Consider the following 57671-nt stretch of genomic DNA (forward strand, 5'->3'; position numbering starts at 1 on the left):
TGGCGGAACACCTTTTCGCATTTGTTCCAAAATATCCAGCGGGTCTTCGTGACGCGGATTATCGGAAGTAAGAATAACCCGGTTGCTGAATTTACACGCAATTGCAGCCATTTTAGGCCTTTTTTCAGCATCCCGATTTCCTCCGCAACCCACAACAGTGATCACTTTTTCATTCCCGTGCCGCAGATGGTTAATGGTTTCGAGTACATTTTCCAATGCGTCCGGCGTGTGCGCATAATCCACGATCCCGACAATGCTGTCAGCAGAATGAAACTGCTCGAATCGACCCGGAGGGCTTTTTAAGTTTGAAAGTTCAGTCAAAACAGATTCAGGTTTTTCACCCAATAAAATCGCCGCGCCGTAAACTGAAAGCAAATTATAAGCATTGAACCGGCCAATCACCCGAAACCACACTTCCTGCAAATTGATCTCCATATGCATGCCCGCAAGCGTATCGGAAATGATTTTACCCTTAAAGCTGGCCAGCGTCTGCAGCGAATACGTTTCGATCTTCGCTTTTGTATTCTGCACCATTACGGAACCGCGGCGATCGTCGACATTAACAAGCGCGAAAGCTGTTTCCGGGAGCTGATCGAAAAAACCTTTTTTGGCTTTAATGTAATTATCAAATGTCTTGTGAAAATCGAGGTGGTCGTGTGTAATGTTGGTAAAAATGCCTCCTGCAAACTGCAAACCTGTTATTCTATGCTGCGCAACAGCATGTGAGCTTACTTCCATAAACACATGGCTGCAATTTTTCCTTTGCATTTGAGCCAGCAACTGGTTCAATGCAACAGCGTCCGGCGTCGTATGCGTCGATGGAATTATTTCATATTCGATCTGATTTTGAACCGTCGAAATAAGGCCGCAGCGATAGCCTAATGCGCGAAAAAGCTGGAAAAGGAATGTTGCAACGGACGTTTTTCCATTGGTGCCCGTAACGCCAACCAATGTCAGTTTCTGAGAAGGATTATCGTAAAAAGCAGCGGAAATGTAACCCAAAGCCTCCGCAGAATCTGCAACCTGAATATAAGTAACACGCTCATGCAATGTTGCAGGCAACTCTTCACACAAAATTGCAGTCGCGCCAAGCTCTGTTGCAGTGCCAATGTATTGATGGCCATCCGTTTGTGTTCCCCTTAAGGCAACAAACAAGCTTCCGGGCAGCACTTTTCTGGAATCCAGAATGATATTTTTTATAACAACTATATTGGAACCCGTAATGTCGGCTCCCGCAACGCCAATCAGGATATCGCTTAAAATTTTCTCTTGTGTGCTCTCCATGAAGGAATTACTGTAATGTTAATAGGATTGTTTTGTTGCCCGCAGCATTGGAGCCGGGCGGTAAGGATTGCTCCACGACTTTGCCAGAGCCTTTGAAAGTGACATTGAAACCTTTGTTTTCCAAAATATACAAAGCATCACGCATGGCCATTCCCTGCAAATCGGGCACGTCCTTGGTGTCCATCACGCGCGCCTGCCAGTTGGTTTTTCCTTTTTTGAGGAGTGAAGCAGCTGCATATTCGGTGCCTTCGGGAACGGGCGTTAGTTTGAGCTCATTGCTGATAACTTTCAGATCTTCCGATCGTCCAGCCCATTTTACATCCTTGGAAACTTCTGGAATTGAGTCTTTTACAGGTTTTTGAATGCTTACGTCATACGCATAAATGCGGTCTGCAACTTCTTTGAAAACCGGCGCGGCAACGCTTCCTGCATAAAGGGTGTAATTTGCCCCTTCGCCCTGCGGCGTGTCAATAATCACAATGGCGCTGTATTTTGGTTTGTCAGCCGGAAAATAACCAGCAAACGAAGTGTAATATTTTCCTGGCGTGTAAATGCCATTGATCAGTTTCTGCGCCGTTCCGGTTTTTCCTGCAATCTGATAAAGTTCAGAACTAATGTTTTTTGCCGAGCCAGCTTTCACAACGCCTTCCAGCATTTTCTTCACTTTTTTAATCGTTTCCGGAGAGCAAATCGGCTTGTCTTCAACATAAGGCGGGATTTTATCTTCCACGCCTTCCGCATTGCGGATCTCGCGCACGATCAACGGGCGCACCCAGTAACCATCATTGGCAACCGCATTGTATAGTGCCAGCGTTTGCAATGGCGTCATGGACATTTCATAGCCGTAAGACATGAATGTAAGCGAATAAGCGCTCCATTGCTTCGAAGTGCGGTCCTTGATATAAGGTGGTTTTTCACCCTTCATGTGAATTCCCGTTGGCGTTGTCAGGTGAAATCTTTTCAGATAGGACAGATAAGCGTCTGGTTTTGAGAAGAAATAGCGCTGCATTAGCATGTGCACGCCAATGTTGGACGATTTTTCAAAAACCTGTGTGGCAGTTAAAACGCCGTGACCGCCTCTTTTGGAATCATTAATGGACGTTCCGCGAAAGCGAACCGATCCGGTGCCCGTATTGACCGAAACCTGATCCGGATTCATTTTGGTTTCTTCTAAAAGCGCCATCATCGTTGGTAATTTGAATGTCGAGCCAGGATCAGCTCCGCCAGCAACTGCGTAATTAAAAACTTCCTCATATTTCCCATCGCCGCGTTTGGTCAAATTGGCCATGGCCCTAATTTCCCCCGTCGCAACCTCCATCACAATCACGCAACCATAATTGGCTTTGCTTTCCATGAGTTTTCTTCTCAAAGCGATTTCTGCCCGATCCTGAAAATTCATGTCCAATGTGGTGTAAACATCGCGTCCTGCCTCTGGCTGCACATTCAGCGCATCGCCAACCGGGATTTTCATGCCGCCTTCAACCATTTCCACCCAGCCTATGCCTGCTTTTCCTTCCAGATTTTTGTCAAAACTAGCTTCCAGGCCAATGTAACCTCTTCCGCTTTTAGGGTCAATGCCGCCGATTGTCCGGTCAGCCATTGGACTAAAAGGTTTGTAGCGCTTGTAAATCGTCTCGAACTTGCCGCCGCCGCCTTTTCTGTTTCTGACAAAAAATGGCCATTTCTTGATTTTTTCGCGGTCAAGGTGGCTTATCTGGCGGTTTTTTAGTCGTAAATATCTTTTGCTTTTACTCACCCGATAACGTGTGATCTTGTTCTTATAACCAGCAGCAGTAAATTCTCCGAAGCTCTTGGCAAGCAAAGATGAAAGCTCATCAATGTGGTTGTAGAAATAAGCGGAATCAGCCACTTTCGTGTCAAGTCCTACATAATAATAAGGCAGGGAAGTGGCCAGCAGACGGTCGTCGTAGGAATAAATATTCCCGCGCATGGCTGGAATCGTGTCCAGTTTCAAGTCGTTTTTGGCAGAGTATTCGGCCCAGGTTTTGCCTTTGAATTCATCGTAATATTGCACACGAATCAATTTGCCAAAAACCGCAATGGCCAACACAAACAAAAGCCAGCCCACGGTCCGGGCACGGGCGATCAGGGCTTTCTTGTTGTTCTGACCGCTTTCGACGTCGTTCTTCATGAATTGTAAAGAAGAAAATTGAGCATATAATAATTAAATATTCGGAAAGCCTGGTCGGCTAATCGTCTTCTTCTTCCTTGATAATGATCTTTTTGGGAGGGATCAAATTTTCTTCCAAACCTTCGGCTTTCACTTTTTCAATAATCACCGATTGCAGGCCGCTTTTCATATATTCTGCATGAATGGAAGTGTATTCTGCACGCAGGTCATCCACTTCTTTTTTGAGCTTAATGCTGTTTCGCACATATTGTTCCGACTGAAAACCAATGCGTTCGTAAGCCACTAGCAAGATGACAATCCAGCCGAAATAATAAAAATACTTGACGGGAAGTCGCTCTTCTTTGCCTGGCGCCTTTTCGCCAAAAACCTTATCGAGCGGCAAAAAGCGATTCAGCCAGTTAAATAAGTGATATTCCCGCTTGCGCTTGGCAGGTTTCGGAGGCTTAGGCGGAATGGGCTTAGGTCTTCTCTTATTTTCCGACATCTCTCGAATGGATTTTAAAAACTATAATTTTTCAGCGATTCTCAATTTGGCGCTTCTGGCCCTCGGATTTCGTGCAATTTCCTCGGGAGTTGCTTCCACTGGCTTTCTGGTAACGCTGTTGAGCGGCTTTATCGCATTTCCGTAGAAGTCCTTTTCTAATTCGCCATCAAATTTCCCCTTCAAAATGAAATTTTTAACCAAACGATCTTCCAGGGAATGGTAAGACATGACGACCAAGCGGCCTCCGGGATTTAACACTTCCGGCACTTGTGTCAGAAATTCCTCCAACACAGCCAACTCATCATTCACCTCGATCCTCAGCGCCTGAAAAACCTGCGCAAAATATTTATTCTCGCGATGTTTGGGTGCATAGCGCATCAAAAGCGCTTTCAAATCTGCCACCGTATCAATTGGTGTGCTATGCCTTGAAGTAAATATCGCCTCGGCAGCTGTGCGGGCATTGGTGACCTCGCCATACATTCCCAGAATGCGTTGCAATTCAGCCATGGACCTTGAATTCAGCACTTCCCGCGCCGTTTTTTCAATGTTCGGATTCATGCGCATATCCAGATCGGCGTCAAACCGCGTCGAAAAACCGCGCTCAGGCGTGTTAATCTGATGCGACGAAACGCCCAGATCGGCCAGAATTCCGTCCACTTTTTCGGCCTTATGCAATTTGAGATAACGCTTCAAATGCCTGAAATTGGCCGCTATGAATGTAAATCGTTTGTCATCCTTAAATTCCGCCGCGTTGGCCGCAGCGTCCGGGTCCTGATCAAAAACCAGCAGTCTGCCCGTGGTTAATTGTTCTAGAATCGCCCGCGAGTGCCCGCCGCCTCCAAAAGTCACATCCACATAAACACCCTCCGGTTGAATGTGAAGCCCTTCCAGGCATTCGGACAACATGACAGGCTCGTGATATGTACTTTGTAAATCCATTTGTTAAAAGCAACGTACTTAGGAACTAATTCTTGCCAGGGGGCAGTTACAAACTTAGCAATTTTCGGGCGTACGAATTGCTGTGAGCAAAGGATTTAATTTCGGCACCTAACCGTTAATTTAATAATAACCCATTGTATATGAGACTAGTCAATCAGCTTGCGGCAGTAGTGATTTTATTTGCCATAATCAGTTGCAATTCTTCGTCACAGCCCGAGCTGAAAACCGGCGTCTGGCGCGCAACATTGAGCCGTGAAGAAAACAAGCTTCCATTTTTATTTGATCTTTCCAAAAATCCTGACGGCAAAACTTACTCGGTGACCGTGATCAATGACACGGAGCGGCTTCAAATGGACACAGCTTTTTTTCAAAACGACTCGCTTGTGATTCCTATGGAGCTTTTTGACATGAAAATTGTGGCAAAAGCAGAAGCCGAGCAATTGAAAGGCACTTATTATAGATTAGCGAATGGCAAAATTTCGGGCGGAATTCCTTTCGAAGCCAAGTTTGGTGAAAACTATAAATTTTTTAAACCAGGCGAAGCCAAAAGCACAAAATCTGTCGCCGGAACCTGGGACGCAACTTTAATTACAGAGTCAACGGGCGACACAACGCAATCGGTCGGAACGTTTGTGCAAAAAGGAACTGACGTTACGGGATCTATTTTAACAACCACGGGCGATTATCGCTTTTTAACCGGCAGTGTCAATGGTGACAGCCTGTATTTATCAACATTTGACGGTTCCAATGCGAAGCTTTTCAAAGCCGCCATCCAAAACGATGGGTCATTAAAAGGCGCATTATGGTCGGGCATTAAGAGTTTAAGAAGCTTCACTGCAAAAGCAAATAAGCATGCAAAACTTCCTGATGCGGCCAGCCTTACTTATTTAAAACCTGGTTTTGAAACTGTTGATTTTACATTTCCTGATTCCGACGGCAAGCCGCTTTCTTTGAAAGATCCGAGATTTAAGGATAAAGTCGTGATCATTCAAATTATGGGTTCGTGGTGTCCCAATTGCATGGACGAGACGAATTTCATTGCGCCCTGGTATAAGAAAAACAAAGATCGCGGCGTGGAGGTCGTTGGCCTTTCCTTCGAGCGCTCGGATAAGCCCGAAGTGGCCAATCCGAGGCTTAAACGCATGATTACACGCATGGGGATTGATTATCCGATTCTGCTAGCCGGCACCAACACCGACGAGGCAACTGCCAAAGCATTGCCAATGCTGAACAAAGTAATGTCATATCCGACAACAATTTTTATTGATAAAAAAGGCAAAGTGCGCGAAATCCACACAGGGTTTTCGGGTCAGGGCACAGGCATTTATTTTGATGAATTCGTGACTGATTTCAACGGCTTAATGGACAAGCTGATCGCAGAAAAATAGTCAAAATCCAGACTTTTAGAGAAGCGCATTGCTCACTTTTGGGCAATGCGTTTTTTATTGAACTAAAATTAGTATGCTTGCATAATACCCGGCCGATTTCTTACATTTGTGAAAAAGGGCACTCCTGACACCATTAAGCTTTTTCAGACGATGCGCAAGGAAAAAACCATCGATTTCCAGATAAAATGGGCTTGGCATTCGATTTCCAGAATGTACAATGCATACGCCGCGCGTTTCGACACAACCATGGCTGTTGGCTATGTGTTGCTCAATATCGACATTGAAAACGGCACGCCTGCCACCAAAATAGCCCCATTGCTCGGCATGGAGCCAAGAAGTTTGGTCAGGATGCTGAAAAATCTGGAAGAACGCGGACTGATCAAACGGGAAGTGAGCGAACAGGATAAGCGGTTTGTGCGGATTGTGCTGACAGACCTTGGAAAAGAAAAGCGCGAGCTTGCGCGCGAGGGCGTTATTTCGTTCAATACAATGATCCGGGACAAAATTCCATTGGACAAACTGGTCGTTTTTTTTGATGTGATAAAGGATATCAACAAGCTGGTGGAAGAGGAAAATCAGAAACTGAAAGCAGGCGAAATAGAAGAAGAGCTTTAAACAAAACCTTTAAATAATGAATCGTTCAATTCGTAAAGTAGCCGTTTTGGGCTCGGGCATTATGGGATCGCGCATCGCTTGCCATTTTGCCAATATCGGTGTGGAAGTTTTGTTACTCGACATTGTGCCGAAAGAGCTTAATGAAGCCGAAAAAGCCAAAGGAATCACCAGCGAACATCCTGCATTCCGCAATAGGATCGTGAATGATGCATTGCAGCAAGCCATAAAAGCATCGCCCGCACCGCTTTACAGCCCCGCTTTTGCTTCGCGCATTAAAACCGGAAACTTCGACGACAACCTGGCGGATATCAAAAATTGCGACTGGGTGATGGAGGTCGTTGTAGAGCGTCTTGACATTAAAAAAAGCATTTTTGAAAAAGTCGATGCACTGCGGAAGCCCGGAACATTGGTCACATCCAACACGTCCGGAATCCCCATTCATTTGATGTCAGAAGGCAGAAGCGAAGATTTTCGCAAGCATTTCTGCGGCACGCACTTCTTCAACCCACCGAGATATTTACGCCTGCTGGAAATCATTCCAACCCCGAAAACCGATCAATCCGTTATTGATTTCCTGATGCATTATGGGGATCTTTTTTTAGGAAAAACGACAGTTTTGAGCAAAGACACGCCTGGTTTCATTGCAAACAGGCTGGGAATTTATGCATTGATTCAAACGATTCGCGTTGCAGCAGAAATGGGTCTGAGCGTCGATGAGGTTGATAAACTTACGGGCCCAGTTGCAGGTCGTCCGAAATCAGGGACTTATCGCTTGTCGGATGTTGTGGGTTTGGACACAACTGTTCATGTGGCCAACAACTTGTATGCGTCCGGTGAAGGAAAAGACGAATCCCGCGATGCATTCATGGTGCCCGAGATCATGCAAAAGCTTTACGATAACAAATGGCTTGGCGACAAATCGGGACAGGGTTTTTATAAGAAAGTAAAAGACGACAAAGGGAAATCGGTCATTCTTGCGCTGGATTTCAACACGTTAGAGTATCAACCTTCGGGGAAAGTCAAATTTGAAACATTAGAAGGAACAAAAGCAATCAGCGACGTTTCAAAACGCTTTGCTGTGCTTGTGGCGGGAAAAGATAAGGCCGGAGAATTTTACAGAAAGACATTTGCTGACATTTTCCGATATGCTTCATTGCGGATTCCAGAAATCTCGGACGAAATTTTCCGGATTGATCAGGCGATTTCCGCAGGCTTTGGCTGGCAATATGGGCTTTTTGAAACATGGGATGCGATAGGGGTGCAAAATATGCTTGCTATCATGGAAAGTTTGGATTTGAAGCCTGCGGACTGGGTTTATGAAATGCTTCAAGCTGGCAATGTATCGTTTTATAAAGTGGAAAATGGAAAGCGTTCTTATTACGACATTGTCTCAAAAACTTATAAAACAATACCCGGTCAGGACAGCTTTATCCTGCTTAGCAATTTATCAAACAACATTGTTTGGAAAAACGCGGGAGCAAACCTCTACGACATTGGCGACGGAATCCTTAACCTGGAATTCAAGTCGAAAATGAACACGATGGGCTCGGAAGTGATTGAAGGGATTAATAGGGGCATCAGTCTCGCAGAAAAGGATTTTCGCGGACTGGTGATTGGAAATGAATCCAGTGAAGCATTTTCGGCCGGAGCCAATCTTGCGATGTTGTTCATGTTTGCCATTGAGCAGGAATTTGATGAGATCAATATGGTCATTGCGCAGTTCCAGCAAACGATGATGCGCGCCCGATATTCGTCCATCCCCGTTGTTACGGCGCCGCATACATTGGCGCTTGGCGGCGGCTGCGAGCTGAATTTGCACGCCGACAAAGTTGTAGCGCATGCGGAAACTTACATTGGACTTGTGGAATTTGGCGTTGGGATCATTCCTGCAGGCGGCGGAACCAAGGAAATGGCGCTCCGGTGCTCAGACATGTATCACGCGGGTGACACCGAATTGAACATTCTCCAAACGGCATTCATGAACATAGCGCAGGCCAAAGTTTCCACTTCGGCGCAGGAAGCACGCGAGATGAATTATTTGCAAGACAAAGACCAGATTGTTCTGAATCGTTCGAGGCTGATTGTTGAAGCAAAACAAGCTGCAATTGAATTGGCGGACAATGGCTATACGCAACCGAAACAACGGAATGACATTAAAGTGCAAGGAAAAACGGGCATTGCGTTATTCATGGCGGGCATTGCCCAAATGCGTTTGGCCAACTACATTTCCGATCACGACGCGAAAATTGCGAATAAACTGGCTTATGTGATCAATGGCGGAGATTTGAGTTACGCACAAAACGTAACCGAACAATATTTGCTTGACCTCGAACGAGAAGCATTTCTGTCACTTTGCGGAGAAAAGAAAACGCTGGAACGAATGCAAGGCTTGCTCAGCGGCGGCAAACCACCGAGAAACTAATAAATTAGGCATGGCAGATTTTTCATAATTTTTTAAGGGAATTATTGTCTGACCAATTAATGTTTTGCAATTAGCAGGATATTCAGTGAAATGTTCGATATTTAGAAATAATCATTTTAAAACGATTGATGAGGACGATTCGCCTATCTGCTAAATCGACTAAAAGTACATTTGATCTACAATGATTTCAAAAAAAGCAAAATACGCGCTTAAAGCGTTGAAGGTCTTGGCAGAGCAATACGGAAAAGGACCGGTGTTGATCTCTTATATTGCTGAAAAAGAGAAGATTCCGAAGAAGTTTTTGGAGGCCATATTACTTGACTTGCGTAACAATGGCGTTTTGCAAAGTCAAAAAGGAAAAGGCGGCGGTTATCTGTTGCGTGTGCCGCCGGGCGAAGTGAATTTTTCAAAAGTGCTGCGCATTATTGACGGTCCTATTGCACCGGCGCTCTGTGTTTCCATGTTTTTCTACGGCAGATGTGACGATTGCAAGGATGAGGAAACATGCAGCCTGCGCTCCGTTTTGGAGAGATGGCGTGATGCGAATCTCGCTGTTTTGGACAGAACAACATTAAATGATTTGCTGCAAGCTGAAAATGCACAGCATACAGATGTAATTTCTCAATTATAAGCGGTCCTTGCGCACATACAATCGTGTGTCGTCAAAGTCGCCAATAAGCTTGTAATTGCTTTGAACATATCGAAAAAGCTCAGGATAACTCGTTATTCCCTGGGCTTTTTTGTTTTGCACCCATGAGCTGTTTTTGCCAACCGCATCCAGCACAATCGCAGGCTTAGTCCGCTTCATGTCCGACAAATAGCGACTTTTATATCGTTCCCGCATCGCATGCTGAAAGATGGAGCGCTCAGAATGATTTTCCGCAGTTCCTTGCGCCAGTTGCGCTTCCACATAATACACACATTGCCAGCCCCAGACGACCATAAAATCACCCGCTTTGCTATATTTTTTCAATGCTTTTACAACAGGACTTTGAGCAAGAGTCCGGGCTTCAACGGACACAAATGCATTGAGTTTGCGCTCTTTTACAAAGTAATATGCATCATTGCCAACAAACCACAAGAGTAAAATAGCAGGAAAAACAACCGACCATTTTTCAATCCTGGAAAGTCCATAAGCAGCAAGAAGTGTCCAGGGAATGATGCAGAAATTGAGATAATGAATAAAATCATTGCCCGACTTTGTCACTGCGAAAATGCTGGCAATCAGCAGCGCAATGATGGTTAAGGGCAAAATGAGGTCAGCTTTCCTTACTCCAACATTTCGGATCACCTGTGCGAATCCAGCAATGATTGGAACAATGAGTGCCAATGTAAAGATCTGGAAATCAGGAGTGAGGCGGACGATTTTTATAAATTGAGCTGGAATGTCCAATATGCCTTTGCCTCCTGCATAAATGGCGTTTCCTAATAAATAGAAATCAATCAGATCCGTAAATACATTGAAAGCCAGCGTCCAGATCAGCACGGCAAACGGAAATGTTAATCCACCGAGTAACAAAAGAATGATTGGCCTCACTTCTTTTTTGGCTCTAAACCATTGATAGCCAATCCATAAAGCCGAAGCAGCCAAAACCAATGCTTGTGGGACAGCTTGCAGCTTCGCAAAGGGAATTGCACCGGCGGTTAATCCTAAAAAATATAAATTCCTGCCAAGCTTACCAGAGTCAATGCTCGCACGGGAAAGGAGCCAAATTGACAGCGAAAGCAAGAAAACAGGAAGCTGTTCACTTGAATAATGCACGAAGTCAACCTCTTGTGTAAAGGCTAAAAATAACAATGGAGCCAGCAATATTTTTCTGGCTATGGATGTTCCAAACCAGTTTTTTAATGATAAAAACAAGAATAACATTGCCCCACCCGCGCACAGCAAACCCATAATGCGTCCCGATGTGTAATCGATTTGGAAACCCAGAAGTTTGGGGATAACGAGCAAATAATTGTCAAGCGGGCCTATTGTGGTCCCGTCGACGGAGCGCCAGTAAACCGGGTCCTGGAATAAAGTGATGGCGTGGCTGAGCATTTGGCTTTCGTCCGGATTCAACTCCCTGTTGAAAACGATCACCGGTAAACGCATGAAAATCAGCAATATAATTGCTGACAGGATAAATATTTTACTGGGAATAGGCTTGTAAAAAGCGGAGAAGATAACAAACGCCGCCAGCACATATCCAATGAACCAATATACAGGCGGAGAATTGTCGAAAGTGATCATACGACCTAACTGAAAGTGTCTACTTTCTCAACAAAATCACGGTAATGAACTGCGGGAATGAAATGCTGCTGAGAGCGATATTGAAGCACCATAAACACGAGAAACAGCGAAATCAGGAAGGATTGCAGCATTAAAATCATCAGCGTGCTGCCCAATGTCGATGCCCATCCTGGCGTCGCATTGCCGATTAATTTAAGGAACAAGATGACAATGATGAATGCAATGGCCACACCCGACATGAAAATCGAAAAAATCAGAATGCGGACTGCTGTGGTGTCAACGAGCACGGAGATGGCACTTAATCCGTGTAAAACAAGCGAAACGAAGTTCATTTTGCTTTCCCCGGCCAATCTTTTTGCCCGGTTGGTCAGCACGGAATCGTAAGGGATTCTGGATCTGATAATGCCGCCCGGATAATTGTTCCAGATCTCCGAAACGCGAACCAGATTTTGTAACCGATTTTGCGGAACAAGACTGAAATTACCAAAAGTGATCACTTTTCCAGTGAGCATTTTGAACAACATTTTATAAATCACATAAAAAGACCTGAATAAAAGGTTCTCCGTCCGCTTGTTGCGCTCCGCAAAAATAATCTTTCCTGGTTCTTGTAATGATCTCTGTGCCAGCAAATTAATGTCGCTTGGAGCGTCTTCTCCGTCTGCGTCCATGACGATGACTTTGTCTGCGGCAATGTGTTCGGCCACGTAAGAAAGACCAATGGCAATGGCTTTTTGATGTCCTAGATTGCGATACAACCGTAAGACTTTGATTTCTTTTCCGCCAAAATGCACGAAAGGCTGTGTCCGCTCTTTGGAGGAGCAGTCGTCGACGATAAAAAGCGTGGTGTTGGTTAGAATTGAAGCTTGAAGATCCTCGTTGATCTTCTGTATAAGCATATTCAGCGCCTCCCAGTCGTTGAATTGCGGAATGATAATAACAAAATTTTCTGGCATGGGGGAGGAGTTTGAAAACCTCCGAAAGTGCTTCGGAGGCTTCTGAAATAATTAAACTGTTTTTACTCCTAATCGGGAAGAAATACCGTCGTGAATTTGTGTCAATGTCTCAGTGAGGCCATATTCCCAATTCCAGCCCGGATAATGCGATTTGAATTTCGAAAGGTCACTCACATACCAAATGTGGTCACCAATTCTATTAGTTTCTGAGTATGAATAAGACAACTTGTTTCCAGTGATTTCCTCGCACAATGCGATGGCTTCCAGCATAGAGCAGTTAGCGAAACGACCGCCCCCAGCATTGTAAACTTCGCCCGGACGTGGATTTTGATAAAAATGCCAGAACATATTAACAAGGTCATGGCTGTGAATGTTGTCACGAACCTGTTTTCCTTTATAACCAAAAATCGTGTAATGATTTCCGGTAATCGCGCATTTCATCAGGTAAGCAAGAAATCCGTGCAACTGAGCTCCCGAATGGTTTGGGCCGGTAAGACATCCGCCACGGAAAACCGCAGTTTTCATGCCAAAATAACGTCCATATTCCTGCACCATAATGTCGGCAGCAACTTTGGAAGCACCAAAAACGGAGTGTTTTGTGTGGTCAATGCTGTGTTGTTCATCAATTCCATTCTCGAAATAAGGGTGGTTTTGATCAATTTCCCAACGTGTTTCCAGCTCGATAAGTGGCAGATAATTGGGGTTATCGCCGTAAACTTTATTAGTAGAAGTGAAGATGAACACTGCTTCTGGCGTGTGCAGGCGTGTCATTTCCAGCATGTTAAGCGTTCCAACTGCATTAACACCAAAGTCAGTGAAGGGCTCTTTCGCTGCCCAGTCGTGGCTTGGCTGAGCGGCTGCATGAATGATCAGCTTAATGTCGGTTCCGTATTCTTTGAAAATGGGTTCCAGTTGGCTTACTTCGCGAATGTCAGCAGAGTAATGTTTGTAATTGTTGAACTGATCCTGGATCCTGCTGCGGTTCCAATCTGTATTTCCGTCAGCTCCAAAAAAGTATTCTCTTAAATTATTGTCAACCCCAATTACCAGATCAAACTTATCCGCTAAAAAAGCAACCGATTCACTTCCTATCAGTCCGGCAGAGCCGGTTACCAAAGCTATATTCATGTTTTTGTGTACTTTTAATTGCTTGTCCCTGCTTGATTTATATCAATGTATCCTGCCTCGAATACGTAAAGTAAATTAAAAATGTTCAATTGTCACAACTTCAGTTAGTCTAAGGGCACCTCTAACAGGATCATACGCTAAAACCCATATTGAAATTGTTCAATCCGTTATAAAAGCTGTTTCAAAAAAAAATATCCCCAGGAAGTGAGGATATCTTCAATATTTTTGAAAAGAATGCGCTTATTGCTTTACCAGAGCACTGGTTGTGCCACTGTATAATTTTGCTCTGATGTCATTTACACGTGTTTCCAACTCCGGTTTCGCGTCGTATTTGTAAGACATTTGACGTGGTAATGAGTCCGGGCTAACGCCGTAAACAACTTCATTGCCGACATTCAGGTCTTTTTGCTCAATGCGATTGTATTTCTGATACTCACACGAAGAAAGCAAGGCAAGACCGGCAACAAATGCAACAATTTTATAGAATTTCATTTCTTTGATCGTTCATAGTAATATGGGCAAAAATAACCGTCATTTTCATAACCACCAAATCGGCCCGGGCGAAATCTTATTTTTTTAGCTCGGCCAATTCATTGCGGACAAACTGCATCAGATCAGTGATATGCTGTTCCGAGAAATCAAAAGGAATGTTGGCCGCCTCGTAAATCTCGCCAATCGTCGCCGTGTAACCCAGTTTCAGCGCATCCAGATAACCTTTCAGGCCTTTTGCAGCGTCCTGACGATAATTTTTCCAAACGCCGATCGCTCCCAACTGTGCAATTCCATATTCGATATAATAAAAAGGAACCTCATAAATATGGAGCTGACGCTGCCACAAATACTTTCTGTAAACTTCGAGATCCGACCAATCCATTACGCTATCCGTAAACTCTCCATAAATGCGAACCCAGGCTTCCGTGCGTTGATCGGCCGAATGATCTGGATTTTCATACATCCAATGCTGGAATTTGTCGACGGTCGCAACCCATGGAAGGGTTTCAATGATAGATTCCAAATGCTGAATTTTCGCCCTTTTCAGGTCGCTTTCGTTTTCAAAGAACTCGTCCCAATAATCCATTGTGATCAATTCCATTGACATGGAAGCAAGTTCGGCAACCTCCGAAGGCGTATGTTTAAAGGAATTCAGTTTCAAATCGCGCGTGACCAGTGAATGCACCGCGTGACCGCCTTCATGCAAAAGCGTCACCATATCGCGCAAATTTGAAGTTGCATTCATGAAAATAAACGGAACGCCGATTTCGTCCAGGGGATAATTGTAGCCGCCCGGCGCTTTTCCTTTCCTGGATTCCAGGTCAAGGTGTTTCATGGTTTTCATCGTGCGCAGGCAATCGCCAAGGAAAGGATCGAGGCGGGAAAAGCAGCGGATCGTTTTGTTCAGCAGCTCTTCGCCCGTTTCAAATGGCTTCAACGGCGGCATCCCTTTCGGATCCACTTTTGTATCCCAGGGACGCAGCTGATCCACATTTAATGCTTCTTTTCTGGTTGCTGCCATATCATTCAACATGGGAACAATCGCTTTTTTTACAGATCCATGAAAATTGAAACAGTCTTCAGGCGTGTAATCAAAGCGGCCCATTGCTGCAAACATGTAATCGCGATAATTGCTGAAACCGGCATTTTTGCCCACGTTATCCCGAAGCGAAACAAGCTTGTTCAACAATTCGTCCAGCTTTTCATGGTCTTCATAACGTCTGCCGCTGATTGCCCGCCAAGCTTCTTCACGCACATTCCTGTGGGTGGATTGCAGTCGGTCGGCAGCTTTTTGCAAAGTCATTTCCTCGCCATCCAATGTCACCGTCATCGCGCCTGCGATGGCTCCGTAATGGCGCTCTTGGGTTTGCATTTCCGTGATAAGCGGAATGTTCTCATCGCGGAATATTTCAATTGCCTTCTTCATCCCGCGAACCGTGATGGCAAATCCAGGCTCAGTCAATTGGCTTAAATAAGGACTGTTGACCACTTTTTTATCCAATGCATTGCCATATTCAGCAAGTTTGGGCTGAATTTCAGAAATGAAAAATTGCAATGCATTGATCAGGCTTGTGTTTGCCGTATCGCAGGTCTGGCGAATGTAACGCCAGGCAAAATTTTCAGACAAATACGATTCAATTTCGCTGCGATCCAGAAACCATTGCTGCAAATCCTCGGCAGAATTAATCTCCCTATTTTTCAGATTCTCAAAAAACGGTTCAACATCTTCCCATTTTTTCAAATCAAATTCCTCCCCAATAAAGACACGCTTGGCCCGGGTTGGTATATTTACATTATCCGTTGTCATTCTGTAAAAGCTAGATACTGAATTTTTGAAGATTAATTTTTTACGTCTATGAATGTGCTTTCACTCAATTTTTGGATCCCTTTCATAAGATCAAGTCCTGTCAGCGATTTTCGCTGCTGCTCCACAGTATGGGCAAGAAACCGAAGTCGGTCTGTCTTAGACAGTCTTTGGCTGATCAAAATTGAGTTTAAACTTTCAATATTAGATAAAATTGCCAAGTCATTTATGCTAGCCATATCTCGAATATTTTCACCTTGTGAGACCCTTTGAGGATTAGCTTGTTTCCAGTCGCGTGCCGTACATCCCCACATAGCGATGTTCAATAAATCGGCTTCATCGGCATAAAGTAACCATTCTTTCGCTTTTGTATAACCTGCGTGCGGGATAATGTAGTTTTTGACTGCGTCCGTATGGATTTTGTAATTGGCCTTGCAAAGAACCCTCTTAACATTCCACTCGAGATTATACTGATTAGATTCAATTTCTTTTAATCGTTGGTATTCCTTAACTATGTATAATTGAAATACTGGACTAATCCACATGCCGAAATTAAAGGCTATATCCTTATGAGCATATGTTCCCCCATATCGCCCTGGTTTGGCAACTATTCCAATCGCATTGGTTTTTGCAACCCACTCTTTAACACTGATTTTGAAAGAATTGACTCCTGAATGACTTCTAATTGCGGCGAATTCGCCATGATTAAAATCAGGGTTGTACATTCCTTCCCAGGCATCGAGATATTCCAGTGTATTAACGTTCCTCAGCCAATCACTTACAAAGAAATCACCATCCTTTGCTTTTACCATGTCCGTTAAGCAAATATAGTCTTCCGAGTTTATGGTTAGTAAGCCAATTTCTATGTCTTGAACAATTAGTTTTGTGTTTTTTAGCATGTGTAAATGTTTAAATTATTAAACAGAGTCGGCTCTCTGTGTTGTATCCGTCAAATTGTCGGTGACGACGTTTTCGGTTTGTTGTACATTGGCAAAGGCGTATTCCATTTTTGTCCGGTCAAATTCTTTTTCATTGTTAGCAAGCCAAATCGTTGCGACGCCGTTTCCGATAAAATTGGTGATTGCTCTGGCCTCCGACATAAACCTGTCCACGCCCAGCAACAGCGCCAAACCTTCAACCGGAATCACTTTTATTGCCGTCAATGTCGACGCTAGCACGACAAAACCGCTTCCTGTAACGCCTGCAGCGCCTTTGGAAGTGACCATCAAAATGCCGATCAGCGAAAGAATTTGTCCGAATGTGAGATGCACATTGAAAACTTGCGCCAAAAAGATCGTCGCCATGGAAAGATAGATCGTCGTGCCGTCCAAATTGAAAGAATAACCAGCCGGAACCACGAGTCCGACAACGGGCTTGGAGCAGCCCATTCGTTCCAGTTTGACCATTAAGGAAGGCAAGCCCGCTTCCGATGATGAGGTTCCCAAAACAATGAGCAGTTCCTCACGAATGTATTTCAAATACGACCATAAGCTGACTTTGTAAGTTCGTAAAACCAGTCCCAGCACACCAAAAATGAAGATTGCCATAGTTGCGTAAACCGTTCCCATGAGCTTGGCAAGCGGCAGCAATGTGTGAATGCCGTATTTTCCAATGGTGTAAGCCATCCCGCCAAATGCACCGATCGGCGCGAAAATCATGACCAGATGCAAAGCGCGGAAAACATACTTGGAAAGGAAATTGAGCCATTCTGTGACTTTTTCTTTGCTAGAATATTTACTTAAAACGGTTCCCAAAACCAGCGAAACCAGCAGAACTTGGAGCGTAACATTATCCAGGAAAAATTGCAGCCAACTGAAATCCTGCACCTTACTGGTGTAAACCGAAGCGTCTCCTTTCTGCAAATTGCTTGTTACCACGCCTTTACCAGGCTGTATGATGTTGGCCACGATGACGCCCACGATAAGCGCAAGCGTGGTCACGATTTCAAAATAGATCAATGCCTTTGCCCCGACTTTTCCGACTTTTTTCAAATCGCCCATCCCAATGATGCCCAATGTGATGGTCAGGAAAATGATCGGGTTGATGAAAATCTTGACAATGTTGATAAACCCTTTTCCCAAAAACTCCATTTCCACCGCCTGTTGCGGAAAATAATGTCCCATGAACGCACCGGCGGTGATGGCGGTCAGGACCCAAAAAGTCAGGTTGGTGAATAGATTTTTCAATAGGATATGGATCTTAAATCAAGGCGTTTGACGCAAGTTTTGAAGTTACAATAATAAAAGCCGGAGGGATGACTCTGATGAAGGAAAAGTAAATTTTTATGAATTATTTATATCTGGTCTAAATTATAATTTTATATTTGCTCTACGTGGTCGCCGCCTCAGTAATTAGCGCGGACGCTATTGAAATAGTTTTGTTCAAACATTAATATGAAAATATTCTTTCACGTGCACGATTGAGACCCTAAACATTAAATTTCGCCATAGTAATTACAAAAAATCCGGTTTCGATTGAGCCGGTTTTTTTTGTCCATGAAATGGAGACCATCAAGATTAATCAATAAAATATTTTGTAAACTTTTTTAACACCAATTATATACAAATATTTGTAAAATAGATAGTTATGAAAAAGTTTTGGAAACTTTTTATTTTTTTTCTGAGATAGAAGTTTAAAAAGAATTAAATTTAGAACTGCATGTTACTTTCAATGATCTTCTGATATTTACTATGGAGTCTATTAAACCATCACAAATCCAGTCAACTTACACGACTGATGAAGCATATCAGGCTTCTCTTCAATACTTTAAAGGCGATGATCTGGCAGCGCGCGTTTGGGTGAATAAATACGCGCTTAAAGATTCTTACGGAGCGATATATGAGGCAACGCCGAATGACATGCACCGGCGCATTGCAAAGGAAATTGCACGTATAGAACAGCTTTACCCGAATCCATTAAGTGAGGACGAAGTTTTTGACCTGATTAAGGATTTCAAATACATTATTCCGCAGGGAAGTCCAATGACCGGGATTGGCAATCCATATCAAATTGCTTCTTTATCCAACTGTTTTGTAATTGGAAACAATGGTGAATCCGATTCATACGGCGGCATCATGAAAATTGACCAGGAGCAGGTTCAGCTGATGAAAAGACGCGGTGGCGTGGGACACGATTTGTCGCACATTCGTCCCAAAGGATCACCGGTGAAGAACTCTGCATTGACTTCCACGGGCATTGTTCCATTCATGGAGCGCTTTTCTAATTCAACGCGTGAAGTTGCACAGGACGGCCGCAGAGGCGCATTAATGCTTTCCGTGGCAATTAGACATCCTGATTCTGAGGACTTTATCGATGCAAAATTGGAGCAGGGAAAAGTGACGGGAGCCAATGTTTCGGTCCGCATGGATGACGAGTTCATGCGAGCGGTTGACTCAGGCAGCACTTACAGGCAACAATATCCGATTAAAAGCGCCACACCGACGCATGAAAAGGACATTGATGCAACCGCATTATGGAAAAAAATCGTTCACAATGCATGGCGTTCCGCCGAGCCGGGCATCTTGTTCTGGGACACGATCATCCGCGAATCCGTTCCCGATTGCTATGCGGATTTAGGCTACGAAACGGTTTCAACGAATCCCTGCGGTGAAATTCCGTTGTGTCCTTATGATTCATGTCGTTTGCTTGCGATCAATTTGTATTCGTATGTCGACAAACCTTTCACAGCGGAAGCGTCATTTAATTGGAGTTTGTTCAAAAAACATATTGCCGCCGCACAGCGCATGATGGACGATATTATCGATCTTGAATTGGAAAAAGTCGATGCTATCCTGCAAAAAATTGATGCAGATCCGGAAGATGAAGAGGTGAAACGCGTGGAACGCAATCTTTGGCTCAACATTCAGACCAAGGCGCGTGAAGGAAGAAGAACGGGCATTGGTATCACGGCGGAAGGCGATATGCTGGCTGCACTGGGCCTGCGTTACGGAAGCGATGAGGGCACGGAATTTGCGGTGGAAGTTCACAAAACGGTTGCATTGGAAGCTTACCGCGCATCGGTGCACACGGCCAAGGAAAGAGGTGCGTTCTCCATTTTCGATTCAGAAAGAGAGAAGAATAATCCTTTCATACTGAGGCTTAAAGAAGCAGATGCGCAACTCTATTACGAAATGCTGGAATATGGCCGCCGGAACATTGCCATGCTGACGATTGCGCCGACTGGAACCACGAGCCTGATGTCGCAAACCACTTCTGGAATTGAGCCGGTCTTTCTGCCGGTTTATAAAAGAAGAAGAAAGGTGAATCCAAATGACAAAGATGTTCGCGTTGATTTTGTAGATGAAGTGGGTGATTCCTGGGAAGAATACGTTGTTTTTCACCATCGTTTTAAGGAATGGATGGAGATTAACGGACATGATATCAGCAAAAATTACGCTCAGAAAGAACTGGATGATATTGTCAAAAAATCGCCTTACTACAAAGCAACTTCCAATGATGTTGACTATTTGAAAAAAGTAAAAATGCAAGGCGCGATCCAGAAATGGGTCGATCACTCGATCAGCGTAACCATTAATATGCCGAATGATGTTACCGAAGAGCTGGTTGGTGAATGTTACATGGAGGCATGGCGCGCTGGCTGTAAAGGAGTTACGGTTTACAGAGACGGTTCGCGTTCAGGTGTTTTGATTGCCAATACAGAAAAGAAGGAAGAAACAGCAACCGGTCAGGTGCCATTCCCGACAATCCGGCCACAGGTTTTGGAAGCCGATGTTGTTCGTTTTCAGAATAAAAAAGACAAGTGGATCGCGTTTGTAGGCCTGATTGGCAACCAGCCCTATGAGATTTTCACAGGATTGGCAGATGACGAAGATGGGATTCTGTTGCCAAGGTGGGTGAATGAAGGCGTAATTATTAAAAACCGCGAAGCCGACGGCAGTTCACGTTATGATTTCCAATACAAAAATACGCGTGGTTACAAAACGACAATCGAAGGACTTTCATATAAATTCAATCCTGAATATTGGAATTACGCAAAGTTGATTTCCAGCACGTTACGTCACGGAATGCAGATTGAGAAAGTGGTTGATCTAATCAGCAGTCTGCAACTGGACGAATCCATTAACACATGGAAAAACGGCGTTGCGCGTGCATTGAAACAATATATCCCGGATGGAACAGAAGCAAAAAAGCAGAAATGCCAGAATTGTAACTCGACGAATCTATTGTATCAGGAAGGATGTCTGACGTGCAAGGATTGCGGTTCGTCGAAATGCGGATAAGGAAAGACTTCCCAAGTCTTCAAGACTTGGGAAGTCTAAATATTGCGATTAATGCGTATCCTCCACAACACCCAGATAATTGAATGGCGTCAAGGCACGCAACTCTTCTCTTATTTTCTCAGGAACATCAAGCGTTTCGATGAAGCGTGAAATCGAGTCATGCGTTATTTTCTCGTTCGTTCTTGTCAGTTCTTTCAGTGCCTCGTAAGGTTTCGGATAACTTTCACGACGGAGAATGGTTTGGATTGCTTCCGAAACCACAGCCCAGTTTTCTTCAAGTTCGGCTTTCAGGATCTCTCCATTCAACTCAACTTTCCCCAAACCTTTCAGCAACGAATTCAAAGCAATGGCCAAATGCGCAAGCGGCACGCCAATGTTTCTCAAAACAGTTGAATCCGTCAAGTCACGCTGCAGACGTGAAACGGGCAGTTTTGCAGCGAAATGTTCAAATAATGCAGTTGCTAGTCCAAGGTTTCCTTCCGAGTTTTCGAAGTCAATCGGGTTAACCTTGTGCGGCATTGCCGATGAACCAACTTCCCCAGCCTTGATCTTTTGTTTGAAATAACCCATCGAAATGTAAGTCCACATATCGCGGTTCAGGTCTGTCAGGATCGTGTTCAGCCTTTTTAGGCAGTCAAATGTCGCGGCAAGATTGTCATAATGCTCAATCTGAGTGGTATGGCGGCTTCTTTTCAAACCCAAACCTTCAACAAAATGATTTGCAAATGCCATCCAGTCTTGTTTTGGATACGCAACGTGATGCGCGTTGAAGTTTCCCGTCGCACCGCCAAATTTTGCTGAATTCGGGATCTTATCCAGCATTTCCAACTGGCGTTCAAGTCTTTCTACAAATACAAGAAATTCCTTTCCAACGCGTGTCGGCGAAGCCGGTTGCCCGTGCGTGAAGGCAAGCATTGGCACATTCTTCCACTCGATGGACATTCTTTTTAACACAAAAAGCACCTGCCGAAACAAAGGTTTAATCTGCCTTTCCAAAGCGTCTTTTAGCGAAAGTGGAATGGCTGTGTTGTTGATATCCTGCGATGTCAGTCCAAAATGGATGAATTCCTGGCAAGATTCAATGCCAAGCTTTTCAAACTGTTCTTTGATAAAATACTCAACAGCCTTCACGTCGTGATTGGTAACCTTCTCGATATCTTTTATATGCAGCGCGTCGTCCTCGCTGAAATCTTCATAAATCTTGCGGAGGGAAGCGTAATTTTTCTTGTCAAACTCTGCCAACTGCGGCAGTGGAATCTCGCATAACGCGATAAAGTATTCTATTTCAACGTATACTCTATAATAGATTAGGGCATATTCAGAGAAATAGGCGGAAAGTTCGGAGACTTGTTTGTAGTAACGGCCGTCCACCGGAGAGATCGCCGTAAGTTGATTTAAAGACATGATTTTCAATGCAAAAATTGATTAACGGGCAAAGTTAGTGGAAATCAACGTCGAAAAATGGTAAAAAAGTCAGGAAATATTCTTTTTGGTATTGCTGTCAGAATTTATAAAACTATTCGCATATTCGCTGATCTAACCTTATTTGTAACTCATGCAACCTTCACCCTTTCTTGGCGAATTAATCGGAACAATGGTCCTCATTTTATTAGGTAACGGCGTCGTTGCCAATGTTGTTCTCAAACAAACGAAGGGAGAAAGTGCCGGCTGGATCGTGATTACGGCGGGTTGGGGTTTTGCGGTTATGATCGGGATATTTACTGCCAATGCATTTGGAAGCGCAGCCGCGCATTTGAATCCTGCGGTCACCGTCGGATTCGCTTTTCTTCGACAAGATTACAGTTTGCTTGCCAGTTACATTCCAGCACAGTTAATAGGGGCTTTTTTGGGAGCGGTTTTGGTTTGGATCCAATATTTTCCGCATTGGAAAGCCACAGATGATCCGGGTTCCAAACTGGCCTGCTTTGCAACTGGTCCAGCCATTCGATCAGCCGGCCCCAATTTTATTAGCGAATTCATTGCAACTATCATTTTGATCGTTGGCGTTGTGGCCATTGGTTATGCCGGCACATCGGACCCGGACAAAGGAGGAATTCCATCCGGCGTTACGCCTTATTTGGTGGGAATGCTTGTTTGGAGCATTGGATTGTCGTTGGGTGGAACAACAGGTTACGCGATTAACCCCGTTCGCGACCTTGGCCCCAGGATTGCACACGCCATTTTACCAATTCCAAATAAAGGAAGTTCAGACTGGTCTTATGGCTGGATTCCCGTGGCGGGCCCCATTTTAGGGGCCATCGCCGGAGGATTGATTTTGCGATTTTTCTATTTTTAATTATTCAACTGTCAATTTTCCACCTCCCGAATAACTGCGATATTCCCCTTGATACATGGCATCTGCTGCGGCAGGTCCGACAGTGAATATGCCTTTTGAAACAATGCGAACCTGGTAATAGAAGGTTTTCGCCACATTACTGGCCGTTGTGAAGAAGTGAATGCGATCGTCACGAATGTCAAGATATTCCGGGCTGGCCGCATTTTTAATCCATGGCATGTCGCGCGGTTCGGTGATTCTCGGATTTTCAATTTCAAAACCTGACGGAAGCAAATCGGTCACGACAACATTTTCGATCGGTAATCCATTGGTGCTTTCCAATGTCAATTTTACCACAACCAGGTCATTTTGGTGAAAAGCTTGCACCGGCGCGCCATCCCGCGTCAGGAATTGACGGCGAATGCTCATTCCCTGATCTTCCTCCATGTAATTGCCTGTTGCAGACATTCCTTCGGATTGCGAAAACCAATACAAATCGCCCGAGCCCTGTGTTTGAATTACAACTTTCTGATTATTAATTCCTTTCGAAACTTTGAGCTCTTTGCCGTTAAATGAAGCAAGATTTTTTCCATTTACAGAGACTGTCGCATTAACCGTCGAGCCAGCCGTTTTCTTGGCAAGTTTTCCTAACGCAAGCACGGAGAATGAAGCTTCCTGCGTGTTCAGATACGCAGCCGACTGAACTGTTTTGGACAATTGCCGCGCTAGAACAGAAATTTGCGGATTGTCCGGGTCGGATTCCACGAGCGTGTTCAGCACAAGCGACATGTTCCTCAATGGCGAAGAATAGCTGTTGTCGAAGGATTGCATTTCATTTTCAGGGACATATTTTTTTGGTAAAATCGCATTGAAACTTCTCGTATCGCCCGCCAGCTGGAAAGCGCCTGCCAGCAGATATTTTGAGTCAACCGTCAACAAATGTGGATTTTGCTTGTAATAATTCATAGAAGCACGGTTCGGGTGACCATTCAAAGCGAGGACATATAATGAGTAAACCGCTTCGCGGCGCACAACCGACTTGCGCGACTGCGAACCTGATGAAGGCTCATTGCCATATGCAAGGCCATTGCCTGTGCTTGCAACCACAACTTCCTTATTGGCGGCTGTGCCGGTTTTGGAGCCCAGATAATCCAGCGCGCGGCTCAGCGTTTTTGCATTGATTTCAAAGCCTGCCCTTCTTGCTTCTTCCAGAAAATGAACGGCATATGCAGTCGCCCACCAGTCTTCCTGCGTTGCCCCTGGCCACATGCCGAATCCACCATTGAACAGTTGCTGTGATTCTATCTTCCGGATGGCTTGCTGCACATTGGTCATCGGATTAAAATCACTTTCTCCGCTTTTAACTGTGTACACGGGCGCGGCCATGGCCTTGGTTAGGTCGGCGAAGTAAATTTGTGGAAATGCCTTAGATACAGTTTGTTCCAGACAGCCGTAAGGATAGCCCAACAGCGTTGCAAGTGCTTTTCCACCGCCTTGCACCAGAGGCGACCGACTCAAAACAAGCTGGCTTCTGCTGGTTGCGGGAATAAATGACGAGGCAAGATTAATAATGCTTTGCTTGTTTCCGGCAATCTGCCCGGAATTGCTGGTTTTTAAAAGCGGAGAAGCTGGCCGAACCGTGATGGGAGTTTGATTTACAAATGTTTCCCCAAAAGCGGCGACCTTGATTGTAACATTGGCCAGGCCAATCGCCTGTAAAGCTTTAAATGAGAAAACCGCCCGGGCTTCTTTTCCCGGCGAAATGGTCATTGATTGCGTCAAAGGAGTTGTTCCGGCGGCCAATGGTCCATTTAGCTGAACTGTTACAGTTGCGTTTGCAGGCTTTTTCTCGGTGTTACTAATGTTGACAGGCAGTGTAAGTTCATCGCCGGGGCTCAAAAATCTGGGTAAGCCAGCGCTAATGACAACGGGATCAGCCACTTTCATGTTCTTGGTTGAGGAGCCGAATGCATTGTCTTTATAAGCAACAGCCATAATGCGCAGGTCACCGCTGAATTGCGGAATGTTAATGTCAAAAGTCGCTTCCCCGCTTCCATTCGCAGTCAGCACGCCGCTCCAAAATGAAACCAATTCGGTGCGTCCGTTGCTTAGCGGATTAATCCTTCTTTCCAGATCATAACCGTCACCACCAAAACTCGATGAGCCGCTGATTTTCAAATCGGGAAAAAGTAGTGCATATAAATCGTGCGTTGTAACTTCCAGCGCACATTTCTGATAAAAATGCCCGTGAATGTCAGGCGTCTTTGAATTCTTGATCTGCAAAATGCCCTCGTCCACAACGGCTAATGTAATCTGTGCATTGGGAGCAGTTTTTACTCTGATTTGCTGTTTAGTTTTGGATCGTGATTTTTCAATGGCAGTGATCGCGACGGATAATTTGCGGTCGGGATCTTCCACGAGGATAGGGATAAAACCGTGTGCAACCGTCAACGGCATATCCGAATCATCGAAAGGACGAATTAATGTTGCAGTGACGAAGACATTGGGTAAATGCTCTTCTTTTAAATTGATTTTCAGTTCAGCTGCCTTTTTCTCCGTTTTAAGAATGTGTTGTTCCAGCACATTGTTTCTCTCTACGGTCACCAAAAGTCTGCCGTCAAATGGCGTTTTAAATAACACATTGGCAGACTCTCCAACTTTATAATTGTTTTTATCCGTCTCCATTAAAACACGCCCTTCGTTGCTTACTTCAAATGACGAGTATTGCGTGTAACCATGGCCGTATGCATAAAAATTGGCCAATGTATAATGTTCAGCGCCGGGCCTGCGAACGCGAACTTCATATTCCCCGGAAACAGTTGGCACATATTGAATCGCACCTTTTCCATTTGCAAGATTCAATGTTGTTGAGTAAACGGTCTTCTCTTTTTTTCGGGATGTGTATTGCAGTACGTCATATTTTTTCTCTACAACTGTCTGATATTCAAGGCGGACGACTTCGACTTTGGCAGAGCTTTTTTGCAAAACACCTTTGCTGTTGACTCCGATAATTTCAACGGGAACAGGAGCATTTGTTCCTACATATGCGTCGGGAAGGCGAATTCCGTAAAAAACTGGCTGAGTGAACACATCAAAACGCTGCAGGCGATTTATAGGACGGCCATTTTCATCAAAAACGGTCACATAAATTTTCCCCTCCAAAACACCAATGTCTTTTAGGTCAGCGGAGATCGGAAAGCTTTCTGTTGCCTGTCCCTGTTCGTTCGTAACGCCCTGGCGACTTTGCCTTTCGAATGCGGTTTCAGCGGGAATGTCAAATACAAACTCGGGAAATGCGGCCGCTGAAAAGTCTTTTCTTTTGAGCTGGGACGCCATTTCATAATTGCGGTTGCTCGCAGGAGGGCCAAACAGGTTAAATGCTGTCGCAGTCAGCGATACATTATTTCCGGAAACATACTCCTTTGCAGCGCCACTCAAATCCACCTTAATGCGATCAGGCATGAATTCTTCCACGCTTACGGCATGCGAGGCAAGCAAAATTTCATTGCCATTGTAAACTTCCAAAACGTAAGTTCCGGTTAGTCCGGCCGCATCCACCGGAACTTCTATTTGAACCGCTCCCTGACTGTTCGTGCTTTTTCGCCAAGTCCGATATTCACGTCCATTGGGCGTAAGCATGCGAAGTTTAAGTGGAATTTCACTAGCGCTTTCCCATTTTTTAGTACGGATAACCGTGTTAAAATACATGGTTTCACCAGGGCGATAAATGTCGCGTTGACCGTAGATAAATGCTTGCAAGCCTGACGCATTGTCGCGCAAACCTTCAACTTCAAAACGGGAGGTCTCAACTTGTGTGTCATTGAGAATGAGATAATTGAAATCTTCATCTAAACTGGCGGTCAGCATCGCGATTTTGAAGCCAGGCGCTTTTTCACTCAATTTTTCGACATGCGCAACGCCGTCTCCGTCAGTATTAATTGTATGAACATTCTGATTGTTGTGGCTTACAAGGGTAATTTCAACATTGCCCAGCGGCTCATTGGTTTTGATCGAATTGGCGTAAATCCAAATCTCATCTTTGCCCTGTTTCGCAATCAATCCAATGTCCGAAATGGAGACAAGCTTTACGGCGCCCAAATAAGCCTCGTCTTTGGAATTTACGGAAACGAGATACACGCCCTTGCGTTTATTATCTTCTGGCAGCGCAACATTCAATGCAGCGATCCCTTTGCTTTTTGGAAGGTTTTCTGTTTCGACCGTTTTGTCAACGATAATGTCACTGAGTTCATTTTCACGGTCTTCGCTATAATTAAATGCACCGGTCGGCAGCCATTCGTCGCCGGAATAACCATAGTCGTTCCACCGATTGTTACGGATATAACTGAGTATGTTGTTGGCATATAATTTGGAAATGCGCACCTGAACTTTTGGAATGTTCACAATCTGCACACCCAGGTTTTTAGAGCCTTTTGGCGTCATGTAAAGTGCTTTTTTATTAGCAAAAGACACAGAAGCCGGCATTTTCCCAAAAAACAAATCCTTCGAGGTCTCATCTTCTGGGAAAGCTCCTAAAACTCCCTTCAATGTTTTATTAATAAGCAAATTATAAGTTTCAGTCTCATTAAATTCTCCTCGGATGATGAATCCATTTTCTGTGGGTTCAGTTTGCACGGCGAGTTGCGGGTTTAGTGTAAAACCCGTTGCAATGCTTTCTTTGTCAAGCTCCTGGGTCGTGATAATGCGTGCATAACCCGCATTGTTTTCGTAACCAGTCTTAATATCAACGACTTCCAGATGAAGCGGCGATGGAATGCTCGCATTGCTGGCAATGATTTCCTGACTTGTGTAAGATGTGTTTTGAACTTTAATTCCCTTTTCAATCGCAATTTTGACGGGAATTGGATTGTTATCCGCCTTGCCCGTGTTGCTCAAAGCAAGCGTTACAGAATGGTCATTTGTGGCAGGAAGAATTTTGTAATCCAATGACTTGTCTGAAAGCATAACTTTCAGTTTTTCAGCGACATTCTGGCTATTAACGGGATAATTGAAGGTCAGCCTGAGCCTCGCTTCTTGTCTCCCGGATTCCGGCGAGAGCGTCCACCAGCTTTCGGTTTCAGCCAATTGGAGATAAGGTGTGTGAAAATCCAAAGGTTCCTTGGAAACAGCGAGTTTCGAATTTTTGTCTGCTTTCTCTACAAGCAGGTCTGTGAGTTTGGCAGTATATTTTGTGGCCGCGCCGAAGCCGGAAATGGGTGAAAAAACGAGTTCGTTAGGGGCAGCCCATTTGAATTTTCCGCGCACTGCGGGCTCAAAATGAATGTATTGCGTGGAATCCCAGTCGTTTAACTCGCTTTCAGAAACAATGTCTTTATTGAAGGTAAAAACCAAGTTTTGTGACTGACCTATCTCCTCTGTAAAATTGGTTCCTGAAACGCGGATCTCATTAAGTGACGAACAACTATTGAATGTAAATGCAGTGAAAAAAAGTAAAAAGAACGCAACAGCAGAAATCTTTTTCATAGTGAAGAAGGGAGAAAACGGAAGTTTAAAACACGCATAAAAGAAGTGCTACGAAATTAGTTCTATTAGCAGCATAACGACGGAAATGCCAGATTGAAATTAGCTAATGGTAAAATTTTTGCTGTGAAAGGTTGAATGATTGCACAACCAAGAATAGCCATTCTCAGGGCTTCTTACCAAGATAGCCTTATGAGATGACTTAGCCTTACTTAATGAATAAACGGTTAAGATTTATTTTTTGCCGGTAAAAAACCCTCAGAACTGCTCCATCACTTCACCGATTTCGCGGGTTCCTTCGAAGAATGATAAGAGACGCATTAATATGCCTTCGACGACGGCATCCGGGCAGGAGGCACCGCATGTGAGCATGATGCGGACGGGCTCATGTTGGGGTAAGTAATTTTCGGTTACCACTTCTTCCTTTGTATGCATGTTGAAGTGCCTAATCAGCTGCTTATCAAGGATTTTATTAACTGACTCAATGAAGTAAGTTGGGAATTTCTGTTCGCAAAGCTCCACTAAATGGGATGTGTTGGAGCTGTTATAACCGCCTGCAACAATGACCAGATTTGCCTGATGGGTTAGCAATGCATAAGTCGCGTCCTGGTTGTCGTTTGTGGCGTAGCACAGTGTGTCGCGTGTGTTGGCAAACCGATCCTCGACCTGCTCTGGCCGGAGGCCATAATGCCTGATAATGTTGTGTTTCAAAAAATCTGAAATTCCCTGTGTATCAGACGCAAGCATGGTCGTCTGGTTCACCACGCCAATGCGCTGCAAATCTTTTTCCGGATCAAAACCCGCAGAATATTGGCCCGCAAAATCAATGAAAAACTGCGAAGCCGGTAAATTTCCGATCATGTATTCGGCCAGGCGCTCGGCTTGCTTCATGTTTTCAACCACAACGGTCGGGGCGTTTTCCTTACTGTGCGAAAATGTGGCCCTCGTTTCCTCGTGATTGGGTTTTCCGTGAACGACGATCGTGTAATTTTTCTCGCCAATCTGAGCCGCGCGGTTCCAAACTTTCTCTACAAACGGACAGGTGGTATCATATATATAAGCATTGATGCCCAGTTCTGTAAGCTTTTGATGGTTTTCAATGGTTGTGCCAAATGCAGGAACAATCACAATGTCTTCCGCCGTAAGCGCTTCCCACGGAATCAAAGGGTTCCCCTTGGTGTCCATAATGAACCGAACGCCACGTTCAAGCAAGTCGCGGTTTACATCCGGATTGTGGATCATTTCACTGAGAAGGAAGATGCGTTTGTCAGGATTTTCTGCAATGGCTTTATAGGCAATGTCAATGGCGTTTTCTACACCATAACAAAATCCAAAATGGCGTGCAATGAGGAATTGCACCGGACCAAAATCAAGCAATGTAGGCGAATAGTCACGTTTCAGCTTATCATTTTTACGACGGAATTCCTTGATCGGGGTGATAATCCGGCTCCGGTAAAAATCAGGAATGTTGAACGTTTTCATTGACTAATTTGGTAGATTGCAAATAACAAAATAGGATATATTATAACCAATATTCAAAGAAATACTGACCTTTTTTAACAACACAGGCCGGTAACACATTGTTCGCCTACACTGTTCCGAAAAAAAATCTTTCGTAGATGCAACATGTCGTTTCATCTACTGTCCTTTATACAGAACGTTCAAATATATATTAGCCTTCTGCTTGAAAACACAATTTTACCCTGACCGGCACGTCGAACTGGTGGAGCGTTGTAAACTCGGTGAGCGCAAAGCGCAATATGAGCTTTACAAGTCGTACTCCAAGGCCATGTTCAACATTTGCATGCGGATATTGAACCATTTGGGGGAAGCAGAGGACGCTTTGCAAGAGGCATTTGTGGATGCCTTTACAAACCTGCACCAATTTCGGCAGCAGTCGACATTTGGTGCGTGGCTGAAACAAATTGTCGTCAATAAGGCGATTAACCACATGCGGAGCAGGAAGGTGAAATGGGTGGAGATTGAAGAATGGCAGGAAACGATGGAAGACAGCGACGGGAATGAAAGTTATTTTGGAATGGATGAGCATGAGACGAATCTGGAAGTGGAGCGTGTTCGCAACACTGTTCAGAAGCTGCCGGATGGTTACAGAGTCGTTTTGAGCCTTTATTTATTCGAGGGATATGATCACGAGGAAATAGGAGAGGTGCTGGGAATCAGTGAAACGACCTCGAGAACACAATATATGCGGGCTAAAAGGAAGCTCACGGAGATGCTTGCGAAATAGTTATTACAAAATGGTTAAACTTAATTGGTTCATTTTCATCTAAATGATTACGGATTTGAGAACATTATTTACACATGACAAGTTAATGAATCTATGAAAAATTCTTCAGATAAAAAAGATCGATTGGAGCGGTTTGTGCGAGATAACAGGGATGGATTTGATACTTTTTCACCGCAGGATTCTTTATGGAGTCAGATCGATAGCAAATTACATAGCGAGATTCCGATAGTGCCGGAAAAATCCAAAAAAAAAATTAGGCGATTAAGCAGTCCTTATTTTGACTGGCGCATTGCCGCCGGTGTGTTCTTGGCCCTCGGAATTGGTTTTTTAGTTTACCTCAATAACGAATACGGCATAACCCGCGATCCGCGTGTGGCTTTGAAAGTCCCCACCTATGCCCGTGAATTCAATGCTTACAATGTTGCAATAGACCAGAAAAGAGAGGAAATCATTAAGCTCGCACGGAACAATCCGGAGTTGTATAAAGATTTCTCCGCCGATCTGGAAGGTCTGGAAGTAAGTTATAAAAACCTGCGGTCCAATTTGTCCAATGCGCCTAATCAGGAAGCATTATTGGAGGCTATGGTTCAAAACTTACAGTGGCAGGTCGACCTGCTTAACCAACAATTAGAAATTTTGCAACGCATTAATAAAGTAAAAAATGGAGACGATAAAGAAATTAATAATTCACCTGTTATTTAGCATCATTGCCGTGCTGCCACAGGTGGCGATGGCGGCAGGCCCGGACCCTGAACAAAACGGTCTGATCGAGAAACGACGTAATATTGTAAAGGTTTTTAATGTGGCAAACGATGACCAGCTGGTGGTTGATAACCAGTTTGGACAAGTCAAAATCAATCTGTGGAACAGAGATGAAATAAAGGTTGAGATTATCGTGACTGCCAATGCGCCCACGGACGGCCGCGCATCCGAATATTTGGGTGCTGTGAAAATCGACGAAAAGCGATATAAAAATCAAATTGGCTTAACCACGCACATCGACAGAAGCCAGTTTGGAAACAGTGGCTGGAACAATAAAAAAGGCGAAAAGAACTTCATACAAATCGATTACACGGTTTATATGCCAAAGGAAAACGCGCTGATCGTGCGTAATAAATTCGGCGACACGGACATTCCGTCATTTCACGCGCCATTGACCGTTGACTCACGTTACGGAAATTTTGTTGCCAATCTGCTGGATAATGCGGAAAACATCATTGATGTGAAGTATGGAAGCGCAAAAATTGGCAGAATGGATGGAGGAAAGCTGGAATGTCAATATTCAAACTTGAAACTCGATCTTGCCAAAAAAGTTTTTATAACCAACAAATTCGGTGAGCTGAACATTGGCGATGTTACCAACTTAGATGCGGATATTGATTATTCCGGTGCGAAGATTGGCACAATGCGCGGGTCCGGAAAAATTAAGCTGAATTATTCAGGAAATTTTAAAATCGATCAATTGACCAATTCTGCGGAAAACATTGATATTCAGGCTTCCTATTCCTCGATCATTCTCCCTGCCGATGCAAATCAGTTCAATGTGACAGTGACTTATGGCAATTTCAGTTATCCCGCTTCCAATGTCAATTTTTCCATGCAGCCTTCGAAAGACGACAAGTCTTATAAGCAAAAGCAATATCAGGGAAAAGTGGGCACCGGATCAGGAACCAGAATCACCGTTGTGTCACGATTCGGAGATGTAAAATTGAAAGATTAAGTATTTCTAAAACAGCTATTTATCCTCAACCATTATATTGTATTTGAAATCCAGCGGATCGAAAACGTCAAACAATTTTTCGATAAACTCCGGATCATTAATGTAAAAATTCAGCAGATTATCATAGCGTTCCTGGGCGATTCCGTTCGGGAACAGCTTGTTTTTAAGGCCTATCAGTTGATTTATTTCTGACTCGTGATTGCGCTCTTCCGCTTTGATAATGCGCTTTTCAAGGTGTTTCAATGAGTTAAGCAACCGCGTTTGCTCCGCTTTCACTGCGCCATGCATCGTCTGATCCACAGCCGTCGCCTTGCTCAAAATTGCCTCAAAAACGTCGTTAAATGCCTCCTTCTGGTCTTCCAGATTTAACACATGTTCCGAATTCCGCTCAACAAATATTTTCCGCAAGGCCACCTCATCCAGAAAAAGATCTTTGTAATTAATTTTCAATTTCTGCGCCTTTTTACATTGCTGATTGTTGATATACAATGCAAAGTTCCGAGGCATAAGCATTGGGAAGGGCACATTGTAATGATCAAAAACGCCTTTAAGCTGCATCCAATACGGCACTTCTGACGGTCCGCCTATATACGCAAGATTTGGTAAAATAATCTCTTCATATAGTGGCCGCAAAACAACATTAGGACTGAAAAAATCCGGCTTTTGCGCAGCCAGTTCCAGGATTTCAGATTCAGTGAAAGTAATGTCCGTATTCAGAACCTGATATGAATCACCGTTTTTAGTAATTCTTTCGCGGATTCCGTTGTCCAGATAAAAAAGATTAATTTCTCTTGCATGGAGCGGCGTGTGATAACCCAGAGAATTGAGTTTGCCGGTGGTTTCGGTGACGAGTTTCTCCGAAATGGATGTGGTTAATTCTTCCTTTATGACGGGCAGGAAGTGCCTTTTTAAATCAGCATTATCGGCATCAAGACTTATCAAGCCATGCTGCCCGAACAATTCGTGCATATAACATCGCACCGCATTGGCAAGCGTGGCGTTTTCCAAATATGCCTTTGCAAACAACGTGGGCTTATCCGGCAATTGTTTCAATATGCTTTCCAATTCCTTGGGATTCAGCCTGCCAACCGCGCCTTTATGCTCGCCCGTCCATTTATGCGTTTGTCCGAACAGATGAAATGTGGCAACCTCCTCAAAATCATGATCTTCGGAAGCCATCCAATAAATTGGCACAAAGTTGTATTCCGGGTATGCGTCTTTAAGTGCTCTTGCAAGTTTTACCGTCGTTACAATTTTGTAAATAATGTAAAGCGGGCCAGTGAAAATATTCAGCTGGTGGCCAGTTGTGACGGTAAATGTATTTTCCTTTAATAAAATCGAAAAGTCGGGAAGATAAGGCAATCCGTGATATTGTTTCTCTAAAACCTCGACCAGCGTTTTACGTTTTTCCTTATCAAAATTTGACTTGGTGATGATCGCATCTTTTGCATTTTCAAGCGTCGGATAAGTGCTGTAAAACGTTTCCAGCGCAGGTTTTTGATCAAGATAATCAAGCAGCAATGCAGGAAACTGGCCCGTTGTACGAAGATCCAGGGAATGCAGGGTCATGAAAGGTGGTTTTTCAGAAGCTATTAGAGAATCCAACGTAAATTATTTAACGATATTTTATACAAAACGAACCGATCACCTAACGTGAAAACAGCGGACTTTGGTTTCCCAAAATTGCGCATTTCGGGTTAGAATAAAAAACCATTCATCACAACAAAAAAGCCGGACCTGAATCAGATACGGCTTTTCGGAAATTCATTTTTGGTTTTCAGTTGCGCAGGCGATCTTGCCTGAAATATCTTGTAGTTTTAAAAAGAGTAATCGTTTTTGGCGATCAATTCGTTGGCAATTCGACGGCGTGCATCTTTCAAATTCACAGGTTCAATTTTCGTAAACCGCTTCAAACCCATTAGCATTACACGCAGTTCGTCACTTTCCGCGAAGCTGGTTATTGCCGCTTTTCCGGCATTGTTAACCTTTTCAACAGCCCTGTGCAAATAAATGAGCGCCAAATCTTGATGCAGCGCATTGGCCTCCGTGCCGAGCAGGTTAATGCGTTTTTCAACGCGCAGCAAAACTGATTCGGCCGCGTAAATCTCAATCACCATATCCGCAAGATTCATGATGATTTCCTGCTCTTCCGAAAGTTTCATCATAAACTTCTGAACCGCCGCACCGGCCACCATTAAAGCTGCTTTTTTAAGGTTTTGCAAAACCTTTTTCTCAGCCGCAAAAAGCGTTTCGTCTTCGCTCATGCTGAAATCCGGAATGGACATAATTTCCTTTCCAACAGCCATTGCGGGTCCCATCAAATCAATATGCCCCTTCATGGCGCGTTTCAAAAGCATGTCTACAACCAGCAGCCTGTTGATCTCGTTTGTTCCTTCGAAGATGCGGTTGATGCGACTGTCGCGGTAAGCCCGGTCCATCGGCGCATCGGCAGAGAAGCCCATTCCGCCAAAAATTTGAACGCCTTCATCCACCACATAATCAAGCACTTCCGAGCCGTGCACTTTCATAATCGCACATTCAATGGCCAGTTCTTCCAATGCTTTTAGCTTCGAATCGGCGTCTGACATTCCTTTTTCCTGGAAAGTGGAGATCAGGTCGTCAATGTTTTGCCCAACCCGATAAGCGGCGGATTCGGTTGCAAACATGCCCACCGCCATTTCCGCCAGCTTGTATTTGATTGCCCCAAAACTGGAAATAGAAGTGCCAAATTGCTTTCTTTCATTGGCATACTGAATCGCCTGCTGCGTCACTTTTTTAGCACCGCCGAGTGCCGCGGCAGCCAATTTAATGCGGCCAATGTTGAGAATGTTAACGGCGATCTTAAAACCACTTCCCCTTTCGGAAAGCATATTTTCAACAGGCACGAGACAATCGTTAAAGAATATTTGTCTTGTATCAGACCCTTTAATACCCATCTTATGCTCGGAAGCATTCATGGTGATGCCGCCAAACGATTTTTCAATAATAAAGGCGGTTAGATTTTTATCAGCCTGACCATTCTCTTCAATTTTGGCAAAAACAATGAACACGTCGGCAAAACCGCCATTCGTAATCCACATTTTCTGACCGGTCACAGAATAATGTTTACCGTCGGCCGTTAAGATCGCCTTTGTTTTTCCAGAGTTGGCATCTGAGCCTGAGTCAGGTTCGGTTAAGCAGTACGCGGCTTTCCAGTCGCCTGTTGCCAGCTTGGGAAGATATTTTGCTTTTTGGTCCTCATTTCCATAGTAGAGAATCGGCAATGTGCCAATGCCCGTGTGTGCCGACAATGCGACGGAAAAGGAATTTCCTGCACCAGTTGCTTCCGCAACAAGCATAGATGTGTTGAAATTCATTCCAAAACCGCCATATTCCTCAGGAACTGCGGTTCCCAGCAAACCCAGTTCACCGGCTTTGTCCATTAATCCGGAAATAAGTTCGGGGCTTTTTGCGTGATCAATTTCATCCAGGACCGGCCAGACTTCCTTGCTCAGAAAATCCCGGCAAGTGTCTGCAATCATACGCTGTTCTTCCGTAAACTCCTCAGGAATAAAAATTTGTGATGGCAATGTTTCTTTGATCAAAAACTCCCCACCCTTAATAGACGTCTTTTTCTCTTCTATAACGGCCATATTCATTAAATTTTTATCGATGATTGATGTTTGAAATAAAGGTATGCTTGCATACTACTTTGTCTATTGCAAATATAAATTATTCGCATAATTATGCAAGCATACCATCGGAAAATCGCATGTAAGGGGAAACGATAAACGAGTTTAGCGTTTGAAGATCTTGAACTGTTTCAGCAATGCGCCATTGCTTTCAAGGCGGATGAAATAAATTCCCGCTGAAATGCCGAGTTGGGACAAATCAATATTGGCAAGATCGTCCGAAACCGTGACAAACTCATTTGCAAGCGGCATCCTTTTTCCTGAAACAGTGATCAGCTCATAAGAAATTTCATTGCTGATTATATCATCGGGAAGCTTGATGTTGAACACATTTTCCACCGGATTTGGGTAAAATCTCCAGTCTTCCAAATCTTTGGTAATGTTAATCGAATCGCCGTACGAAATACTGAACTGGATAGAATTGGTAACAATTACGGAATCCTCTTTTGTCGCAGTTACAGTCAGCGTGTAGCGACCGATGTATGGTTCGAATCCTTTGTCATTTTCGTAGAGTGCGAAGGGGAAAATCTTGGTTTGTGATTTTTTGTGATAAGGCCCATTCAGGTCAAAATCAACTTTGTCATATTCAAAATTTCCGTATGCGTAAATGTTCAGCAATGGAGGTAAGTCGCTGTGTGCGAGCACGTCGTCGCCCGAAAGCTTCCTGATCACGCGCTGATCCACTTTGCTCCCGCCTCTTACCAGCTCAAAGCGAACCTCGGGAATCTCAACTTTCAAAATAAAAGGCACTTCCACATATGCACCAGCATTGTCATACGCACGGATAATGAGCCTGTATTCACCCTCTTCCGTAGGAGTTCCTGAGAAAACATTGAGTGAAAAATTGAGCCAAGAAGGCCTGTTTTGCAATGAAATAGAGGAAATATAACCATCCGGATCGCCAAATATTTCTGTTGGCAAAAGGTAATTGAACGGCATATTCAGCTGCGCAAACTTAACTGGCAACGAGCTGCTTGCAAATGGAGGCGCATTCAGGAATTGTGGTTCTACAACTTTAATGGTGAAATAAGTTTCCACAAAGGCATTCAAGTCGTCGTAAGCCTTCAAACTGATGCGATATTCGCCCAATTTCGTGGGTGTTCCGGTGAGCGAACCGTTCACAAATTTCAGCCAGCTCGGCAATTCGCTTGCTTCAATTTTAGTGACTTCTCCATCAATATCTTCAAATGCGCCTTGCGAAATGGCGAGCGTGTAAGGCTTGTTAAGCGCAATGGTTTGATTGGAAAAATTCTCGTCAACAGTTGGCGGCTTATTCGCATTCTCGCGGGTGTCAACGCGAATGGTCAGAAATGCTTCTGTCGTCCCGCCCTCGTCATCTGTTCCTTTCACCTGAATCCGGTAATCACCCAAAACAGTCGGTTTTCCTTTCAACTGGCCGTCCTCAAACCGAAGCCAGCCTGGCAAACCGCCCACATCCACTTTTACAATGGTTCCGTCGACATCAGAGAACGTGTCAGTTGGCAATTTGAAAGCAAAATCCTTGTTAACCGCGACAATCTGCATGGGCACCGGACGGAATACATAAGGCGGATAATTGGAAGCATCTTTCCAATATTCAGGAGAAAGAATGTCCTCATCCAGGCCGATCCAAACTGGTTTAGGATTTGCAGGATCAGCATAAGCACGTTTTCTCCATTCATCAAAAATAACATTGATCGGGCCGCCTTTTTCAACTGCGGCAGAAAGCCTGTAACTAACGGAATCCTTGTAGACAATCGGCTTAATGGTCTGTGAAAGCCATGTTTGCGCTGCCTGACGAAGAAATGGCTCAGCGCGGTTCATCGTATTTTGTACAGAAGCAACAACAGCCACAATGTTGGCGCCGTGTTCAAAATTCTCATTGATCTGCTTTAAATGCGCATTGTTATCAAATGACGTGCTGATAAACAGTTCATTAGCCGTAATAAAATTAGCGGGCGCGTCACTTTTAATAATATCCACCGACCATCTGTGATCATGCGTGGCGAGATCATCATTAATTTTGATTCCATCCGCTTTTTCATTCAAACTTCTGAAACCAAGCGTCCCGCGCACATTTGAAGGTTTGTCAAAAACAGATCCATAATCGGAAACAAATTTCACATTCGGATCGACTGACTTCACAGTAGAAATCATTTGCTCAGTATAGCGTTTGAGCACAAGGTGGCGATAAATATACCAGTCCTTTCCGGCTCGCTGCCTAAACGTTTCTCCTGGTTCCCAAGGCGTTGCGGGCGGATAGACGTCCTCAAAAGTTTTATGCTCGACTCCCCAGAGATAATTAAGTCGTTGAAGTTTCTTATAATTTGTTTTCAAAAAAGCACGAAAACCGGTGATCATTGATTTGGAATAGTCATACACCGCAGCGCCGTCTTTCCCATTTTCGATCAATCCGCCGGGATATTCTCCTTCTTGTGTTCCCGTGTTGGTAACTGAGACAAAAAGAAGCTGATTATTGGTTTGAAGATGTTTGTAACGTGTAACGGTTTCTTTGACAAATGCCTGTGCTTTGGTGACAATGGGCTGATTATCAAAGCCAAATGATGTATCCTGATATCCGCTCAAAACCGGCTTGCCAGTTGAGCTCATATGTGCGTCCGAAGGCTCCCAAAACCCCTTAATTCTTGTGCTATGGCGCCCAACGTGAATGCGGAGCGCCACTTTCATGCCCAAATCCGTGGCGGTTTTGACCTGCTCATCAAACTTGTCCCAAAGCGGCTTTTCGGTGGGGGAGTTGTAATAGATTTTATCCCAGGGAATGGTGAGGTAAACAGCATTCATCCCGTACGCGTGTGCAGACTTGATCAGTTCAATTTCCGGACCTTGTTCGCTGCGGTCCAGGACATTAAGCAGCATCAATGCCAGATAACGCTGGCCATCGGCCTCGGTTGTCGCTGCATTGGGCTGAGCTTTGGACGGCTGAAAAAACATTATCCAGACCAAAACCGCCAATAAGCATTTTGTAAGCAGTTTAAACCCGTACGTAGAATTGTGCATGCTAATAATTTTTATCAATTAATTTGATCCAGTCGTTGTAACCATTATCCACATTGAACCGGCTCGCAACTTCCACGCTTTTGGCGCTGTCAGTTTTTGTTTGGCCGTTCATGATCGAGCGCATTGCAGTAACCATTTGTTTTACACTCATATCCTGCGTTACAATTCCCATTCCCTCCTGCACAAACTCTGAAACTCCGCCCGAAGGAAACGAAACAATAGGTTTGCCCAACAACGCAGCTTCAATCATCACCAGCGGAAATGGATCTTGGCGGGAGGTCAGTAAAAACCCATTTCCCATGTCAAGATAACTATAATAATCCTCTTTTTGCTTGCCAATCAGGTGGATTTTGGTTGCCGATTTTGAATTTTTGCAGCGTTGTTCCGTGTAATAAACCAGCCCGTCATTAATGCTGGCGCCTATCCATATGAGATGAACGCGCGGATCGTTCAGTTCTTGTGCAACTTCGGGCAACATATCAAAACCTTTTCGCTCTGAGGTCATTCCGGACAAAACCCATACAAAATCTTCTTTTGGGATGCCCAGGCCTTGCTTCAATTCGCTGGTTCGCTTTTCGTCCCGCTTGACAAGTGCGTGGTCAATAAAGGAATAAAGCAGCCCCACATTTTTTCCACCCGCATCTTTAATGGAATCACAGGTCGTTTGTGAGCAGCCAATGAGCAAATCGGAATAATCGACAATGCTTTTGAAGTCGGGAGCGCTGAGATAAGCGTAGGTCAAGGGCATTTCATGAAAATGCGTAACAACCTTGATCTGAAATTCCTTGGCAACAACGATCGTTTCGGGAATCATTGTTGTGTTAACATACCAAAAATCGGCTTTGAACTCCCTCGCGAGCTTTCTCAGATATTTCAACGTGGGATTGACACCCAAATGGAAGGAGATCTTTTGCGCAATGCTAAAATGTCTGGGAGCTATGAAAACAGGAATATCCTGAGGAAATTCTTTCAGCAATTCTCCATTTGCAAAACTCACAATGCCAACGTCAAACCGACTTCTGTCAATCTTTTTTAAAATATAGAGCAGCATCATTTCTGATCCTGTCCGGGTGGCATAAGGCGTGAAAAAGAGGATCTTTTTTTTAACGTTGTTCATGAATGGCGGTTAGCAAATCAATATTTTCGTTAGGCTTTATTTTATAGAGGCCTTTTCTGACAAAAAGAGTTTTCCAGAAATATTTCAGAATCACCCTCGTTTTTCGCACATATATATATTGTGTACGCAGTTCCGTAAACGGGTTTCCGTATCTTTTTAGGTTAAAAGCCATCTTCCAGATATAAATTACCGGGATCATCAGCAAATAATGCGTGATGAGCAGCAAATATTGCATAATGCCATACTGCTTCCTGATCCATAAAAAGTTGGAAACCTGCATCTGCGTGCTGAATCGGTTAATCCAGGAAATGTTGGTCCGGCGGAAAGGATTGTTGTTTTCAAGATGTAAAAAAATGCAATCCTTGAAATAGCAGAGCTTTCCCAGCTTGCCCAGCCGCCCCGACCATTCCACATCCTCGCCATACATAAAGAAATCGTCACTGAAACCGCCCGTTTTTTCAAAACCCTCTCTTCTCAGAAAGATAAATGCACCAACTAACCAATCGTGCTGGTCGGGATCGGCATATTGAGGATCGGGATAGAATTTTTTGACAAGTTTTTCAACAGCATTACTGGGCGGAAGAATGAAAAATGTTCTCCGGAATTCATTGAAGCTTCTATAAAATGGCATTGGAGTGCCATCTGCATAATGTTGCAAAGCGCCGCAAGCGATAATGTCCGTCCGAACATTCATCCGATCAAAACAACGACCGATGACATTGTCGATCAACAAAGTGTCCGCATTGAGCAAAAGAAAATATTTGCCTTTTGCCACAGACATTCCTCTATTGTTGGCAATGCCAAAACCATCATTGGATGGTGAATTAATCCATGTGATTTCGGGATAATGATTTTTAACTAAGTCGCCGCCGCCATTTTCGGGATCATTGTCAACGATGATAATTTCAAAAGAAACGCCGGACGTAAATTTGTAAATAGAATCTAAACAATTGATTATAAGCTGAGGCGTTCGAAAATTGATAATGACAATGGATACATCCATGAAGGGGTGTGTATGTTTCGGCTCAAAAATAAAGAATCTCCGCCGAAGATGGGTAATTCTTCAACGGAGACTCTAAAATTAGTCTGTAAGTTAGTAAGCGGCTTAATTCAGTCTTTCATAAATTCCTGCAACGCCTTGACCGCCACCAACACATGCCGTAACCATGCCATATTTCTGGTCCCGGCGCTTCATTTCATTAAATAATTGCACCGAAAGCCGAGCTCCCGTTGATCCCAGCGCATGTCCCAATGCAATGGCTCCTCCATTGGGATTGACGATTTCAGGATTAATATCAAGCTCCTGAATAACGGCCAGCGATTGTGCCGCAAATGCTTCATTAAGCTCTATTTGTTCAATGTCATTGAGCTGTAATCCAGCTTGTTTCAATGCAATGGGAATCGCCGCAACCGGGCCAATGCCCATCACACGCGGGTCCACACCAGCAGTGGCATAAGACATCATTCGGGCAATTGGTTTCAGATTCAATTCCTCAACCAATCTTTCAGACATCACCATAACAAATGCCGCGCCGTCCGAAGTTTGCGAAGAATTTCCGGCTGTAACCGACCCGCCTGCTGCAAAAACGGGTTTCAATTTATTCAAAGCATCAAGCGTCGTGTCCGCACGCGGGCCTTCGTCTTGATTGACAATAATTTCTTTGGTTTTCTTTTTGCCGGAAGCAGCATCAAAATAGGTTTCCTTCACGGTCACAGGCACAATTCCATCCGCGAACAGCCCCTCTTTTTGCGCCCGCAATGCCTTTTGATGTGAGTTGAAAGCAAATTCATCCTGTTTTTCACGACTAATGTTGAAATCCTTTGCAACCTGCTCGGCTGTAAGGCCCATGCTCAGATAATAATCGGGATTAGTGTGCGCAATTTCGTAGTTCAATGCTGTTTTCCAGCCCATTGTCGGCACGAGCGACATGGATTCTGTTCCGCCTGCAATGATGCATTCAGCCATTCCTGCATGGATTTTTGCAGAAGCCATGGCAATTGCCTCCACGCCGCTGCCGCAATAACGGTTGATCGTAATGCCGGAAACATTCTTTGGAAGTGCAAGCAAAGCCACATATCGGCCCATTTGCATGCCCTGTTCGGCCTCAGGAACGGCATTGCCCACAATCACGTCATCAACGCGGGCAGGATCAAGGCCGGGGATTTTTTCAAGCAAATATTTGATAACAGTTGCACCCAGGTCGTCAGGGCGCGTAAAACGAAAGCCTCCGCGAGAAGCTTTTCCAACCGCGCTCCGATATCCGGCAACAATGTATGCATTCATAAAGTGTAGATTTTTAGTTCGATAACAACCAGGCAAAAGAAATTAGTATGCCTGCATACCATTGGTAAAAATAGCAATTTATCATAAAACAACAAACCACCCGAATCCAAGTTATTAATGGAAAACATTAGAGTTCTATTAGGATTATCAAAGTTGTGATACATTACTATTTGCAATGAATTACCTTTGGGCTTGAAAATGATAGCTTTGCTGACAATCTGACATTCGTATATAGGCGGGCTCAATATTTTTTATGTAAATGATCGGTTAAAACATATATCAAAATCATGTTTAAAATATTTTCAAAGCTTTTCGGCACAAAATCAGAACGGGATTTAAAAGAATTGACCCCGTACGTTGATAAAGTCAATGCCGAATATGCACTATTGGCTTCCCTAACCAATGACGAGCTTCGGTCTAAATCCGAAGGCCTCAAACAACATATTGCTGATAACCTTAAATCCATAGACGATCAGATTGCGGTTTTGAGACAACAGGCTGCTGATGAGCCTAATGTCGACAGCAAAGAAGCCATCTTTAAGCGAATTGATGCTTTGGATCTGGACCGCAACAAGGAGTTGGAAAAGATCCTTTTGGATATTTTGCCAAAAGCTTTTGCAATCGTTAAGGAAACAGCCAGGCGGTTTAAAGAAAACGAAAAACTCGAAGTTACTGCCTCATATTTTGACAGAGAAGTTGCCTCAAAGAAGTCACACGTGGTGATTGAAGGCGATAAAGCATATTGGAATACAACCTGGGATGTAATTGGCCAGCCTATCAAATGGAACATGCTGCATTACGATGTGCAGCTGATTGGTGGTGTGGTTTTGCACCAGGGTAAAATCTCCGAAATGGCGACGGGGGAAGGTAAAACGCTTGTTGCAACACTTCCCGCATTCCTTAATGCATTGGCAGGAAATGGCGTTCACATTGTAACTGTGAACGATTATCTGGCAAAACGTGATGCAGAATGGAATGCACCGTTATTTGAATTTCACGGCATGAGCGTCGATTGCATCGACCGCCATCAGCCCAACACCGTTGCCCGCAGGAACGCATATAAAGCATCGTTAACTTACGGAACGAATAACGAATTTGGTTTTGACTATCTGCGTGACAACATGTCACGTACTCCGGAAGAGCTTGTGCAGCGCAAGCACCATTTCGCAATGGTGGATGAGGTCGATTCTGTTTTGATTGATGATGCGCGTACGCCATTGATCATCAGTGGACCGGTTCCGCGTGGCGATGAGCAGGAATATCTGGAATTGAAGCCACGTGTTTCGCGGATTGTTGAAGCGCAGAAAAAGCTTGCAATGGATTTCCTGAATGATGCCAGAAAGAAAATTGCAGCAGGAGATAAAAAAGAAGGAGCGCTTTCATTGTTCCGCGCACATCGCGGGATGCCGAAATACAAGCCTTTAATTAAATATCTGAGTGAATCGGGGATTAAGGCGTTGATGCAGGAATCCGAATCAATTTATCTTGCAGAAAATCAGAAATTGATGCCGCAAGCCGATGAGCCGCTTTATTTCACGATCGATGAGCGTCATAACAGCATTGAACTAACAGAAAAAGGAATCGACTTCCTGACAGGAGAATCGGAAGAAACCAACTTCTTTATCCTTCCTGATATCGCCGTTGATCTGGATGCCATTGAAAAAGATGCTTCCTTAAATGAGCAGGAACGCATTATAAGAAAAGAATCCCTAATCCGTGATTATTCTGTAAAAACAGCCCGCATTCACACGGTAAATCAACTTTTGAAGGCGTTTACACTTTTTGAAAAAGACGTGGAATACGTGATTATGGACGGAAAGGTGAAGATCGTCGATGAGCAAACAGGTCGTATTATGGACGGCCGTCGTTATTCGGACGGTTTGCACCAGGCGATTGAAGCGAAAGAGAATGTGCGTGTTGAAGATGCGACGCAAACTTACGCGACAGTGACATTGCAGAATTACTTCCGGATGTATCATAAGCTGGCGGGTATGACCGGAACGGCGGAGACGGAAGCAGGTGAATTCTGGGAAATCTACAAACTGGACGTTGTATCGATCCCTACCAATGTCAATGCGGTTCGGAAAGATCATGAAGATAAAGTCTATCGTTCGGTTCGTGAAAAATACAATGCAGTAACGGACGAAATCGTAGAGCTTGTGGAAGCTGGAAGGCCGGTTTTGGTGGGTACAACTTCGGTTGAAAACTCCGAGATCATTAGCCGGATGCTTACTCTAAGAAAAATCCCGCATCAGGTTTTGAATGCCAAGCAGCACCAGCGTGAAGCGGAAGTTGTAACGGAAGCCGGTAAGCCGGGAACTGTCACCATTGCAACCAACATGGCTGGTCGTGGAACGGACATTAAGCTGACGCCGGAAGCGAAAAAATCCGGTGGACTTGCCATTATTGGTACGGAGCGCCATGAAAGCCGTCGTGTAGACAGGCAGCTGCGCGGTCGTTCGGGTCGTCAGGGTGACCCGGGTTCTTCTCAATTTTTTGTTTCTCTGGAAGATAACCTTATGCGTCTTTTTGGGTCAGACCGGATGGCGAAGGTGATGGACAGAATGGGGCTGGAAGAAGGCGAAGTGATTCAGAGCGGAATGATCACCAAATCCATTGAACGTGCGCAGAAAAAAGTTGAAGAGAATAACTTCGGCATGCGGAAGCGTCTTTTGGAATATGATGACGTCATGAACTATCAACGCGATGCCATTTACACGCGTCGTCGTAATGCATTGTTTGGCGAACGTCTTGCCGTTGACATTGCGAATACATTATATGATGTTTGTGACGAGCTTGTAAGCACAGCCGGTTCTTATGCAGAGCTTGAACTGGCCGTTATCACCACATTAGGCATGGAAGTGCCTTACAGTGAATCGGAATATGGATCATTGAAGCCGGCTGACCGGTCGCAAAAACTTTACGATGCGGCTGAGAAGCAATATCAGGACAAAAATGCAGCGATTGCTTCAAAAGCATTGCCTGTTTTGAGTTCAATTAATGCGGAGCGCGGTGCGACCATTTCTGAGATCATGATCCCATTCAGCGATGGAATTCGTCAGACAGGTGTGGTTGTGGGCTTGAAAAAGGCCATCGAAAACGAAGGAAAGGAAATCACGACAGAGATGGAGAAAGCCATTGTCCTTTCGCTGATTGACCAGGAATGGAAGGAGCATTTGCGTGAAATGGATGATTTGAAACAATCCGTTCAGAATGCTGTATTTGAACAAAAAGATCCATTACTGATCTATAAATTCGAATCGGTTGAGCTTTTCAAACGCTTCCTGAGCAAGGTTAATTTTGATATGATCTCCTTCCTGATGAAAGCTGATATTCCACAGGAAGAAGCGGTTCCCGCGACAGCTGTGCAACAAACAGTTCGCCGCCCGACTCCTGCGCCTGCTTTGCACACCAACCGCGAAGAGGAATTCGACACAGAATTGGAAGGCGGTCCAAGTGAGTATGCGCGTCAAATGGAATCCACCACAAAAACGCAGCCTGTTCGCACCATTAAAATCGCCGATAGAAACCAAAAAGTTTCTGTTCAATATCGCGATGGACGGATTTTGCGTGATGTGAAGTTCAAAAAAGTAGAACAAGAAGTTAAAAATGGAGAATGCGTCGTAATCGAATAATGCAATCCGTTATGTTATAAAAAGTCGCGGCCCTGCCCTTCCTGAATGGATTGGCAGGGCTTTTGATTGAAAGGAAATCAGGATTTATACGATATTTGTATTTTACAGCAAGTCATTAACGAAACATTACCCTGCATGAGACTGCACAAAGAAGGTTACACAATTATGGCAGTTACGGCCATTATATTGATACTGATAAACTTAGGCATACATTACCTTCTTCCTGACGGCTTCTGGATTCCAAGATTGGTTTTAATTGGCAGTGTAATCGTATTCCTGCTCGTTGTGCAATTTTTTCGCGTGCCAAAGCGCATTGTGCATAAAAGTGACCGACAAGTTGTAGCGCCGTGCGATGGAAAGGTTGTTGTGATTGAGGAAGTGGTTGAAAGTGAATATTTCAAAGGACCAAGAAGGCAGATCAGCATCTTCATGTCGCCGCTGAATGTGCACATTAACTGGAATCCGATCAGCGGGGTCATTAAATATTTTAAATATCACCCGGGATTATATCTGGTTGCTTGGCACCCGAAGTCAAGCACGGATAATGAGCGTACAACCGTGGTAATCAAGACAATAGAAGGCATTGAAATCCTTTTTCGTCAAATTGCCGGAGCTGCCGCGCGCCGCATACGCTGGTATGTAAAAGAAGGCGACCAGGTTGAACAAAGCACAGAAATGGGCTTTATTAAATTCGGATCACGCGTGGATATTTTTCTTCCATTGGATGCGGAAGTGAAGGTTAACTTGCAGGATCGGACGGTCGGCAGCGTGACTGTGCTGGCAGAATTAAAACAATAAGAATTTTGGGCAGTAATTAGCTTTCTTTCAAGGCCTTAGCGTGCCAATCCATTCGCCGATCTGTGCAAAGAAACCCGGAACAGAAGCCGGGTAAACGACTGCCATAAACACCATCCCAAAGATTGCCCCCACCATGTGCGCGCTGTGATTTACATAGCTTGTGCCCCTTCTTGCTTCGTAAAAAGAATATCCCAGGAACAAGATCCCGAAAATAAACGCCTTCATTTTGATGAAGAAATAAAGCGAAACAGTCATTGTTGGTGCAAAGAGAATGGCTGCAAATAACACCGCAGAAACGCCCCCGGAAGCGCCTAATGAGTTGTAATTGGAATTATTACGGTGTTTCAGAAAAGTCGGAATGTCCGAAACGATGATCCCGACAATGTAAAGGAACAAATAATACAATGTTCCGCTTGCGCCAAATAGTGCGCCGAACAACCTTTCAATTCCTTCGCCTACAAACCACAGACTGAGCATATTAAACAGCAAGTGGCCAAAATCGGCATGGATAAAGCCGGATGTAACAAATCTGTAATATTCATTGCGCCTGGTGACCCTCGCCGGATTAAGGATCAATTTGTCCATCAAACTGTAATTGTTCAATGCATAATAGCTGATGCCGCAGGTGATGATGACCAGAAGGAGGGTTACTGACATGATTAACTTAATGTTTTGTTGGGTTACTCTATTTTTCCCGCTCTACAAGTTGCTGGGCAAATTGCAGCAGCGGCTGTTTACGCCTATCGTCGATTTTCAATGCATGCAGGCTCGAAAGCCCTTTTGTAAAATATTCCTGGATCTTTTGTTCCGTAAAAGAACGAATGCCCAGTTCTTCATAAATGCCGGTCACTGCCGCAACCTTTTCACTTTTATCAAAACTTTTTTGACCGATCCATTTGTCCAGTTCCGACTTAGCATTCGCATTCGCCTTGGACAATGCTTCTATCAGCAGAAAGGTTTTTTTATTTGAAATAATGTCCCCGCCGACTTGCTTTCCAAACTTGGAAGGATCGCCATAGACATCTAAAAGGTCATCTTTTAATTGAAAACCGATTCCCATATTTTCACCCGCAGCATACAAGAGGCTGATTGACTCCTCATCAGCGCCACCGATAATTCCGCCCAGTTCCAATGCAAAACCGAGGAGAACCGACGTCTTCAAACGAATCATGCCAAGATATTCTTCTTCGGTAACGTCCCAGCGGGTTTCAAAATTCATATCCAGCTGTTGCCCTTCACAAACTTCGGCAGCAGTTTTATTAAATCGCTCCAAAACGCGTCTTAATTTATCCGCCGGAATGTCGAGCAAAAGATCATATGCCTTGATCAACATCACGTCACCGGACAAAATCGCCGTGTTAGCATTCCATTTTTCATGCACCGTAGGCTTGCCTCTTCGCAACGGTGCCTGATCCATGATGTCGTCGTGCATGAGCGTGAAGTTGTGAAAAACTTCCACCGCCATGGCCGGCTTAATAGCTTTTTCCCAATCTTCCAGATAAATTGAAGCCGCCAATAAAGTCATCAACGGCCGGAAACGCTTGCCGCCAAGTGCCATAATGTAGCGAATCGGCTCGTAAAGCTCCGTGGGATTTTCACCGTAGGATTGTTTTTCAAATTCAGTTTGCAGCGCCTGCAGTAATTGTTCAGGTTTAATCATTCGCAGAGTAAAAAAGATCCGTTATGACAGATCCAACGGTAATGTAGTAACGGTTTGATTTGATCAGATATGTATGCAAAGTAGGGAAAATTAATAACTTTGAGATTCCGCTGATCATATAATAATCACCCGGCATGCCCTTTCACCAATATTTTAACGGAGACATTCTCCCTATCGATAGCCCCGTTTTCAAAACCAATGATCTTGGCTTGCTTCGCGGTTTCGGCCTTTTCGATTATTTCAGGACATATAACGGCATTCCGTTCCGGTGGAATGATTACTGGCAGCGTTTTGAAAATTCTGCACGTTTGTTGAAACTTCCCCTGCCCATTTCGCAGGCCGACACTGAAAAAGTGCTGGCTGATTTACATGCAATGTCGGGGGAGCAGGAAGTTGCTTTTCGCTTTGTGCTCACGGGCGGCTACGCGCCGGACAGTGTGAATGTTGTTCAGCCCAATTTTCTGATCCGCACGGAGGCATTGCCACAGGATAATCCTGCGGGCCGTTTGAAAGGGATCAAAGTCTTGCCTTACGAATATGTGCGCGATCTGCCAGAAATCAAAAGCACGAATTACGTTCACATGGTTTTAATGGCCGATGAAATGCGCCGCCAACAGGCCGCAGATTTGCTTTTTCACAAAGAAGGTGAAGTAAGCGAGCTGACTAGAAGCAATGTTTTCATTTTTCAAGGCAACAAACTCATCACATCCGATCGCAACATTCTTAAAGGAATTACAAGAAAAGTGGTTATGGAGCTTGCTAAGTCACATTTTGAAGTGGAAATCCGTCCGGTTTTGTATAAAGAAGTGATTATGGCCGATGAGGTTTTTACAACAAGCACAACCAAATGGGTTATGCCAATCGTTCAGATCGGCGACTTGCCTGTGGGAAGCGGGGAGGCAGGGAAGCAGACGCTTTTTTTACAGCAATTGTTTGAAAAACTGGTCGCTAATTGGGGCAAATAAAAAAGTGGCGAGCCAATGGCTGCCACTTTCCGATTCTCGTAATAAGCTAAATTTATTTAGGCGCATTCGGTGAATCCTTGTTAACAATCGGCCAAACGCCAGGGCGCGGAACGCTCACGCCTTTGGTCATTCCTCTTTTCATTTCGTCGGGCCCGAAATAATAAAGTGGCCATCCCTTGTAAGTAAGCTGCTTTTTTCCAAACACCTCAATGGTCGCAAACAATGCTTTGTCGACACCTGTCGGAATGCTTTTTATTTCGCTAGCAACATATATCGGCCAGGTTGCATCTTTCACAGGGTCATTGGTCGTGTAATTATTATTGTTGGAAGAATCGCGGGCGAAGGCATACAATGTGCGTCCCAGGTCGTCCACGAAGAACTGAGTTTCAGCCGTTCCTTCCTTATAATCAGCTTTGTAAGACTTACCGTCAAGGCCAACCAATTGCGCATTGGTAAGCATTACGGTGTAATCCGTTTTGGCGACAAACCATATTCCACCTACATTATCACCAACTGCATCACCGGCTTTTGCGTCATTTTTATAATAATACAAAGGCCATCCCTTATAAGTGGTCTGTGGTTTGCCGTCCGCACGGGTAATGGTCGCGAAGTCACTGGCAGTAAGGCCGGCATCGATTTTAAGCTTAGTCAGGTCAGCAACAGAAAAAACGGGCCAGTTCACCTCGCAATTGCCTGAGCAGTTGGAAGTTCCTGCTGCATCTTTTGAAAAGAAATAAAGCGTTTTACCATCTTTATCAGTCAATATTTTTCCCAAAGTACTATTGTCTTTGAGCTGGACATCGTTGGCAACCGGGATTGGATCCGGATCAGTGTTGTCGTCGTCATCCGAGCAGGATATGGCAACGGACATGACAAACCCCAGGGCAATGAGCATGCGGGAAAGCTGGAAAATTTTCATCGGATTCAAATTTATTGTTAGAGATGAATTGGTTTGTCGTGAATACGAGCAAAGCTTTCCGATGGTTGCGTTCGATTAATCCGGTTATGCAAATGATTTGGATCATATCCAAAAACAAAAAAAGCATAACCAATGGCTATGCTTTCCTTTCAGTGTAATCTTTTCTCAGCTCCAACCCTGCGCCGTGATGGGAACTCTGCTATCTCCTTTCGTATGCAGCACGATTTCTGTCTTATCGCCTGTGATGTAGCCGATGAAGCTTATTTTAGGATTATTTTTGATCAAATCATATGCGGCCTGAGAAACGGTGAAGAGCAATTCATAATCTTCGCCACCATTCATTGCAGCCGTGATCGGGCCAATGTTCAGCTCGGAGGCGGCCAGATAAGTTTGCTCGTCAATCGGAATTCTTTCTTCAAAAACCACCGCGCCAACGCCAGATTGAGCGCATATATGCAACAAATCAGAAGCAAGTCCGTCCGACACATCGATCATGGAAGTGGGCACAACGCCCGCTTCCGCCAGCTCATATACGACGTCCATACGCGCTTCCGGACGAAGCTGCCGCTGGATTACATAATCTTTTCCTTCCAATTCGGGCTGCATGTCGGGATTAGCAAGAAAAACCTGTTTCTCTCTTTCCAGCAATTGCAAACCAAGATAAGCGCCTCCCAAATCTCCGGTAACACACAGCAGATCATTAGGTTTCGCCGTATTTCTGTAAGTGATTTTATCCTTATTAACCTTTCCAAAAACGCTCACAGATATCAGCAATCCTGATCTGGAAGAAGAAGTGTCGCCGCCAACCAGGTCTACATTAAAATCCGCACAAGCCACTTTCATTCCCTCATATAATTCGTCAATTGCTTCCAGCGAAAAGCGGTTGCTCAATGCAATGCTCACAGTCACTTGTCTCGGAATGCCGTTCATGGCCGCAATGTCCGAAACATTGATGGCGATGGCCTTGTATCCCAAATGTTTGAGAGGAAAAAATGTAAGGTCAAAATGCACGCCTTCCAACATTAAATCCGAAGACAGCAAACCATATTCTTCACCCGTATCAATCACCGCCGCGTCATCACCGATTCCTCTGATCGTGTCGGGCAATGTTGTTTTAATTCCGCTATTTATCCTTTTTATCAACCCAAATTCACCCAGGCTGCTGATTTCAGTTCTTGTTTCCATGATGCAAAATTAGCTAAAAAAAAGCGAAGCCACTTCTCGTGAGAAATGGCTTCGCTGTATATGGATGAGACTAACAGACCAGTATTATGGCTGTTATGGATTGCTCAATGTGTATTCGTTGATTGTTCCGCCTGTTTTTGGACTTGTTTTCAAACGTGTCAAAACCAGTTTAGAATCTTCAATGGATGTAATTGCAAATTCAATGGTGCCGCCGCTGCCGGTCGGTTGTGGGGTTAAGTCTTTTAGGATCAATTTACTATCACCATCCAAATCCCAGGTTCCGGTGAAAGTGCTTCCGTCAAATTCTGTGTAAGAAACCGTTTTGGTGCCCGAAGCATCGTTAAGCGTCAATCTGAATGCAGAATATGCCGGGATTGAATTCGTAGATCCTCCTCTTGTATAAACGACCGTTGGTCCATGCTTTACAGATTCGGCCGTCCAGGCTTTTGCAATGCGCTCTGAAACTGGCTTTACTTTCTCCTTACATCCGGTTGCAATCAGCGTCAGTGTCAATATTGTACACCAAAATAGAGAGTAACTTTTTTTCATATTTTGTTTTCTTGAAATTCTTTAACAGAACGCCAAGTTCTTACATTTTAGTCTTATTATCAAAATATTCATCCAAGATGATTTTTAATTTCCAAGCGAAGATGGCTTATCGCTAAATTGCGGCTCAAATGGCAGCATTGAAAGAATATACGAAAGCACAATTAGCACTCAGAAACGGGCAGGACAGAGAAGAAATCTGGTGTGCATACAAAGGCATTATTTACGACGTGAGCGCTTCCCGACTCTGGCGAAACGGACATCATTATGAACACTGGGCTGGCCAGGACCTGACAAAGGAACTAGGCGATGCGCCACACACCGAAAAGGTTTTCGCGCGGTTCAATGCCATTGGAAAATTGCAGTCTTGAAAAACAGCCCACACATTTATGCAAGCAGACTCATATTTAATAGCCGACAGCGGATCGACCAAAACCGATTGGGTTTTGAAAAGTCCGGAAGGTGAGTGTTCGTTCCAATCAGCAGGGATCAATCCGTTTTACCAGACGGCGGAGGAAATTATTCCTGTTTTGGAAAAGGAAGTTTTGCCAAATCTGACTTGGCCCGTCGGAAAAATATACTTTTTCGGAGCGGGCTGCGCAGATGAGCAGTCGAGCCGACCAGTTTTTGAGGCATTGACAAAATGCATTGCAACAGCCGGAACGATTGAAATTGCTTCTGATATGCTCGGCGCGGCGCGTGGGTTGTGCGGGCATGAGCCGGGCTTGGCTTGTATTTTGGGGACAGGTGCAAACAATGCTTATTATGATGGCGAAAACATTGTCCGTTCGATTGGATCGCTGGGTTTCTGGCTTGGCGACGAAGGAAGCGGCTCTCATTTAGGCAAAACATTGGTTGTTCATTTTTTACAAAATGAGTTGCCGGAACATTTACATTTAAAGTTTGCCGCGCAATTTCCGGAGGTTCACCGACTTTCTGTTTTGGACAATGCTTACAAAAAACCTTATCCCAATCGCTATTTCGCAAGTTTTTCGAAGTTTATCGCGTTAAACAGGGAAGAGCCATTTTTGGAAACCCTCGTCTATCATGCATTCACATTGTTTACAGAAAAATACATTTCTAAACATCAGGAAGCACAGTCCGTTCCTATTCATTTTACGGGGTCTATTGCCTTTTATTATCAGGATATTTTAAAGTCGGTTTTAGAAAAAAAGGGTTTGAAGCCCGGAAGAATTCTCAAATCACCGCTGGAAGGACTTTTGCTTTATTATTCCTGAGATCTGTTCACAATAAACAAGCTTACGAACGTTAATCCTGCGCAATGTCAAGACGCACCATCCAATTACTCACTGTTTTCTCCGCGCTGCTCATTATCGGCGTGGTGATCACGCAGATTTATTGGGTAAAGCAGGCATTGGACTTGCGGCATCGGCAGTTTAACCAGAATGCACACGTGGCATTGCAGGATGTGGCAAACAAGCTGGCCAATGTCAATGGCGTTATGCAGACGACAAATCCGGTCGAGCAATTATCCCCCGAATATTTTTTGGTCAACACCAACGCGACCACGCAACCCGATCTGCTGGAACATTTCATTAAAGACAGTTTTCAAAAAAATAACCTGATCACGGATTTTGAAGTCGGCATATATGATTGTACGACCAATCGCATGCGTTATGGCATGACGCTCAGCACCAAAAACAATGATAAGGTCCCCACGAAAACGTCTAATTGGATCAAAACCGATAAATATCCCTATTATTTCGGCGTGCGGTTTCCTGAGCAGGACGCCTATTTCGCCGGGACGCTCAATGGGGCAATCTGGTCATCGACGCTGGTGCTCGTTGCCGTTTCCTTCTTTGCTTACGCGCTCTTCGTGATTTTGAGGCAAAAACAGTTATCAGAAGTGCAGCGGGATTTTGTCAATAACATGACCCACGAGCTCCAAACGCCCATTTCTACGATCCGCATTGCGGCAGACGTGCTTAATTCCGAGACCATTATCTTGCAACCCAAGCGGCATAAGCGCTATGTTCAGATTGTACAGGATGAGATTTTACGATTGCAGGGACAGGTGGAAATGGTGCTTTCCATGGCAAAAGCTGAACGAAATGTGCTGACTTTACAAAAGGAAACGATGCGCATTGAGGACATTATTGAGTCGGTTTTGTTGCCTTATGAGAACAAAATCGCTTTTCTGAATCATGCGCAAAACACATTGATAGAGGCAGATCCATTTCACTTTCGTTGCATGGTCAATAACCTGATAGACAATGCATTGAAATATTCCAATGACGTTCCGGACGTGAAAATTGAAACTTATAACAAAGGCAAATGTCTGGTGATTTCGGTTCAGGATCAGGGCATTGGCATTGCGCCTGAATATCGTAAAAAGATTTTCAACCAATTTTTCCGCATTCCTTATGGCGATGTGCATAACGTGAAAGGGTTCGGGATCGGGCTTAGTTATGTTAAACAAATCGCCCGTGCACACCAGTGGAAACTTGATCTGGAAAGCACATTGGGCAAAGGCAGCACATTTATCATCACCATTCCTCAGAAACAAGGATAATGAAAAAACGAATTTTGTACGTCGAAGATGATCCCAATCTTGCATTCGCAACAAAGGATAACCTCGAAGAATATGATTTTGAGGTCGTTCACGCGCCGGACGGGGTGAAAGCGCTGGAACAATTCGGCAAAGATCACTTTGACATTTGCGTGCTCGACATCATGCTTCCTAAGATGGACGGATTCACATTGGCCGAAAAAATCCGCAACTCCGACAGTCAGGTGCCGATCCTCTTTCTGACAGCGCGCGCTTTGCAAGAAGATAAAATCAAAGGCCTTCGACTCGGTGCGGACGATTACATTACCAAGCCGTTCAGCATTGAAGAGTTAAAACTCCGCATTGACGTTTTTTTGCGTCGCAGCAAATCGGAGCAGCCACTGGCAATGAAGCCCGATTCGAGTAAAGTCGGCAAATATGTTTTTGACTTTCAAAAGCTTACATTATCCATTAACGGCAGCAGCCAGAACCTTACATTTCGTGAAGCCGAAGTGCTCAAATTCCTTGCCGAAAGGCCCGACCAGGTCATTCGCCGGGACGAACTTTTGAAGGCGATTTGGGGTGATGATGACTATTTTATGGGCCGCAGTCTGGATGTTTTTATATCAAGATTAAGGAAATATCTTTCGGCAGATCCGGACATTAAAATTGATAATATTCATGGCGTAGGGTTCAGAATGAGGTGGTAATGCTGTATTTTTTCAAATTTCTTTTATTGAAGTTTGGTCAAAAAAAATTAATTACGCATCTTTGCACCCTCATTTGGAAAAATTGCAAGTTATGGCTAAGGTTTGTCAAATCACAGGTAAAAGAACTCGCGTTGGAAATAACGTTTCTCACGCTAATAATAAAACAAAACGCAAATTCTTCCCGAATTTGCAAAAGAAACGTTTCTTCCTTCCTTCGTCTGGAGAATGGGTTACGTTGAAAGTAGCTACATCCGCACTTCGTACTATTAATAAGAATGGTATCGAAGCGACGATTCAAAAAGCATACGACAAAGGAACGCTTACGTTCTAAAGACATTTACGAGTTAAAAAAGGACTTCTCCTATCCGGGAAGTCCTTTTTTCATGCACCGTGCTCACCACTTTCATCGCGCAGGATCATGGCTGACAGCAATGGCATATTTCTTCTTCTTGGTTCAAATTTGGGAGAACGTGCGCTGGTGCTCGAAGCAGCGAACCAGCAAATTGCCAGCCGCGTTGGCGCTATCATTGCGCACTCTTCCGTTTACGAAACCGAGCCGTGGGGCGTGGCGGATCAGCCTGCTTTCCTCAATCAGGTTATCCGCATAGAATCGGAATTTACTCCTGACGAAGTTCTAACCATCCTATTAGACATTGAGCACGAGCTCGGCCGCGTGCGTTTCGAACGCTGGGGCGCCCGTGTGATTGACATTGATCTGCTTTATTACAACAACCTCATCCTCGACACCGCCCGTCTTACCCTCCCACATCCCCGCTTGCAGGACCGCCTTTTTACCCTCATTCCCCTCGTTGAAATTGCTCCCGACTTTGTGCATCCTTTGCTTCAAAAAACATCGTCACAACTCCTCGACCTGTGCACCGACAAAGGTGTCGTCACAAAAATTTCATAAAAAAGTGCTATTCCTTTTCTAGTCGTCCGTTTTCAGCTTTTGTCCACTTATTCTCTTTTTTGGTAAGTTCATCATTTTTTTCTACCATATTAACCTGATTAACACGTGCTTTGTCTGCCGTTAAATCAATGGCCTGTAAAAAATTTGAAGCAATCCGGGAGGGTATACGTCCCTAAGGTTGTCATAGGAATAGGAAAAGTTCAATATTGAAATTAAAGCCCATGAAAAACAAAGTACTTACTCAATGCATCCTCTTACTGATTTTTGGCATTAGCGCCGCCACCGCCCAAAACAGGCACACGGTTAGCGGCTATGTCAAGGACCAGGCTAACGGCGAAGGTTTGATCGGCGTTTCAGTTTACGTTCGGGAGGCCGAAACGGGCGTTGTTACCAATCCTTACGGCTTTTATTCGCTGACGCTTCCCGAAGGCAATTACACGCTGGTGTTTTCTTACATTGGTTATCAAAAAGTTGAAAAAACCGCTAACCTGGACACCGACAGGACCGTCAGCATTGAAATGAGTGACGAAAGCACGGACTTGCAGGAAGTGACTGTCTCGACGCAAAAAGAAGATGAGAATGTGAGAGGCATTGAAATGTCTGTCAACAAGGTGGAAATGAAGACAATCCGCAAAATGCCTGCATTGCTGGGAGAAGTGGATTTGATCCGAAGCATTCAATTATTGCCAGGCGTCACGTCTGTCGGTGAAGGCGCATCCGGGTTCAATGTTCGCGGCGGTGATATTTCTCAGAACCTGGTTCTTTTGGATGAAGCGCCGGTTTACAATTCTTCCCACTTATTTGGGTTTTTCTCAGTCTTCAACCCGGATGCTGTAAAAGATGTGAAGCTGATCAAAGGTGGAATTCCATCCTTATATGGAGGCCGCATTTCTTCTATTCTGGATGTGAG

The 57671-nt window shown here is 44.4% G+C and carries 44 protein-coding genes (2 of these 44 running past the window's edge); 19 read left to right on the forward strand and 25 right to left on the reverse strand.

Annotation, left to right across the window (positions count from 1 at the left end):
• The 4 genes in view from LZG73_RS20045 to rsmH are tightly spaced (at most 58 nt apart) and all read right to left on the reverse strand, a layout consistent with a single transcriptional unit that may run on beyond the window.
• Positions 1-1284, reverse strand: partial view of a UDP-N-acetylmuramoyl-L-alanyl-D-glutamate--2,6-diaminopimelate ligase gene (locus LZG73_RS20045; RefSeq protein WP_233853957.1) — the 5' portion only. It extends 195 nt beyond the left edge of the window; 1284 of the gene's 1479 nt are visible here — the first part of the coding sequence; it begins with the start codon at positions 1282-1284; the stop codon falls past the left edge of the window.
• Positions 1285-1291: 7 nt separating this feature from the next.
• Complete coding sequence (locus LZG73_RS20050; protein ID WP_233853959.1) at positions 1292-3436, reverse strand: penicillin-binding protein; 2145 nt, start codon at positions 3434-3436, stop codon at positions 1292-1294.
• Between the two features lie 58 nt (positions 3437-3494).
• The gene (locus tag LZG73_RS20055; RefSeq protein ID WP_233853960.1) at positions 3495-3920 is read right to left on the reverse strand and encodes an FtsL-like putative cell division protein; all 426 of its coding nucleotides are present in this window, start codon (positions 3918-3920) and stop codon (positions 3495-3497) included.
• Between the two features lie 21 nt (positions 3921-3941).
• Complete coding sequence (gene rsmH, locus LZG73_RS20060; protein WP_233853962.1) at positions 3942-4859, reverse strand: 16S rRNA (cytosine(1402)-N(4))-methyltransferase RsmH; 918 nt, start codon at positions 4857-4859, stop codon at positions 3942-3944.
• A gap of 140 nt (positions 4860-4999) precedes the next feature.
• Here rsmH and LZG73_RS20065 point away from each other — a divergent pair, with 140 nt between their 5' ends.
• The 4 genes from LZG73_RS20065 to LZG73_RS20080 all read left to right on the forward strand — a co-directional run bounded on the left by LZG73_RS20065 (position 5000) and on the right by LZG73_RS20080 (position 9915).
• The gene (locus LZG73_RS20065) at positions 5000-6247 is read left to right on the forward strand and encodes a TlpA disulfide reductase family protein (protein WP_233853964.1); all 1248 of its coding nucleotides are present in this window, start codon (positions 5000-5002) and stop codon (positions 6245-6247) included.
• A 150-nt stretch (positions 6248-6397) separates the two neighbouring features.
• The gene (locus tag LZG73_RS20070; RefSeq protein ID WP_026631983.1) at positions 6398-6862 is read left to right on the forward strand and encodes a MarR family winged helix-turn-helix transcriptional regulator; all 465 of its coding nucleotides are present in this window, start codon (positions 6398-6400) and stop codon (positions 6860-6862) included.
• A 16-nt stretch (positions 6863-6878) separates the two neighbouring features.
• On the forward strand, positions 6879-9284 hold the full coding sequence (locus LZG73_RS20075; RefSeq protein ID WP_233853965.1) for a 3-hydroxyacyl-CoA dehydrogenase/enoyl-CoA hydratase family protein: 2406 nt from the start codon (positions 6879-6881) through the stop codon (positions 9282-9284).
• Between the two features lie 181 nt (positions 9285-9465).
• The gene (locus tag LZG73_RS20080) at positions 9466-9915 is read left to right on the forward strand and encodes an Rrf2 family transcriptional regulator (protein ID WP_233853966.1); all 450 of its coding nucleotides are present in this window, start codon (positions 9466-9468) and stop codon (positions 9913-9915) included.
• Here the strand turns inward: LZG73_RS20080 and LZG73_RS20085 are convergent.
• The 7 genes from LZG73_RS20085 to LZG73_RS20115 all read right to left on the reverse strand — a co-directional run bounded on the left by LZG73_RS20085 (position 9910) and on the right by LZG73_RS20115 (position 18080).
• A complete protein-coding gene (locus tag LZG73_RS20085) occupies positions 9910-11517 on the reverse strand; it encodes a hypothetical protein (protein WP_233853967.1) in 1608 nt (535 codons plus the stop codon). The genes LZG73_RS20080 and LZG73_RS20085 overlap by 6 nt on opposite strands.
• Before the next feature lie 5 nt (positions 11518-11522).
• Complete coding sequence (locus LZG73_RS20090) at positions 11523-12470, reverse strand: glycosyltransferase (protein ID WP_233853968.1); 948 nt, start codon at positions 12468-12470, stop codon at positions 11523-11525.
• A 51-nt stretch (positions 12471-12521) separates the two neighbouring features.
• Positions 12522-13598 (reverse strand): NAD-dependent epimerase/dehydratase family protein, encoded by a 1077-nt coding sequence (locus tag LZG73_RS20095; RefSeq protein ID WP_233853969.1) that lies wholly within the window; start codon positions 13596-13598, stop codon positions 12522-12524.
• Between the two features lie 240 nt (positions 13599-13838).
• Positions 13839-14090 carry a hypothetical protein gene (locus tag LZG73_RS20100; protein ID WP_233853970.1) on the reverse strand — a complete coding sequence of 84 codons (252 nt, stop codon included), beginning with the start codon at positions 14088-14090 and terminating at the stop codon, positions 13839-13841.
• A gap of 76 nt (positions 14091-14166) precedes the next feature.
• Entirely contained in the window at positions 14167-15897 is a 1731-nt protein-coding gene (locus LZG73_RS20105) for a M3 family oligoendopeptidase (RefSeq protein WP_233853971.1), read from the reverse strand.
• 32 nt (positions 15898-15929) lie between these two features.
• The gene (locus LZG73_RS20110; protein WP_233853973.1) at positions 15930-16793 is read right to left on the reverse strand and encodes a KilA-N domain-containing protein; all 864 of its coding nucleotides are present in this window, start codon (positions 16791-16793) and stop codon (positions 15930-15932) included.
• Positions 16794-16811: 18 nt separating this feature from the next.
• Positions 16812-18080, reverse strand: coding sequence for a cation:dicarboxylate symporter family transporter (locus LZG73_RS20115; RefSeq protein ID WP_255697266.1), 1269 nt, complete (start codon positions 18078-18080; stop codon positions 16812-16814).
• Positions 18081-18584: 504 nt separating this feature from the next.
• Between LZG73_RS20115 and LZG73_RS20120 the strand changes: the two genes are divergently transcribed.
• On the forward strand, positions 18585-21134 hold the full coding sequence (locus LZG73_RS20120; RefSeq protein ID WP_233853976.1) for an adenosylcobalamin-dependent ribonucleoside-diphosphate reductase: 2550 nt from the start codon (positions 18585-18587) through the stop codon (positions 21132-21134).
• A gap of 48 nt (positions 21135-21182) precedes the next feature.
• Here LZG73_RS20120 and purB read toward each other — a convergent pair whose 3' ends face one another.
• On the reverse strand, positions 21183-22538 hold the full coding sequence (gene purB, locus LZG73_RS20125; protein WP_233853978.1) for an adenylosuccinate lyase: 1356 nt from the start codon (positions 22536-22538) through the stop codon (positions 21183-21185).
• Positions 22539-22689: 151 nt separating this feature from the next.
• Between purB and LZG73_RS20130 the strand changes: the two genes are divergently transcribed.
• Complete coding sequence (locus LZG73_RS20130; RefSeq protein WP_233853980.1) at positions 22690-23430, forward strand: MIP/aquaporin family protein; 741 nt, start codon at positions 22690-22692, stop codon at positions 23428-23430.
• On the opposite strand, the gene LZG73_RS20135 is transcribed toward LZG73_RS20130, so the two are convergent.
• Together LZG73_RS20135 and LZG73_RS20140 are read right to left on the reverse strand one after the other, a co-directional pair.
• A complete protein-coding gene (locus LZG73_RS20135) occupies positions 23431-28890 on the reverse strand; it encodes an alpha-2-macroglobulin (protein ID WP_233853983.1) in 5460 nt (1819 codons plus the stop codon).
• A gap of 255 nt (positions 28891-29145) precedes the next feature.
• Positions 29146-30369, reverse strand: a complete 1224-nt coding sequence (locus LZG73_RS20140) for a 4-hydroxy-3-methylbut-2-enyl diphosphate reductase (RefSeq protein WP_233853984.1) — start codon at positions 30367-30369, stop codon at positions 29146-29148.
• Between the two features lie 202 nt (positions 30370-30571).
• Between LZG73_RS20140 and LZG73_RS20145 the strand changes: the two genes are divergently transcribed.
• From LZG73_RS20145 to LZG73_RS20155, 3 genes are all read left to right on the forward strand, one after another.
• Positions 30572-31135, forward strand: coding sequence for an RNA polymerase sigma factor (locus tag LZG73_RS20145; RefSeq protein WP_233853985.1), 564 nt, complete (start codon positions 30572-30574; stop codon positions 31133-31135).
• A 93-nt stretch (positions 31136-31228) separates the two neighbouring features.
• A complete protein-coding gene (locus LZG73_RS20150) occupies positions 31229-31837 on the forward strand; it encodes a hypothetical protein (protein WP_233853986.1) in 609 nt (202 codons plus the stop codon).
• A complete protein-coding gene (locus tag LZG73_RS20155; protein WP_233853988.1) occupies positions 31797-32855 on the forward strand; it encodes a hypothetical protein in 1059 nt (352 codons plus the stop codon). The genes LZG73_RS20150 and LZG73_RS20155 overlap by 41 nt, the downstream gene beginning before the upstream one ends.
• Before the next feature lie 15 nt (positions 32856-32870).
• Here LZG73_RS20155 and bshC read toward each other — a convergent pair whose 3' ends face one another.
• The 6 genes from bshC to LZG73_RS20185 all read right to left on the reverse strand — a co-directional run bounded on the left by bshC (position 32871) and on the right by LZG73_RS20185 (position 42924).
• The gene (gene bshC / locus LZG73_RS20160) at positions 32871-34424 is read right to left on the reverse strand and encodes a bacillithiol biosynthesis cysteine-adding enzyme BshC (protein WP_233853989.1); all 1554 of its coding nucleotides are present in this window, start codon (positions 34422-34424) and stop codon (positions 32871-32873) included.
• A gap of 248 nt (positions 34425-34672) precedes the next feature.
• Positions 34673-36487 carry an acyl-CoA dehydrogenase family protein gene (locus tag LZG73_RS20165; protein ID WP_233853997.1) on the reverse strand — a complete coding sequence of 605 codons (1815 nt, stop codon included), beginning with the start codon at positions 36485-36487 and terminating at the stop codon, positions 34673-34675.
• 144 nt (positions 36488-36631) lie between these two features.
• Positions 36632-39523 (reverse strand): putative Ig domain-containing protein, encoded by a 2892-nt coding sequence (locus LZG73_RS20170; protein ID WP_233854003.1) that lies wholly within the window; start codon positions 39521-39523, stop codon positions 36632-36634.
• Position 39524: 1 nt separating this feature from the next.
• Positions 39525-40640 (reverse strand): glycosyltransferase, encoded by a 1116-nt coding sequence (locus LZG73_RS20175; protein WP_233854004.1) that lies wholly within the window; start codon positions 40638-40640, stop codon positions 39525-39527.
• On the reverse strand, positions 40627-41643 hold the full coding sequence (locus LZG73_RS20180) for a glycosyltransferase family 2 protein (protein ID WP_233854005.1): 1017 nt from the start codon (positions 41641-41643) through the stop codon (positions 40627-40629). The genes LZG73_RS20175 and LZG73_RS20180 overlap by 14 nt, the downstream gene beginning before the upstream one ends.
• Before the next feature lie 102 nt (positions 41644-41745).
• Positions 41746-42924: an acetyl-CoA C-acyltransferase gene (locus LZG73_RS20185; RefSeq protein ID WP_233854006.1), complete on the reverse strand. Its 1179-nt coding sequence runs from the start codon at positions 42922-42924 to the stop codon at positions 41746-41748.
• Positions 42925-43211: 287 nt separating this feature from the next.
• Here LZG73_RS20185 and secA point away from each other — a divergent pair, with 287 nt between their 5' ends.
• Both secA and LZG73_RS20195 read left to right on the forward strand, forming a co-directional pair.
• Complete coding sequence (gene secA, locus LZG73_RS20190) at positions 43212-46559, forward strand: preprotein translocase subunit SecA (RefSeq protein WP_233854008.1); 3348 nt, start codon at positions 43212-43214, stop codon at positions 46557-46559.
• Positions 46560-46694: 135 nt separating this feature from the next.
• Positions 46695-47357 carry a phosphatidylserine decarboxylase family protein gene (locus LZG73_RS20195; protein ID WP_233854010.1) on the forward strand — a complete coding sequence of 221 codons (663 nt, stop codon included), beginning with the start codon at positions 46695-46697 and terminating at the stop codon, positions 47355-47357.
• 27 nt (positions 47358-47384) lie between these two features.
• On the opposite strand, the gene LZG73_RS20200 is transcribed toward LZG73_RS20195, so the two are convergent.
• Together LZG73_RS20200 and LZG73_RS20205 are read right to left on the reverse strand one after the other, a co-directional pair.
• Positions 47385-48014 carry a rhomboid family intramembrane serine protease gene (locus LZG73_RS20200; protein ID WP_233854012.1) on the reverse strand — a complete coding sequence of 210 codons (630 nt, stop codon included), beginning with the start codon at positions 48012-48014 and terminating at the stop codon, positions 47385-47387.
• Positions 48015-48042: 28 nt separating this feature from the next.
• The gene (locus LZG73_RS20205; RefSeq protein ID WP_409014347.1) at positions 48043-49014 is read right to left on the reverse strand and encodes a polyprenyl synthetase family protein; all 972 of its coding nucleotides are present in this window, start codon (positions 49012-49014) and stop codon (positions 48043-48045) included.
• A gap of 137 nt (positions 49015-49151) precedes the next feature.
• On the opposite strand from LZG73_RS20205, the gene LZG73_RS20210 reads away from it, so the two are divergent.
• Positions 49152-49982, forward strand: coding sequence for an aminotransferase class IV (locus tag LZG73_RS20210; RefSeq protein ID WP_233854015.1), 831 nt, complete (start codon positions 49152-49154; stop codon positions 49980-49982).
• 52 nt (positions 49983-50034) lie between these two features.
• Here the strand turns inward: LZG73_RS20210 and LZG73_RS20215 are convergent, their stop codons facing one another.
• The 3 genes from LZG73_RS20215 to LZG73_RS20225 all read right to left on the reverse strand — a co-directional run bounded on the left by LZG73_RS20215 (position 50035) and on the right by LZG73_RS20225 (position 52635).
• On the reverse strand, positions 50035-50901 hold the full coding sequence (locus LZG73_RS20215; protein WP_233854017.1) for a hypothetical protein: 867 nt from the start codon (positions 50899-50901) through the stop codon (positions 50035-50037).
• Between the two features lie 165 nt (positions 50902-51066).
• Entirely contained in the window at positions 51067-52086 is a 1020-nt protein-coding gene (thiL, locus tag LZG73_RS20220) for a thiamine-phosphate kinase (protein ID WP_233854019.1), read from the reverse strand.
• 93 nt (positions 52087-52179) lie between these two features.
• Positions 52180-52635, reverse strand: coding sequence for a hypothetical protein (locus LZG73_RS20225; RefSeq protein WP_233854021.1), 456 nt, complete (start codon positions 52633-52635; stop codon positions 52180-52182).
• A 128-nt stretch (positions 52636-52763) separates the two neighbouring features.
• Between LZG73_RS20225 and LZG73_RS20230 the strand changes: the two genes are divergently transcribed.
• The 7 genes from LZG73_RS20230 to LZG73_RS20260 all read left to right on the forward strand — a co-directional run.
• The gene (locus LZG73_RS20230) at positions 52764-53003 is read left to right on the forward strand and encodes a cytochrome b5 domain-containing protein (RefSeq protein ID WP_233854023.1); all 240 of its coding nucleotides are present in this window, start codon (positions 52764-52766) and stop codon (positions 53001-53003) included.
• An 18-nt stretch (positions 53004-53021) separates the two neighbouring features.
• Entirely contained in the window at positions 53022-53870 is an 849-nt protein-coding gene (locus LZG73_RS20235; protein ID WP_233854025.1) for an N-acetylglucosamine kinase, read from the forward strand.
• A 44-nt stretch (positions 53871-53914) separates the two neighbouring features.
• Positions 53915-55165 (forward strand): sensor histidine kinase KdpD, encoded by a 1251-nt coding sequence (locus tag LZG73_RS20240; RefSeq protein WP_233854027.1) that lies wholly within the window; start codon positions 53915-53917, stop codon positions 55163-55165.
• On the forward strand, positions 55165-55851 hold the full coding sequence (locus tag LZG73_RS20245) for a response regulator transcription factor (protein ID WP_233854029.1): 687 nt from the start codon (positions 55165-55167) through the stop codon (positions 55849-55851). Before LZG73_RS20240 ends, LZG73_RS20245 begins: the two co-directional genes overlap by 1 nt.
• Before the next feature lie 91 nt (positions 55852-55942).
• Positions 55943-56182, forward strand: coding sequence for a 50S ribosomal protein L28 (rpmB, locus tag LZG73_RS20250; protein WP_031528537.1), 240 nt, complete (start codon positions 55943-55945; stop codon positions 56180-56182).
• 87 nt (positions 56183-56269) lie between these two features.
• A complete protein-coding gene (gene folK, locus LZG73_RS20255) occupies positions 56270-56761 on the forward strand; it encodes a 2-amino-4-hydroxy-6-hydroxymethyldihydropteridine diphosphokinase (protein WP_233854030.1) in 492 nt (163 codons plus the stop codon).
• A gap of 221 nt (positions 56762-56982) precedes the next feature.
• Positions 56983-57671, forward strand: partial view of a TonB-dependent receptor gene (locus LZG73_RS20260; protein ID WP_233854031.1) — the start only. The gene runs 1681 nt beyond the window's last position; the window shows 689 of its 2370 coding nt (coding positions 1-689); the start codon lies at positions 56983-56985; its stop codon lies beyond the right edge, outside the window.

The sequence above is a fragment of the Dyadobacter sp. CY326 genome (genome assembly GCF_021390515.1).
GTDB lineage: Bacteria > Bacteroidota > Bacteroidia > Cytophagales > Spirosomataceae > Dyadobacter.

Excerpts from the sequence above, each read along its gene's own strand:
- LZG73_RS20195 (WP_233854010.1), top strand. The coding sequence starts at position 46,695 with ATGAGACTGCACAAAGAAGGTTACACAATTATGGCAGTTACGGCCATT.
- LZG73_RS20180 (WP_233854005.1), bottom strand. The coding sequence starts at position 41,643 with ATGGATGTATCCATTGTCATTATCAATTTTCGAACGCCTCAGCTTATA.
- LZG73_RS20055 (WP_233853960.1), bottom strand. The coding sequence starts at position 3,920 with ATGTCGGAAAATAAGAGAAGACCTAAGCCCATTCCGCCTAAGCCTCCG.
- folK (WP_233854030.1), top strand. The coding sequence starts at position 56,270 with ATGGCTGACAGCAATGGCATATTTCTTCTTCTTGGTTCAAATTTGGGA.
- LZG73_RS20050 (WP_233853959.1), bottom strand. The coding sequence starts at position 3,436 with ATGAAGAACGACGTCGAAAGCGGTCAGAACAACAAGAAAGCCCTGATC.
- LZG73_RS20175 (WP_233854004.1), bottom strand. The coding sequence starts at position 40,640 with ATGAACAACGTTAAAAAAAAGATCCTCTTTTTCACGCCTTATGCCACC.
- LZG73_RS20095 (WP_233853969.1), bottom strand. The coding sequence starts at position 13,598 with ATGAATATAGCTTTGGTAACCGGCTCTGCCGGACTGATAGGAAGTGAA.
- LZG73_RS20225 (WP_233854021.1), bottom strand. The coding sequence starts at position 52,635 with ATGAAAAAAAGTTACTCTCTATTTTGGTGTACAATATTGACACTGACG.
- LZG73_RS20065 (WP_233853964.1), top strand. The coding sequence starts at position 5,000 with ATGAGACTAGTCAATCAGCTTGCGGCAGTAGTGATTTTATTTGCCATA.
- LZG73_RS20165 (WP_233853997.1), bottom strand. The coding sequence starts at position 36,487 with ATGGCCGTTATAGAAGAGAAAAAGACGTCTATTAAGGGTGGGGAGTTT.
- LZG73_RS20105 (WP_233853971.1), bottom strand. The coding sequence starts at position 15,897 with ATGACAACGGATAATGTAAATATACCAACCCGGGCCAAGCGTGTCTTT.
- LZG73_RS20140 (WP_233853984.1), bottom strand. The coding sequence starts at position 30,369 with ATGAAAACGTTCAACATTCCTGATTTTTACCGGAGCCGGATTATCACC.
- rpmB (WP_031528537.1), top strand. The coding sequence starts at position 55,943 with ATGGCTAAGGTTTGTCAAATCACAGGTAAAAGAACTCGCGTTGGAAAT.
- LZG73_RS20100 (WP_233853970.1), bottom strand. The coding sequence starts at position 14,090 with ATGAAATTCTATAAAATTGTTGCATTTGTTGCCGGTCTTGCCTTGCTT.
- LZG73_RS20120 (WP_233853976.1), top strand. The coding sequence starts at position 18,585 with ATGGAGTCTATTAAACCATCACAAATCCAGTCAACTTACACGACTGAT.
- LZG73_RS20155 (WP_233853988.1), top strand. The coding sequence starts at position 31,797 with ATGGAGACGATAAAGAAATTAATAATTCACCTGTTATTTAGCATCATT.
- LZG73_RS20235 (WP_233854025.1), top strand. The coding sequence starts at position 53,022 with ATGCAAGCAGACTCATATTTAATAGCCGACAGCGGATCGACCAAAACC.
- LZG73_RS20200 (WP_233854012.1), bottom strand. The coding sequence starts at position 48,014 with ATGTCAGTAACCCTCCTTCTGGTCATCATCACCTGCGGCATCAGCTAT.
- LZG73_RS20085 (WP_233853967.1), bottom strand. The coding sequence starts at position 11,517 with ATGATCACTTTCGACAATTCTCCGCCTGTATATTGGTTCATTGGATAT.
- LZG73_RS20210 (WP_233854015.1), top strand. The coding sequence starts at position 49,152 with ATGCCCTTTCACCAATATTTTAACGGAGACATTCTCCCTATCGATAGC.
- LZG73_RS20185 (WP_233854006.1), bottom strand. The coding sequence starts at position 42,924 with ATGAATGCATACATTGTTGCCGGATATCGGAGCGCGGTTGGAAAAGCT.
- LZG73_RS20170 (WP_233854003.1), bottom strand. The coding sequence starts at position 39,523 with ATGCACAATTCTACGTACGGGTTTAAACTGCTTACAAAATGCTTATTG.
- LZG73_RS20090 (WP_233853968.1), bottom strand. The coding sequence starts at position 12,470 with ATGCCAGAAAATTTTGTTATTATCATTCCGCAATTCAACGACTGGGAG.
- rsmH (WP_233853962.1), bottom strand. The coding sequence starts at position 4,859 with ATGGATTTACAAAGTACATATCACGAGCCTGTCATGTTGTCCGAATGC.
- LZG73_RS20150 (WP_233853986.1), top strand. The coding sequence starts at position 31,229 with ATGAAAAATTCTTCAGATAAAAAAGATCGATTGGAGCGGTTTGTGCGA.
- LZG73_RS20245 (WP_233854029.1), top strand. The coding sequence starts at position 55,165 with ATGAAAAAACGAATTTTGTACGTCGAAGATGATCCCAATCTTGCATTC.
- LZG73_RS20215 (WP_233854017.1), bottom strand. The coding sequence starts at position 50,901 with ATGAAAATTTTCCAGCTTTCCCGCATGCTCATTGCCCTGGGGTTTGTC.
- LZG73_RS20230 (WP_233854023.1), top strand. The coding sequence starts at position 52,764 with ATGGCAGCATTGAAAGAATATACGAAAGCACAATTAGCACTCAGAAAC.
- purB (WP_233853978.1), bottom strand. The coding sequence starts at position 22,538 with ATGTCTTTAAATCAACTTACGGCGATCTCTCCGGTGGACGGCCGTTAC.
- LZG73_RS20135 (WP_233853983.1), bottom strand. The coding sequence starts at position 28,890 with ATGAAAAAGATTTCTGCTGTTGCGTTCTTTTTACTTTTTTTCACTGCA.
- secA (WP_233854008.1), top strand. The coding sequence starts at position 43,212 with ATGTTTAAAATATTTTCAAAGCTTTTCGGCACAAAATCAGAACGGGAT.
- LZG73_RS20075 (WP_233853965.1), top strand. The coding sequence starts at position 6,879 with ATGAATCGTTCAATTCGTAAAGTAGCCGTTTTGGGCTCGGGCATTATG.
- LZG73_RS20070 (WP_026631983.1), top strand. The coding sequence starts at position 6,398 with ATGCGCAAGGAAAAAACCATCGATTTCCAGATAAAATGGGCTTGGCAT.
- LZG73_RS20130 (WP_233853980.1), top strand. The coding sequence starts at position 22,690 with ATGCAACCTTCACCCTTTCTTGGCGAATTAATCGGAACAATGGTCCTC.
- LZG73_RS20240 (WP_233854027.1), top strand. The coding sequence starts at position 53,915 with ATGTCAAGACGCACCATCCAATTACTCACTGTTTTCTCCGCGCTGCTC.
- LZG73_RS20080 (WP_233853966.1), top strand. The coding sequence starts at position 9,466 with ATGATTTCAAAAAAAGCAAAATACGCGCTTAAAGCGTTGAAGGTCTTG.
- thiL (WP_233854019.1), bottom strand. The coding sequence starts at position 52,086 with ATGGAAACAAGAACTGAAATCAGCAGCCTGGGTGAATTTGGGTTGATA.
- LZG73_RS20110 (WP_233853973.1), bottom strand. The coding sequence starts at position 16,793 with ATGCTAAAAAACACAAAACTAATTGTTCAAGACATAGAAATTGGCTTA.
- bshC (WP_233853989.1), bottom strand. The coding sequence starts at position 34,424 with ATGACCCTGCATTCCCTGGATCTTCGTACAACGGGCCAGTTTCCTGCA.